At 36.9% G+C, this 57,671-nt stretch carries 54 protein-coding genes and 1 riboswitch; of the genes, 20 read left to right on the top strand and 34 right to left on the bottom strand.

Annotated elements, in window-relative coordinates; all coding sequences use genetic code 11:
* Positions 1-75: 75 nt before the first annotated feature.
* Positions 76-294, top strand: a riboswitch (cobalamin riboswitch).
* Between the two features lie 76 nt (positions 295-370).
* Positions 371-2,227, top strand: coding sequence for a TonB-dependent receptor plug domain-containing protein (locus tag G466_RS0112020; protein WP_026813893.1), 1,857 nt, complete (start codon positions 371-373; stop codon positions 2,225-2,227).
* Between the two features lie 127 nt (positions 2,228-2,354).
* On the opposite strand, the gene G466_RS0112015 is transcribed toward G466_RS0112020, so the two are convergent.
* Both G466_RS0112015 and G466_RS0112010 read right to left on the bottom strand, forming a co-directional pair.
* On the bottom strand, positions 2,355-3,818 hold the full coding sequence (locus tag G466_RS0112015; RefSeq protein WP_026813892.1) for a S41 family peptidase: 1,464 nt from the start codon (positions 3,816-3,818) through the stop codon (positions 2,355-2,357).
* 78 nt (positions 3,819-3,896) lie between these two features.
* Positions 3,897-5,393 (bottom strand): S41 family peptidase, encoded by a 1,497-nt coding sequence (locus tag G466_RS0112010; RefSeq protein ID WP_026813891.1) that lies wholly within the window; start codon positions 5,391-5,393, stop codon positions 3,897-3,899.
* Positions 5,394-5,625: 232 nt separating this feature from the next.
* On the opposite strand from G466_RS0112010, the gene G466_RS0112005 reads away from it, so the two are divergent.
* The 4 genes from G466_RS0112005 to G466_RS0111990 all read left to right on the top strand — a co-directional run bounded on the left by G466_RS0112005 (position 5,626) and on the right by G466_RS0111990 (position 7,748).
* A complete protein-coding gene (locus G466_RS0112005) occupies positions 5,626-6,135 on the top strand; it encodes an RNA polymerase sigma factor (protein ID WP_026813890.1) in 510 nt (169 codons plus the stop codon).
* Positions 6,122-6,556, top strand: coding sequence for a hypothetical protein (locus G466_RS0112000; RefSeq protein ID WP_026813889.1), 435 nt, complete (start codon positions 6,122-6,124; stop codon positions 6,554-6,556). The genes G466_RS0112005 and G466_RS0112000 overlap by 14 nt, the downstream gene beginning before the upstream one ends.
* Positions 6,557-6,567: 11 nt before the next feature.
* A complete protein-coding gene (locus tag G466_RS0111995; RefSeq protein WP_026813888.1) occupies positions 6,568-7,116 on the top strand; it encodes a DUF4252 domain-containing protein in 549 nt (182 codons plus the stop codon).
* Between the two features lie 86 nt (positions 7,117-7,202).
* Positions 7,203-7,748, top strand: coding sequence for a DUF4252 domain-containing protein (locus G466_RS0111990; protein ID WP_026813887.1), 546 nt, complete (start codon positions 7,203-7,205; stop codon positions 7,746-7,748).
* Between the two features lie 153 nt (positions 7,749-7,901).
* On the opposite strand, the gene purB is transcribed toward G466_RS0111990, so the two are convergent.
* The 3 genes from purB to G466_RS0111975 all read right to left on the bottom strand — a co-directional run bounded on the left by purB (position 7,902) and on the right by G466_RS0111975 (position 10,754).
* Complete coding sequence (gene purB / locus G466_RS0111985; protein ID WP_026813886.1) at positions 7,902-9,245, bottom strand: adenylosuccinate lyase; 1,344 nt, start codon at positions 9,243-9,245, stop codon at positions 7,902-7,904.
* A gap of 141 nt (positions 9,246-9,386) precedes the next feature.
* Positions 9,387-9,956 carry a hypothetical protein gene (locus G466_RS21925; protein ID WP_051315637.1) on the bottom strand — a complete coding sequence of 190 codons (570 nt, stop codon included), beginning with the start codon at positions 9,954-9,956 and terminating at the stop codon, positions 9,387-9,389.
* A 105-nt stretch (positions 9,957-10,061) separates the two neighbouring features.
* Positions 10,062-10,754, bottom strand: coding sequence for an SIR2 family NAD-dependent protein deacylase (locus G466_RS0111975; RefSeq protein ID WP_026813885.1), 693 nt, complete (start codon positions 10,752-10,754; stop codon positions 10,062-10,064).
* A gap of 58 nt (positions 10,755-10,812) precedes the next feature.
* Here G466_RS0111975 and G466_RS0111970 point away from each other — a divergent pair, with 58 nt between their 5' ends.
* Together G466_RS0111970 and G466_RS0111965 are read left to right on the top strand one after the other, a co-directional pair.
* On the top strand, positions 10,813-11,469 hold the full coding sequence (locus G466_RS0111970; protein WP_026813884.1) for a TrmH family RNA methyltransferase: 657 nt from the start codon (positions 10,813-10,815) through the stop codon (positions 11,467-11,469).
* 182 nt (positions 11,470-11,651) lie between these two features.
* A complete protein-coding gene (locus tag G466_RS0111965) occupies positions 11,652-12,038 on the top strand; it encodes an SRPBCC family protein (protein ID WP_308427540.1) in 387 nt (128 codons plus the stop codon).
* Positions 12,039-12,174: 136 nt separating this feature from the next.
* Here the strand turns inward: G466_RS0111965 and G466_RS0111960 are convergent, their stop codons facing one another.
* The 4 genes from G466_RS0111960 to G466_RS0111945 all read right to left on the bottom strand — a co-directional run bounded on the left by G466_RS0111960 (position 12,175) and on the right by G466_RS0111945 (position 16,240).
* Positions 12,175-12,954 carry a carboxypeptidase-like regulatory domain-containing protein gene (locus tag G466_RS0111960; RefSeq protein ID WP_026813882.1) on the bottom strand — a complete coding sequence of 260 codons (780 nt, stop codon included), beginning with the start codon at positions 12,952-12,954 and terminating at the stop codon, positions 12,175-12,177.
* 76 nt (positions 12,955-13,030) lie between these two features.
* Complete coding sequence (locus G466_RS0111955; RefSeq protein ID WP_026813881.1) at positions 13,031-14,851, bottom strand: DEAD/DEAH box helicase; 1,821 nt, start codon at positions 14,849-14,851, stop codon at positions 13,031-13,033.
* 169 nt (positions 14,852-15,020) lie between these two features.
* Positions 15,021-15,635: a DUF4337 family protein gene (locus G466_RS0111950; protein WP_026813880.1), complete on the bottom strand. Its 615-nt coding sequence runs from the start codon at positions 15,633-15,635 to the stop codon at positions 15,021-15,023.
* 23 nt (positions 15,636-15,658) lie between these two features.
* Positions 15,659-16,240 (bottom strand): non-canonical purine NTP diphosphatase, encoded by a 582-nt coding sequence (locus G466_RS0111945; protein ID WP_026813879.1) that lies wholly within the window; start codon positions 16,238-16,240, stop codon positions 15,659-15,661.
* Between the two features lie 93 nt (positions 16,241-16,333).
* On the opposite strand from G466_RS0111945, the gene G466_RS0111940 reads away from it, so the two are divergent.
* The 4 genes from G466_RS0111940 to serA all read left to right on the top strand — a co-directional run bounded on the left by G466_RS0111940 (position 16,334) and on the right by serA (position 20,473).
* Positions 16,334-16,786 (top strand): methyltransferase family protein, encoded by a 453-nt coding sequence (locus tag G466_RS0111940; RefSeq protein WP_026813878.1) that lies wholly within the window; start codon positions 16,334-16,336, stop codon positions 16,784-16,786.
* Positions 16,787-16,954: 168 nt separating this feature from the next.
* Entirely contained in the window at positions 16,955-17,566 is a 612-nt protein-coding gene (locus tag G466_RS0111935) for a SatD family protein (protein ID WP_026813877.1), read from the top strand.
* Entirely contained in the window at positions 17,563-18,264 is a 702-nt protein-coding gene (locus G466_RS0111930) for a DUF3307 domain-containing protein (RefSeq protein ID WP_026813876.1), read from the top strand. Before G466_RS0111935 ends, G466_RS0111930 begins: the two co-directional genes overlap by 4 nt.
* Positions 18,265-18,580: 316 nt before the next feature.
* Positions 18,581-20,473, top strand: a complete 1,893-nt coding sequence (gene serA, locus G466_RS0111925; RefSeq protein WP_026813875.1) for a phosphoglycerate dehydrogenase — start codon at positions 18,581-18,583, stop codon at positions 20,471-20,473.
* A 160-nt stretch (positions 20,474-20,633) separates the two neighbouring features.
* Here serA and rlmH read toward each other — a convergent pair whose 3' ends face one another.
* A complete protein-coding gene (gene rlmH, locus G466_RS0111920) occupies positions 20,634-21,107 on the bottom strand; it encodes a 23S rRNA (pseudouridine(1915)-N(3))-methyltransferase RlmH (protein WP_026813874.1) in 474 nt (157 codons plus the stop codon).
* 212 nt (positions 21,108-21,319) lie between these two features.
* Here rlmH and nadC point away from each other — a divergent pair, with 212 nt between their 5' ends.
* Genes nadC through priA form a run of 4 tightly spaced genes read left to right on the top strand, consistent with a single transcriptional unit; the run spans position 21,320 to position 26,057 of the window.
* A complete protein-coding gene (gene nadC, locus G466_RS0111915) occupies positions 21,320-22,177 on the top strand; it encodes a carboxylating nicotinate-nucleotide diphosphorylase (RefSeq protein WP_026813873.1) in 858 nt (285 codons plus the stop codon).
* A complete protein-coding gene (locus tag G466_RS0111910; protein WP_026813872.1) occupies positions 22,178-23,164 on the top strand; it encodes a YihY/virulence factor BrkB family protein in 987 nt (328 codons plus the stop codon).
* Entirely contained in the window at positions 23,148-23,588 is a 441-nt protein-coding gene (locus G466_RS0111905) for a DUF2147 domain-containing protein (RefSeq protein WP_026813871.1), read from the top strand. The genes G466_RS0111910 and G466_RS0111905 overlap by 17 nt, the downstream gene beginning before the upstream one ends.
* Positions 23,589-23,600: 12 nt before the next feature.
* Positions 23,601-26,057: a replication restart helicase PriA gene (gene priA / locus G466_RS0111900; RefSeq protein WP_026813870.1), complete on the top strand. Its 2,457-nt coding sequence runs from the start codon at positions 23,601-23,603 to the stop codon at positions 26,055-26,057.
* A 109-nt stretch (positions 26,058-26,166) separates the two neighbouring features.
* Here priA and G466_RS0111895 read toward each other — a convergent pair whose 3' ends face one another.
* The gene (locus tag G466_RS0111895; protein ID WP_026813869.1) at positions 26,167-26,859 is read right to left on the bottom strand and encodes a LytR/AlgR family response regulator transcription factor; all 693 of its coding nucleotides are present in this window, start codon (positions 26,857-26,859) and stop codon (positions 26,167-26,169) included.
* Between the two features lie 246 nt (positions 26,860-27,105).
* On the opposite strand from G466_RS0111895, the gene rpsF reads away from it, so the two are divergent.
* The 3 genes from rpsF to rplI are packed head-to-tail and all read left to right on the top strand — an operon-like array spanning position 27,106 to position 28,215.
* Positions 27,106-27,444 carry a 30S ribosomal protein S6 gene (gene rpsF, locus G466_RS0111890; RefSeq protein ID WP_026813868.1) on the top strand — a complete coding sequence of 113 codons (339 nt, stop codon included), beginning with the start codon at positions 27,106-27,108 and terminating at the stop codon, positions 27,442-27,444.
* Between the two features lie 2 nt (positions 27,445-27,446).
* The gene (rpsR, locus tag G466_RS0111885; RefSeq protein WP_189356696.1) at positions 27,447-27,746 is read left to right on the top strand and encodes a 30S ribosomal protein S18; all 300 of its coding nucleotides are present in this window, start codon (positions 27,447-27,449) and stop codon (positions 27,744-27,746) included.
* 13 nt (positions 27,747-27,759) lie between these two features.
* Positions 27,760-28,215: a 50S ribosomal protein L9 gene (rplI, locus tag G466_RS0111880; protein ID WP_026813866.1), complete on the top strand. Its 456-nt coding sequence runs from the start codon at positions 27,760-27,762 to the stop codon at positions 28,213-28,215.
* A gap of 318 nt (positions 28,216-28,533) precedes the next feature.
* Here rplI and G466_RS0111875 read toward each other — a convergent pair whose 3' ends face one another.
* The 5 genes from G466_RS0111875 to G466_RS0111855 all read right to left on the bottom strand — a co-directional run bounded on the left by G466_RS0111875 (position 28,534) and on the right by G466_RS0111855 (position 36,710).
* Complete coding sequence (locus tag G466_RS0111875) at positions 28,534-29,229, bottom strand: LrgB family protein (protein WP_026813865.1); 696 nt, start codon at positions 29,227-29,229, stop codon at positions 28,534-28,536.
* Positions 29,222-29,560 carry a CidA/LrgA family protein gene (locus G466_RS0111870; RefSeq protein WP_026813864.1) on the bottom strand — a complete coding sequence of 113 codons (339 nt, stop codon included), beginning with the start codon at positions 29,558-29,560 and terminating at the stop codon, positions 29,222-29,224. Before G466_RS0111870 ends, G466_RS0111875 begins: the two co-directional genes overlap by 8 nt.
* A gap of 252 nt (positions 29,561-29,812) precedes the next feature.
* Complete coding sequence (locus G466_RS0111865) at positions 29,813-31,135, bottom strand: DUF3748 domain-containing protein (RefSeq protein WP_051315636.1); 1,323 nt, start codon at positions 31,133-31,135, stop codon at positions 29,813-29,815.
* A 652-nt stretch (positions 31,136-31,787) separates the two neighbouring features.
* Positions 31,788-34,028 carry a ligand-binding sensor domain-containing protein gene (locus tag G466_RS0111860; RefSeq protein WP_026813862.1) on the bottom strand — a complete coding sequence of 747 codons (2,241 nt, stop codon included), beginning with the start codon at positions 34,026-34,028 and terminating at the stop codon, positions 31,788-31,790.
* Between the two features lie 1,257 nt (positions 34,029-35,285).
* Positions 35,286-36,710, bottom strand: coding sequence for an L-serine ammonia-lyase (locus G466_RS0111855; RefSeq protein ID WP_026813861.1), 1,425 nt, complete (start codon positions 36,708-36,710; stop codon positions 35,286-35,288).
* 466 nt (positions 36,711-37,176) lie between these two features.
* Between G466_RS0111855 and dnaK the strand changes: the two genes are divergently transcribed.
* Complete coding sequence (gene dnaK / locus G466_RS0111850) at positions 37,177-39,090, top strand: molecular chaperone DnaK (protein WP_026813860.1); 1,914 nt, start codon at positions 37,177-37,179, stop codon at positions 39,088-39,090.
* A 322-nt stretch (positions 39,091-39,412) separates the two neighbouring features.
* Here the strand turns inward: dnaK and G466_RS0111845 are convergent, their stop codons facing one another.
* From G466_RS0111845 to G466_RS0111760, 18 genes are all read right to left on the bottom strand, one after another.
* The gene (locus G466_RS0111845; protein WP_026813859.1) at positions 39,413-39,673 is read right to left on the bottom strand and encodes a hypothetical protein; all 261 of its coding nucleotides are present in this window, start codon (positions 39,671-39,673) and stop codon (positions 39,413-39,415) included.
* 57 nt (positions 39,674-39,730) lie between these two features.
* On the bottom strand, positions 39,731-40,561 hold the full coding sequence (locus tag G466_RS0111840; RefSeq protein WP_026813858.1) for a hypothetical protein: 831 nt from the start codon (positions 40,559-40,561) through the stop codon (positions 39,731-39,733).
* 20 nt (positions 40,562-40,581) lie between these two features.
* Entirely contained in the window at positions 40,582-41,598 is a 1,017-nt protein-coding gene (locus G466_RS0111835) for a GNAT family N-acetyltransferase (RefSeq protein ID WP_034235468.1), read from the bottom strand.
* Positions 41,599-41,611: 13 nt separating this feature from the next.
* Positions 41,612-42,736, bottom strand: coding sequence for a glycosyltransferase family 4 protein (locus G466_RS0111830; protein WP_026813856.1), 1,125 nt, complete (start codon positions 42,734-42,736; stop codon positions 41,612-41,614).
* On the bottom strand, positions 42,733-43,362 hold the full coding sequence (locus G466_RS0111825) for a formyltransferase family protein (protein ID WP_026813855.1): 630 nt from the start codon (positions 43,360-43,362) through the stop codon (positions 42,733-42,735). The genes G466_RS0111830 and G466_RS0111825 overlap by 4 nt, the downstream gene beginning before the upstream one ends.
* Positions 43,340-43,951 carry a sugar transferase gene (locus G466_RS0111820; RefSeq protein WP_026813854.1) on the bottom strand — a complete coding sequence of 204 codons (612 nt, stop codon included), beginning with the start codon at positions 43,949-43,951 and terminating at the stop codon, positions 43,340-43,342. The genes G466_RS0111825 and G466_RS0111820 overlap by 23 nt, the downstream gene beginning before the upstream one ends.
* Before the next feature lie 126 nt (positions 43,952-44,077).
* A complete protein-coding gene (locus G466_RS0111815) occupies positions 44,078-45,277 on the bottom strand; it encodes a glycosyltransferase family 4 protein (protein ID WP_026813853.1) in 1,200 nt (399 codons plus the stop codon).
* 4 nt (positions 45,278-45,281) lie between these two features.
* Complete coding sequence (gene wecB / locus G466_RS0111810; RefSeq protein WP_026813852.1) at positions 45,282-46,418, bottom strand: non-hydrolyzing UDP-N-acetylglucosamine 2-epimerase; 1,137 nt, start codon at positions 46,416-46,418, stop codon at positions 45,282-45,284.
* Between the two features lie 20 nt (positions 46,419-46,438).
* A complete protein-coding gene (locus G466_RS0111805; RefSeq protein ID WP_026813851.1) occupies positions 46,439-47,572 on the bottom strand; it encodes a polysaccharide biosynthesis C-terminal domain-containing protein in 1,134 nt (377 codons plus the stop codon).
* A 132-nt stretch (positions 47,573-47,704) separates the two neighbouring features.
* Positions 47,705-48,127: a dTDP-4-dehydrorhamnose 3,5-epimerase family protein gene (locus tag G466_RS0111800; protein ID WP_026813850.1), complete on the bottom strand. Its 423-nt coding sequence runs from the start codon at positions 48,125-48,127 to the stop codon at positions 47,705-47,707.
* Positions 48,128-49,132, bottom strand: a complete 1,005-nt coding sequence (locus G466_RS0111795) for a polysaccharide biosynthesis protein (protein ID WP_026813849.1) — start codon at positions 49,130-49,132, stop codon at positions 48,128-48,130.
* A gap of 6 nt (positions 49,133-49,138) precedes the next feature.
* Positions 49,139-50,215, bottom strand: a complete 1,077-nt coding sequence (locus G466_RS0111790; RefSeq protein ID WP_026813848.1) for a glycosyltransferase family protein — start codon at positions 50,213-50,215, stop codon at positions 49,139-49,141.
* A gap of 413 nt (positions 50,216-50,628) precedes the next feature.
* Positions 50,629-51,318, bottom strand: coding sequence for an acyltransferase (locus G466_RS21920; protein WP_051315635.1), 690 nt, complete (start codon positions 51,316-51,318; stop codon positions 50,629-50,631).
* A 4-nt stretch (positions 51,319-51,322) separates the two neighbouring features.
* Positions 51,323-52,537: a glycosyltransferase gene (locus G466_RS0111780; protein ID WP_026813847.1), complete on the bottom strand. Its 1,215-nt coding sequence runs from the start codon at positions 52,535-52,537 to the stop codon at positions 51,323-51,325.
* Positions 52,531-53,634 carry an O-antigen ligase family protein gene (locus G466_RS0111775; RefSeq protein ID WP_157373863.1) on the bottom strand — a complete coding sequence of 368 codons (1,104 nt, stop codon included), beginning with the start codon at positions 53,632-53,634 and terminating at the stop codon, positions 52,531-52,533. Before G466_RS0111775 ends, G466_RS0111780 begins: the two co-directional genes overlap by 7 nt.
* 154 nt (positions 53,635-53,788) lie before the next feature.
* On the bottom strand, positions 53,789-54,949 hold the full coding sequence (locus tag G466_RS21915) for a glycosyltransferase (RefSeq protein ID WP_034235457.1): 1,161 nt from the start codon (positions 54,947-54,949) through the stop codon (positions 53,789-53,791).
* A complete protein-coding gene (locus G466_RS0111765) occupies positions 54,942-55,577 on the bottom strand; it encodes a CatB-related O-acetyltransferase (protein WP_229797209.1) in 636 nt (211 codons plus the stop codon). Before G466_RS0111765 ends, G466_RS21915 begins: the two co-directional genes overlap by 8 nt.
* Positions 55,578-55,689: 112 nt before the next feature.
* A complete protein-coding gene (locus G466_RS0111760; RefSeq protein ID WP_026813844.1) occupies positions 55,690-57,123 on the bottom strand; it encodes a lipopolysaccharide biosynthesis protein in 1,434 nt (477 codons plus the stop codon).
* 296 nt (positions 57,124-57,419) lie between these two features.
* Here G466_RS0111760 and G466_RS0111755 point away from each other — a divergent pair.
* A partial coding sequence (locus G466_RS0111755; protein WP_026813843.1) for a transposase occupies positions 57,420-57,671 on the top strand: 252 nt, incomplete at its 3' end.

The following is a 57,671-nucleotide window of genomic DNA, read 5'->3' as shown; positions in this document are numbered from 1 at the left end:
TCCTTCTGGGCTAAAGGAACCTCCGCTAAAATATAAAACTCAATAATTACCCTGCCCAATTTTAAAAAATGAGTTAGCTTCGCAGCGAAATTTGGTTCCAATCCCTCTTGCAATAGGAGGGTAAGATTAAATGGGAATTCAGTGAAAATCTGAAACTGTTCCCGCAACTGTAAGCATTGTCCGAATTACTGTGGATGGCTGTCATTTCTTCTAAAACCACTGCCCAAACATCACGGGTGGGAAGGTATATGATAGTACGCAAGTCAGGAGACCTGCCAAATTCGAAAAATTATAATGTTAAACTTTCGGGACAAAGGTTTGCGTATGGGTACAGACATGCAACTCTCCCGTTTTTTGAATTGAACGAATAATGAATAAAAATTTTATTGGTTTGTGTGCAGCTATATTAGCTTATACTGGAGCAGTAGCTCAAGAGGAGGTAAATATCCAGCATTTGGACGAAGTTGTGGTGAGTGATTCCCGATTTGAACTTAGTAGGGAGAATTCCGGAAAAACGGTGATTAAGATTTCTTCAGAAGAGATAAAAAGAAGTCAGGGAAAAACCATCGCTGAAATCATCAATTCTAAAAGCGGATTTTCCCTTGCCGGGAGTAATGGGAAGGAAGGTACTGTTTTAGGTGTTTATGCCCGTGGAGGTAGAGGCAGACAGGTTTTGGTTTTGGTTGATGGGGTTCGTATTTCTGACCCGTCATCTGTAAATCAGGAATATGATTTAAGATTACTTTCCACTTCAAATATAGAATCCATAGAAATTATTAAGGGTGCGGCAAGTACCTTGTATGGTACCAACGCAGCCACTGCGGTTATCAATATTACGACAAAAAAAGTCTCGGAAAATAAAATTTCCGGAAATTTTCAATCGAGTATGGGTACCAATCATACATCCGAAGATCAAAACTACGATATAGCAGATTTTTCCAATAATGTTTCCATTAATGGTACTTTGAACAAGTTTAGCTATAATGTTGGATTCTCTAATCGATATTCGGAAGGGATGTCGGCATTGGTTACACCCAACAATGAAGAGGATGATTTTTCCAATTTTGCTGCGGATTTAAAATTGGGATATGCCTTTTCCGATGAATTTAAAATTAGAGTCTATGCGAATCAGACCAAGACCAGGGCAGAGTTTGATGAAGCCTATGGAATGATCGATGCTCCTTATGTGTTTCTTAGTGAGCAAAATAGAGCCGGATTATCCGCGGAATATAAGTACAATAAAGGCGCTTTGGTACTTAATACAGCCTTTAGCGAGTATGAATCCGATATTGAAGATGGTTTTCCTACTATTTATAAAGGTAAAAACAGGGTTTTAGATTTTTATAATAAGTATAGTTTTAATAATAATCTACATACCATATTAGGCCTAAATTATATCCATGATGAGACGGAGTATTCTGAGGTTCAGGATTTTAACATTGTAGATCCTTATGTGAACATGGTATATGTGTCCGACTTTGGTTTTAATTTAAATACAGGCATGCGCGCTAATAATCACTCTGAGTATGGATCCCATTTTGTTTATAATGTAAACCCGTCATTTACTATTAAAAATTCCAACGGTTATGTTAAGGTGATGGGGTCTTATGCTACCTCATATATTACGCCTAGTTTAAATCAGCTGTTCGGTAATTTTGGGGCCAATGCAGATTTGAAGCCCGAGGAGAATCGTACTGTGGAAGGTGGATTGGAATACGCTTTAAATACTGATTTTAGAATAAGCGCACTTTATTTTAATAGAAAAGAAAAGAACTTTGTGTATTATGGTAATGCAGGTTATGAAAATGCAGATACTACAATTGATGCTAGTGGGGTAGAGGTAGAGCTGAATTGGACCCCGATAACCAATTTTAATCTTGGTGCTAACTATACGTTTACGGAGAGAGAGGGAGATAATGCTATTCGTTTACCAAAACACAAATTAAATGCTTTTTTAGGCTATGACTTTTCCAAACGTACCAATGCAAACCTAAACTTTTCCATGACCGGAAAACGTACGGATACCGATTTCGGAACTTTCCCATCTGTGAATGTTGACCTGGCATCGTATTCTCTTTTAGATTTTTATATAGCACACGAAGTGATAGCGAATAAATTGTCCTTTTTCTTGAATGCAAGTAACCTTCTAAACGAAGCGTATACAGAAATTCTAGGTTATACTACTAAAGGAAGAAACATCAGGTTGGGGTTAAATCTTAATTTATAATGCGTTTTGATTGATGGGGGTAGTTGATACTATCCCCATCAGGTTTTACTGGTGTAGGTTATATAAAAAAATGGGCCGGTTATATTGATAAATCGATAAAACGGGCCCGTCTTTGTTTTAAGTAAGTTTATTGGAGCGGTAAGCTTTCCATTTTATCTAAATACATATTGTCTTTCGTGGGAGTGAAGAGTTTAGAGTTGGAGATTTCTTCTACGGTCATTGGACTTGTGTAATCTCTTTTGGCAGTTGTTCCTGTAATTTCTTGGATTGCCCTTGAAAAAAGGGTCTCATTGGGATCCCCTAATACTCCTAAATTAGATAGGTCTTCACTAATTTCTATGTTTGGAGCAAGACCAGTTGTATAATCAGAGAATCCAACTGCGTTCTCATTACGTCCCATAAGTGGCTGCATTGCCCATTTATGGTTAGGGTTGATTTTGTTTTCCCGGGCAGGGCTATAGATATAATCGTTTGCTATATCATCCACCATGGTAACAGAAAACTCATTTTTACCTCTTGTTCGTTCTCCTATATGAATAACATCTACATAAGGTGCTAATCCGTTCATAACTAGTTCACTGGCGCTTGCAGAGCTTCTTGTGGCCAACACATATACTTGATTGAGATTTAGAGAATTTATTGCTGATCCCTTATCGGTTTTAGATGCAAAGTGGTCTTCGGAACTGTAGGTGGCTTGTTTTTTATCATTCCAACGTTGCCTAATAAAAATTTCATTGGTATTGGTGCCATAGACCATACTAGCTAAAAGCCTTGCGCTATTTACCGATCCCCCAGGGTTATACCTGAAATCCAAAACTAGTTCCGTTACACCTTCGGATTTAAACTGTGCGAATACCGTATTTAATTCCTCGTTAAACCCGGCGGTAAATCCGTTATACATGAGGTAGGCAATTTTAGTGCCCTTTACTTCTACTGTTTTTGCGACCAGGATAGGGTTTTCTACCAATCCTTCCCGTTTGGTTAGGGTTACTTTTCTGTTACTGTCGGTAATCACGTTGCCGTTAATATCGGCCATACCTAGCGTATAGGTGTCGTTATTACCAAAAAGTAAATTTACGTAGTTAGAATCTGTTAGTTTAGTGCCGTTTACCCGATTAAAAATCTCTCCCCTAGATATATCTTTGGAAGCTGCATCAGAGTTAGGGATAATATACCGTACATAGCCAAAAATATCGGGACTTCCTTTAAAACGTGCTAAGCCAAATTCCATTCCGTTGCTTTTAGAGATGCCGTTTAAAGAGTTTACCAGCACTCTGTAATCTTCTTCTAAAAAGCTAAAACGATCTATAGCATTAGCCTCTCCTACAATTTTTATATGACGGTAGCAGGTTTGGAAAAAAAACTCTTCTGGGTCAGTATATTGCTCCAAGTAATCTACATACTCTTCATTAGTCGCAAATCTACTATCTCCTAGGTTAGGGGCATCTGCCTGCCAAAAGTACCATTGGTTTAATCCCTGCCACATAAAATTTTGGACCTCTGAATCTTTTGGGTAAATAAAAGCGTCATCATCTTTGTCCGTACAGGATAGAACTGTAGTAACGAGTAGTAGTGCAAAAAAATTTCTCATAAAAATTTGGCGATGGCCCTATAACATTATAAAAGTTGGGTAATGTTAACCAATTTACCCTTCATCAATACACCTTTATTATTGTTTTTTTATAGGTAATGGCGTTATAAAGTCCATATACATATTGTCCCTCGTTTTGGTGAACATCTTAGAACTGGTAACCAATTTTACAGGATGATGGACGGTGAAATCCATTTTGGCGGATATACCTGTGATTTCTGATATGGCTTTTTTTAATAGGGGCTCATTCTTGTCTCCTAAAATCCCTAGGTTAGACAAATCTTCTGCTAATGCGATATCCGGTTGTAGTCCATCGGTATAATCAGAAAATCCTACTGAATTCTCATTCCTACCAATTAGGGGCTGTATGGCCCAATGATTGTCGGGATTTATTTCGTTTTCTCTTTCAGGATCATACACATTTCCATTATCAAAATCATCCACAAAGGTGACGGAGAATTCGTTTTTTCCAGTTGTTTTAGTGCCAATATGTACTACATTTATATAAGGATCCAAGCCGTTAATTACCAGTTCACTCGCAGAAGCGCTGCTTCCGGTGGCAAGGACGTATACTTTATTAAGTCCCAACGAATTTACTGGACTACTTTTATCGGTTTTGTCCGAGAAATAAGTGTTAAGATCTACATTACTATTTTCATAACCTTCTTGTAATCTTTCGTTATATCTCGCCTTTAAGAAAACTTTATCGGAATACGGTCCATAAACCATACTGGATAACAACACTGCAGAATTCACGGATCCTCCAGGATTATACCTTAAGTCCAACACTAAGTCTGTTACTCCTGCAGATTTAAAGGTGCCAAAAGCATCGTTAAGATCCTCATCAAATTCGTTTGTGAAGCTATTATACATAAGATAGCCAATTTTTCTGCCGTTTACCTCCAAAATTTTGGCAATGTAAACTGGATTCTCCGTTAAATCTGCTTCTTTGGTCAGGGTAACCTCACGATTTGTATTATTTATGACGTTATCAGAAATGGTGGCCATATTTAGGGTGTACGTGTCATTTTCCCCAAACAGGAGTTCTTCATAATTATCCAAGTTTAAGGTTATACCATTTACACCTGTGAAAAAGTCTCCTCTTTCAATCTCTTTGCTAGCCGCGTTAGAATTAGGTACTACATATCTTACATAGCCAAATACGTCATCGCTATCCGCGAAAAGGCTAAGTCCAAATTCCAAGCCGTTGCTTTTGGAAACTCCAGAAAAGGCTTTAGTGAGCTCTTTATAATCTTCAGAATAGAAACTGAATCGATCCTCAGAAAAAAGAAGTTTTTCAGTATAGAATTTTCCAGGATCTTGTTCAGATTCCAAAAACTCCCTGTATTCTGATTTTGTGGTAAACCTGTCATCTGCTAGGTCCTTTACATCGCTCTGCCAAAAATAATAAAGGTTCATGGTTTGCCACATAAAGTTCTGTACCGTTACATCTATCGCTTCTACTTCAGGTTCTGTTCCCGGCGCCACTGGTTCAGGAAGTACTTCATCATTTTTGGTACATTGGATAAAGAGTAAGCTCATTCCCAGTACTGCTAAACTTAGATATTTTTTCATTGTAAAGATTAAGATTCTACTATATTAGGGTAAACAAAAATCATTCCAACGTAAAAAATATATTGAAGTCGGGGGAATAATTTCTATATATACGGAATAAATACATATTTGGTTTCTTTGAGCGTAAATTACGAACATTGAAAAGAAATAAAAATAAAACGTAACAAAAGCCGATTTATTTCGTCTTCCTATTGTAATCCTATTTTTGGGGATTGCAAAACAACCGGACCAAATGCAACAGACAGAGTTTTTAGATGTGGTACTTCCTTTTAAGGATAAAATGTTTAGGCTTGCTAAACGATTGTTAGTCTCTAGGGAAGAGGCGGAGGACGCCACGCAGGAAATTTTAATGAAGCTATGGTCCAAGAATAAGATAATGGCCAACTATAATAATGTAGAGGCCTATGCGATGACCATGACAAAGAATTTTTGTTTAGACAGATTGAAGTCGAAACAAGCGGGCAATTTAAAATTGGTGCACAGCAATTACCAAGACGAAAATGTTTCTTTACAATCAGAAATAGAGGTTAGCGACAGTCTTAGCTGGGTAGAGAAAATAATGGAGGAATTGCCCGAACAGCAAAAAATGGTGCTTCAATTAAGAGATGTAGAACAATATGAATTTGATGAGATTGCAAAATTATTAGACATGAAGCCTACTGCAATAAGGGTAGCACTCTCCAGAGCGAGAAAAACGGTGAGAGAAAAATTAGTGCAAAAACATAATTATGGAATTGGATAGAATAGAAAAATTGTTGGAGAAATATTTAGAGGCTACTACGACAGTTGCCGAAGAAGAAATAGTACGGGATTATTTCGCAAATGAGGATATTCCGGGGCATTTAAAATCTTACGCACCAATGTTTCACTATTTTTCCGCTGCCAAGGAAGAGCGGTTTACCAAGCAGATGCTGCCAAAGCCTAAACGGCAGAGAGGTTATTTGGCATGGGCCTCAATTGCTGCAGCAGCAGTTTTAGTGTTTGGCATTTATTTTGGTACTGTTTACTATAATCAGCAAGAGCAGAAAAAAGCGGAATTTGCTTATCAGGAAACTAAAAAAGCGCTTAGCCTGTTGGCGGCCAATTTTGAAAGGGGTACGGAAAAAGTAGCCTATTTAAAAGAATTTGAAGCAACAAAAGAAAAAATATACAATAAAAATTAAATTATAAAGAGATGAGAAAAATTATCATAATTGCAATATTGGCCGTACTTCCATTTTCTGGGTTCTCGCAATCCGTGTTCGATAAATTTGAAGATTTGGATAAAGTAAGTGCCGTGGTGGTAAACGAAAGTATGTTTAGGCTTCTAAGTAAAATAGATGTTGAAGTAAATGACCAAGAGGCACAAGATTTTATGGACATAGCCCAGAACTTAAAGAATTTAAAGGTGTTTATTACGGAAGATAAAACGGTTGCTGCCGATATGGAGTCTACTATGGCAAAGTACCTTAAATCTGCCTCTCTACAAGAATTGATGCGGGTAAAAGATAAGGAGGCCAATGTGAAATTTTATATCAAAAGTGGGAAGGACGAAGACCATGTGAGTGAACTGCTCATGTTTGTTACGGGTATAAAGAATGCTGGTGCCGAAATTAATGATAGAAAAATTGAAACTGTATTGTTGTCGCTTACTGGAGACATAGATTTAAACAAGATAGGGTCGCTAACCAAGAAGATGAACCTGCCAAGTGAATTAAATAAGGCTGGAAAGAACAAGAAGTAGGGTAATTATACAGGGTAGTCCAGAAAAGGAAAGCACTTGTTTTTAACCACAGGGATTATAAAATAAATTTAATAAAAATTGAAAAAATGAAAGTGTTACTAACCCGGGGAAGTGCTGTACTGTTATTGGTTATGTTTCTTAGTTGCTCCTCTAACCAAAGCTTGCAAGAGTATTATGTGGATAATGCCGAGAACCCTAATTTTATATCCGTAGACCTCCCTGTAAGTCTTTTAAATTTAGAAAAGGCCAATTTAACGATGGAACAGAAAGAGGCGATGGAGTCATTGAGAAAACTGAACATCCTCGCCTATAAGAAGACAGGTGAAAATGAGGCCGATTTCCAGAAAGAGCGGTTAAATATAAGAGCTATTTTAAAAAATGAGAAGTTTACAGAGCTAATGAAAATGAATACTTCTTATGGAAAAGCTACAGTCAACTATTTGGGTGATGAAAATGCTATTGATGAGGTGATTATATATGGGGATAGCGATGATAAGGGGTTTATGGTAGTAAGGGTACTGGGCAAGGATATGAATCCTGTTAAATTGGTTCAATTTATCCAAGCTTTAGAAAAATCTGATTACAAGGGAGAAGGCTTACAGCAAATGGGAGCGTTTTTTAAAGGCGATTAAGACCTGCGCCTCAATTAATAAAAAAAACCTGCTTTGGAATTTTTCAAAGCAGGTTTTTTAGTTAAGATCACTTCCCTTTTTAATTGTTAAAGTCGAGAATTGTAAAGAGTGCAAATAACTGACATTAAAGAAGGAGATGGTTTATTCCCGCTCTTATATCCCCGTATAGTTCCGGGGAGTAATTTGCTTTAATTCCTTCTTTATCTCCTCGCTAACTTCTAAAGTATCTATAAAATGGGCAATGGAATCTTGAGTGATTTTTTCGTTGGTCCTTGTTAATCCTTTTAAAGTTTCGTAAGGATCTGGATATGCTTCCCTTCTTAGGATGGTTTGAATAGCTTCTGCCACAACCGGCCAATTGTTCTCAAGGTCTTGATCAAATTTATCTTCGTTCAGGAGTAATTTGTTCAATCCTTTTAAGGTAGATTGAAATGCAATTAGGGTATGCCCAAATGGTACACCTACATTTCTTAGTACAGTACTATCAGTAAGGTCCCTTTGTAATCGGGATACTGGTAACTTTGCCGATAAATGTTCAAAAATGGCGTTAGCAATCCCTAAATTTCCCTCGGAGTTCTCAAAGTCAATCGGATTTACCTTATGAGGCATAGCAGATGATCCTACTTCACCAGCTTTTATTTTTTGTTTAAAATAATCCATGGATACATAGGTCCAAAAATCCCTATCTAAATCCAAGATAATGGTATTTATACGTTTTAGGCAATCGAACAACCCTGCCAAATGATCGTAATGTTCAATTTGCGTGGTAGGGAAAGAGTGATATAATCCTAACTTTTCCTGTACAAATTTCTGTCCGAAGGCTTTCCAATCGATGTTTGGATAAGCAACTTTGTGTGCGTTAAAATTTCCTGTGGCTCCCCCAAACTTGGCTGCATTAGGTATTTCCTCCAGCATACGGAACTGCTCTTTTAATCGCACTGCAAAAACATCTACTTCCTTCCCCAATCGGGTGGGGGATGCAGGTTGTCCGTGAGTTCTGGCTAACATAGGGACAGCTTCCCATTCTTTTGCCAGTTCTTCTATTTTATTTAATACCTCTAAGTAATTAGGAACATAAACTTCATCCATAGCTTCCTTTATAGAAAGAGGGATGGCTGTGTTATTAATATCCTGGGAAGTAAGTCCAAAATGTATAAACTCCTTAAAAGCCTGTAGGCCTAGGGTATCAAATTTCTTTTTAATAAAGTACTCAACTGCCTTAACATCGTGGTTGGTAACCTTTTCAATTTCTTTAATTGCAGTAGCGTCTTCAGTAGTGAAGTTACTGTAGATTTCCCGTAATGCCGGAAACTTGGCCGTCTCAAAGTCCGACAATTGCGGTAAAGGAATTTCGCAAAGCGCAATAAAATATTCAATTTCCACTAAAACCCTATACTTAATAAGTGCTTCTTCTGAAAAATAAGGTGCCAAAGAAGCAGTCTTACTGCGATACCTGCCGTCTATAGGCGAAATGGCGTTTAATTTGTTTAATGACATTTTATAAGAAATTGGATGTTTTTAGAAAAGCGCAAAGATAGCTATAAGTTAAAGAGTATAAAAGCGATCCTAAAATAATGTTTAGGGATGGGAATGAAGGTCTTTACTCACTATGTGAAATTAAAATATCCTAACTATGGTTCAACAGTTATCGGTATTTATAATCCCATATATCCTTGGCTTACAATAGCGCATTGACTCTTGTGGCAACCATCCCAATTTTGCAAGTATCATCCTCGCCCTTGCCTGGTAAGCCCGACTTCCCTTTTGGTAATTTTGGTGCAATACCTGTCTCAATTCTGGCCAAATCCAATCAAATTTTCTGCCCAACAATAATAGACAGGTCATTGAATAGGCCTTTGCGGCCACCTTTTGTTCGTCTATCAGCCAATCAAAACATACTGTGGCCATTTGCGTGAAATGTTCGTTTTGGAATGCGTTGCATGTGCTGGGATCTTTATCTATGAAATAGGATTGGCATAAGTACTCGTAGATTTTTGCAATAGGTCTTACCGCAGCGTCGTGATGTGTTTTTGTACTATTCTCAAGTATGGCAGCTGTATGCGGGAGTAAAAAGATTAAGCGTTGCTTTGCAATAAATTCCATAACAGACCATGCCTTACAAGAAATAGGGTCGCTTACATTTAAAGCAATCTCCAGGAGGTTGCCTATATTTTCGGGATGGTTTATAACAAAGGCAGGCATTTTCATTCTCTTCTTCCTAGTAGCATCAATATGCTTTAGTGTTTTATGCTATTCTAAGCTGCTCACAAGACGTTATGTTATTTCAGTTTAAATCTAAAGCAGGTATAGATGTTACAATTTATCTTCAAGCAATTGTTGGGCCAGTATTTCCATTCCCTTTGTGGCGCTGTCTTTAATTATAGTAAGGTTGTTAAAGCTGTTTTCCCTAATATTGGGTTTAGGGTCTATAAAATAAATAGGGATGTTATTGGGTGCGTAGTGTACCAGATTTGCGGCTGGGTAAACTTGCATAGAAGTGCCTATAATTATTAAAATATCTGCATTGGCTGTTATGTCGGCAGCCTGATCAAGCAGAGGTACATCCTCGCCAAACCAAACAATATGGGGCCGTAGTTGAGTGCCCGCTGCACATAGATCGCCTAACTTTATATCTTGTTTGCATTCTACAATGCTATTAGGGTCATTGCTTCCTCTTGCTTTTAGTAATTCCCCATGTAAATGGAGTACGTTAGAACTCCCTGCTCTTTCATGTAGGTCATCTACATTTTGGGTAATGATATGTACCTTGTAATGGTCTTCTAATTTTGATAGGGAATGATGTGCCTGATTAGGGCTTACTTCTAGCAATTGTCTTCTTCTCTTGTTATAGAAATCAAGGACCAATCCAGGGTTTTTTGCATAGCCCTGGGGGGTAGCAACCTCCATTACATCGTGTCCTTCCCATAATCCATCGGCATCCCTAAAGGTTTTAATACCGCTTTCTGCACTGATGCCTGCCCCGGTTAAAACAACTATTTTTTTCATTTAAAAGAATATATATTTGTAAATCTAAGATTTTTTCTGAACATCAATAAGTATGGATATGATTGACCATGATCTGCTAGCGTATTTAGAAGGGTTTATTACCCCAAAAAGGAAGCAACGTTTTTTGGATATATTGGAAGATCGCACCAAGTTTATTACTGTTGCTGTTGAGGATGTGTATCAGATGCACAATATGAGTGCCGTAATCAGGAGTTGTGATATTTTTGGAATCCAAGAAGCACATTTAATCGAAAACAGATACGGCAAACGATTGGATAAAAGTATCTCTATGGGGGCACAGCAATGGGTAGATACTAAAAGATATAATACTACTACATCTTGTATTGAGGCTCTAAAAAAGGAGGGGTATCGTATTGTGGCCACAACCCCTCATGAAAATGGGGTGCTATTGCCCGATTTTGAGCTTAATGAAAAAACGGCCCTTTTTTTTGGCACCGAACGGGATGGATTAAGTCAGGAAGTAATGGATAAGGCAGATTCATACCTTACCATACCCATGGTTGGATTCACAGAAAGCCTTAATATTTCCGTTTCAGCAGCAATAATCCTACATAGGCTTACCAGCCTTATGAAAAAATCGGATTTAAATTGGCAGCTGACAGAGAAAGAAAAACTGGAAAGAAGGTTAGACTGGACCAAAAAATCGGTTCGTAGTGTAGCGGATGTTTTGGCTCGATTTTACGGAAGAAAATAATAGTATACCTATCTTTAAGTGAAACAATCCATTTAGGGGTCATGTTAACTTTACTGTACATATTACTGGGTATTATCATGGTAATTGTTCTCTTGGCTATTATTGCTCCAAAAACATATGATGTTTCAAGGTCTATTCTAATTAATAGTTCCAAGAAAAAGGTTTTTGATAATATTAAATTTTTGAAAAAACAACAGGAATGGTCGCCTTGGGCAAATAAAGATCCCAATATGATCAATACATTTACGGGAACAGATGGAGAGGTCGGTTTTGTAAGTTATTGGAAGGGGAATAAGGAAGTAGGGGAAGGTGAGCAGGAAATTGCCAAAATAGTGGAAGGGGAAAGTGTAGAAGGACAGCTCCACTTCTTAAAACCCTTTAAGTCCACTTCTAATAGTTATCTTATTCTTACTGAAAAAGCGATTGACGAAACAGAAGTAGTTTGGGGATTTAAAGGAAAGAATAGATTTCCCATGTCCGTGATGATGCTTTTTATGAATATGGATACAATGGTAGGAAAAGATTTTGAAGCGGGATTAAGGAATTTAAAAGTAATAATGGAAGAATAGATTTATTTTTTCCTAGATTGTTGTATGCCCTTCAAATAAACCAATATTTAATTATTATCTAGGTTATCTATATCTAGATTTGGATTATGGCATTCCTTGGATAGAATTTATAAATCAAGATGCTTCCTGAAACAAACTATCTTTTGCGGTTAAGCACCTTAAATTCTTCGTAACAACTACTAATCGCGTCTAAGATTTGAAGATCATTGGCAGTGGCAATAAAGGATTTGGAATAGTTGCAGTTACTTAATATGTCCTCAATATCTACCTTTTCTATCTGTAGTAGTTCTGTAAGGGTTTCTCTATCAAATTTGGAAGCTAGTAAGTCTCTAATTCTATCATCTTCCTTCATCTGGCGGAGCTTCTTCATTTGGTTAGGTTTCTTTCCAAAAAGATTCCTCAAGAGATCTGCTGGATTGAGGATGGCACCCAGAACCTTGGTGACCGCACTTGGATTTTTGCTCCCTGCCTCGTAACCCACAGATAGCCCAGAGATGCTATACTGAAACGCAGTATTTAGCGGTAAATTTTTTACATCTATTTCTAAGTAGCCGGTAAGGGAATAGGGTCTTACAATAACTTCTTCTAAAGCGTAGGCCAACTCGGTAAGCGATATTTTAGTGTTCTTAAACTTGAACATATCGTTGGTTACCCTCACTTTTTGTGATTTAAATCCTAAAAAGGTAAAGTATAAAGTGTCGTTAACCTGAGCGGTTATAGAGAATTCTCCCTCTTTATTGGTAATAGTACCAATTACCTGGTTGAGGTTTACCACGTGGACACTTTCCATAGGTTGGTCCGTTTGGGCATTTATTACAACAGCTTTAAGTTTTTTTATTTCGTCTTCCCTTTCAGTCTCTTGCGAGTAGCCAAAAGTAACAAAGACGATCAAGAAGGTCAATAAAAAGGTTTTCATGAAATAGAGCCAAGATTATAATTGGTAAACTAACTAAAAAAATACGCCGAAGCGTATTTTTTTAGTATACAATTAACTAATAGGAGTCACTTTTTCTTTGAGTCCTTCTTTTACCAGAACTACTGGAAGAGTTTCCTTTAGCAGGACCTCGGTCACTTCTTTTACTTCTGCTTCTATCGTTGTTTCGAAAATCTTTTCCGCCACCGCTTCTTCCTCCGAATCCACTTTTTCTGCTGTCGCGTCTTCCGCCGCCACCGCGTCTTCCTCCACCTTCACCACCTGGGTTCTTGGAAACTTCAACATTAACAAATCTTCCGTCTACCTTAAATTCAGTAAAGGTTTTTAAGATTTCTTCTGTGGCTGCAGCATCGGTATTAAAGAAAGAAAAACTTTCCTTAACATCTACTTTAAAGATATCATCTTGTCCTAGATTAACGGTATCCCTGATAAAATCTTTAAGGGACATCCAGTCATAGCCGTCTTTTTCCCCAACATTAATAAAGTATCTTACGTTACCATTGTTAAGTGTTCCGTTGCTTGTGTCCGACCCTCTATCGTCTCTCTCTCTTGAAGAGGCAACGTTTAGGTCTTTGGTTTTGTTATAATAATTGAAGAAACGAGTGAACTCTACGGAAACAATTTTTTTGATCAGTTCTTCACGATCAATTCCTTCAAGTACTTCATTAATAGCAGGTAAATAGTGGTCTACTTCCTTATTAATTTTGGTTTCTTTTATTTTATTCGCCAAATGGTAAAGCTGAATCTCACAGATCTCCATTCCCGTAGGAATGGTTTTTGCGATAAATGATTGCTTTATCTTACTTTCAATGGCTTTAATCTTTCGTAACTCACTTTTGGTAATAATTACCATGGAGATTCCGGTTTTACCTGCTCTTCCTGTACGACCACTTCTGTGGGTATAGGTTTCAATTTCATCAGGTAATTGGTAGTTGATAACGTGTGTAATATCATCAACGTCTATTCCTCTAGCTGCAACATCTGTTGCTACCAACATTTGTATCTGTCTCTTACGGAAAGAGTTCATAACCAAATCCCTTTGGTTCTGACTTAAATCTCCATGTAATGCACCTGCATTGTATCCGTCTTCGATTAGTTTTTCCGCTACTTTTTGGGTATCCCTTTTAGTTCTACAGAAAATAACCGAGAAGATGTCGGGATTGGTATCTGCCAACCTTTTTAAAGCAGGATATCTATCTCTACCACCTACTACATAATATTCATGCTGTACGGTATTGGTACCAGAATTTTTTGTACCCACAGTAATTTCCTGTGGATTGTTCATAAATTTCTTGGCAATAATTGATACCTCTTTAGGCATGGTGGCCGAAAATAACCAAGTAGATTTCTCTTTTGGGGTGTTGGAAAGAATATCTTTGATATCCTCAAAAAAGCCCATGTTCAACATCTCATCTGCCTCATCTAGGATACAGTAATCGATTTTGGAAATATCTACCAAACCTCGATTTATCATATCTTTCATTCTTCCAGGAGTAGCGACTATTATTTGCGCCCCTCTTTTTATCTGTCTGGCCTGATCTGTTATGCTTGCACCTCCATAAATGGCTACTACATTTAATCCCTTTTCGTATTTGGAATAATGTACCATTTCATTGGTGATCTGCAAACAAAGTTCACGGGTAGGAGAAAGTATTAATCCTTGGGTAGTTCTGCTCTCGCGGTCTATCTTTTGAATTAATGGAAATCCGAATGCGGCGGTCTTTCCTGTCCCAGTTTGGGCTAGGGCAACCAAATCCGTATCGCTTTCTAATAAAATTGGGATTGCTTTTTCTTGTACTTCAGATGGATTTTCAAATCCAAGATCTGAAATAGCATTTAATAGGGACTGATCTAGCCCTAATGCTTCAAATTTTGTCATAATATGTTATTAAATAATCGCAAATATGTATGTTGATCGGAGCGATTATTTTTATAACCTATTAAGACTCACTACAACACATGCTATACCAGCGGCGTTAATTAAAGCGGCAAAGGTAGTGTTTATTTTTAAATTACAATAATTTATTTTAAGTTCATTTCTAACCTTCTTAAAAGGCTAAAACACATCCATATATAGCTGATGTTATGCCCAGTGCGCCAAAAAATAATGATAAATAGATAAAATTGGATTGTAATTTTTTATTATCCCTTATTACAATACATACAGCACATAGTACTATGCAGATTTGAAAGAGTAATTTGGCGAAATTCATTTTTTGGGAGGCCTCCTCATACTTTTGTGTCATGGAGATCCATTCCTTTACGCCTATTATCTTTCCCATTTCTCCGTCCAAATCTTGAGCCCAATATTGGCGTGGAATATTGGAAGATCCTACAAGTAGTTCGGTTTTTTCCGCCTCATATTTAATGACCATAGATTTGGTATGGGCCATTATATTTTTAAAATTCTGATGTTTCTCTGGAGGTACTATCCCAATTTCCATAAAAGCTTTTAGAAAGTCCAATTCACTTTCCTTTAGGTTTTGCTTGATGCTTTTGGCTTGGTACCAGTTGGAGTAACTTACCTGTTGGTTTTGGGAAATAATGGTTTGTTCCTCTAGGTTGCTGTTGATTAATTCTGTAATGGCTAATAAGGCGGCAAAAGCAGCGATTAATATGCCCCCTATAGTTTCCTTGCTCTTAAAAAATATGTTTTTTTTCATCTTTGGAGTGGGGGGATATGTATTTAGGGGTGGTTTGTTTTAAAGAAAGCCAACAATTGTTGAGTTGCCTTGGCTCTGTGACTTATTTGATTTTTAATGTCTAATGACAATTCCGCAAAAGTTTTATCATAGCCATCTGGAATAAAGATAGGGTCGTAGCCAAATCCTTTTGCTCCTTTTCTCTCTGTCGCGAGATAGCCTGTTACGATACCTTGAAAAAGAAATTGTTCGTTATTGTAATTTAAGGCGATGACGGTTTTAAAATGTGCAGACCGGTTGGATTCTCCCTCTAGGTTAGTCAATAACTTATTTATATTGTCCTCTGTATTTTTTTGATCTCCTGCATATCTTGCGGAATGTACCCCCGGTGCACCGTCTAGGGCATCTACTAGTAGCCCTGTGTCATCCGCGAAACAGGAATACCCGTAGTTTTTGGTGATGAAATTGGCCTTTAGAATAGCGTTTCCTTCCAAGGTGGATTCGGTTTCCTCTATTTCTTCGTGGCAACCAATATCCTCCAAGGACAGTAGTGTTATTTCTGGTGGGAATAACTTTTGAACCTCTTGTAGCTTGTTGCGATTATTTGTAGCGAATACCAATTGCATTCCAATTATTTTTTATTGTTGTAGGGTAAGCTTATATAAATTATTTTGGTAGATTCAAAAGTAGTAATTTTATTTATGTTTTATTTTTAATGTATGAAATTAAAAATTCCACCATTGGTCGTTGTTATTTTGTTTGCTGGATTAATGTTTATTCTCGCAGAATATTTACCAGTCGGATATTTCGACTTTTTTGGAAGAAGCTATTTAATGCTCTTTTTTTTCGCTATGGCTGGAGTTATAGGTGTTATTTCTTTGGCTCAATTTTTCAGGGCAAGCACCACAATAAACCCCTCCACGCCTTCAAATGTATCCACACTAGTAACGCGAGGTTTGTATAAATATTCTAGGAACCCTATGTACTTGGCATTGTTACTTCTTTTGTTAGGATGGGGATTGTATCTGGGAAATGCATTTAATACTTTGCTTGCGGCCGGTTTTGTGTACTATATGAATGCTTTTCAAATTATTCCGGAAGAAGAAGTGCTGTTTGAAAAATTTCCTAAAGAATTCCAAAAATACTGTGTAGGGGTAAGGCGTTGGTTTTAGTCGAACTAACTTTCTGCTGGCTTTGCTATCGTGATATTCGGTTGCATGATGATTTTGTTTCTGAGGGTCATTTATATGAACATGGTGAGTATTAGGTATTTCACTTATATTTTGGTATATTAGCACTTTAGCTTATATTATTGTATATTAGCTTTATAGCTTATTAATATGGTAGCAATTATTACAGGTGATATAATTAACTCTCAAATAGATCAATCATCCGATTGGATGAGGGCTTTAAAAGCATACTTGGTAAATACAGGTGAGACTCCTGGGGACTGGGAAATCTATAGAGGAGATGAATTTCAGATAAAAACTACGCCAGAAAATGCATTGCGCATGGCTATACAGATTAAGGCCATTATTAAGCAGATAAAGCCTTTGGATGTTAGGATGGGCATAGGGTTGGGGAAGGTGACTTTTTTAGCAAGTAGCGTAAGTCAGTCTAATGGTGAGGCACACCAACGTTCGGGAAGAATTTTTGAAACATTAAGGGAGAAAAAGCTAAACCTTGCGGTAGTAACTGGGACCGAAAAAGAGGACAGGACCCTAAATCTCATTTTAAGCCTTGCGTTGGACTTTATGGATAGTTGGTCTGTAGTTTCTGCGGAAATAGTGCAGTTAACCTTAGGGAATCCAACCGAATCGCAACAACAAATTGCCGATCGTTTGGGTATAAATCAATCTGCAGTGAGTCAGCGCCTAAACCGAGCAAGAATGGATTTGGTGGAGGATCTGTTGCAGTATTATGAATCAGTAATCAAGGAAATAAAGGTATGATATTATTTACTACACTTTTATTGGCCCATCTAATTGGGGATTTTATGCTGCAACCTAACCGATGGGTGGTTCATAAGGAGGTCAATAAAATCACATCTAGTTACTTATACCTTCATACGTTGATTCATTTTGGACTGGTAATGCTACTGTTATGGGATTTAAATCTCTGGAGATGGGCGGTACTGATTGCTGTATCACATTATCTTATAGACCTTGGTAAACTGTACGCTAACCCTTATTTTAAGAACAAGGCCATTCCCTTCTTTATAGATCAACTATTTCATATTGCAGTACTTTATAGTTGTGCTTATTATTCAAATTTTATGGAGCATACCTTAAGTTTGATAAAAGAAATTGATTGGGCATTGGTAACGGCGGTGGTATTTGTAGGGTTCCCATCATCCATAGTAATGGCAAAGCTTTTAGGTGGGATGTCGGATAAGATAGAGTTAGATCATAAATCCCTTCCAAATGCCGGAAAGTATATTGGCATTATAGAGCGCTTGTTTGTGCTTACCTTTATCATTTTAGGGCGTTGGGAGGCAATAGGATTGTTAATAACCGCTAAGTCTGTATTTAGATTTAACGATCTTAAGGAAAGTAATTCCCGTAAGCTTACAGAATATATTTTGATTGGTACCTTATTGAGTTTTGGGTTGGCTATCATTACTGGTTTGCTTTATATGTGGACAAGATAAAGCGTTGTTTCTAATCTTAAATACCTATGAGTTCGGGTAGCAGGTCTTTTTTTATTATGGCTTTGGAATGGGCTATTGATTGGCGAAAATTACATGATTTATTTTGAGTAATGGTGATGCGGAATTGATGGTAATCTGCAGAGTAAAACCTTTTTTGGCAAGGTGCTTTTTAGGATTTGTTAAAATTATTGTTCCAAAACAATCATTTTCTTACTTCTTGGTTAAAAAATCAACTGTTCACTTAGTTTTTTATTGAGTTTAAGGCGTCTAACGATAATTATTCATACTTTTACTGCTTAATTTTTTTCACGCTAATATGGTTGTAGAAAGCAGAAAATATGTGTTTGATTTTGACAGTACTCTTACTAGGGTAGAAGCCCTGGATGTTTTGGCCGAAATCACACTAAAAGATAGAAGTGATAAGGATGAAATAATCGAGGAGATTCAAAAAATCACCAATTTAGGAATAGATGGTGATATCTCGTTTACGGAATCCTTGGAAAAGCGCATTAAGCTATTGAATGCCCATAAAGATGATTTGGTGGAATTGGTAGAATTACTGCGCCACAAAATTTCCAAATCAATAGAATCCAATAAAGAGTTTTTTGAGACCTATTCGGATGATATTTATGTGATTTCTGCTGGATTTAAAGAGTTTATAGATCCTATAGTGGAGGCGTACAATATTCCTGCAGATAGGGTGTATGCAAACACTTTTAAATTTGATCAAGATGGAAATATAATCGGTTTTGATGAAGATAATGTATTGTCCTCACATAACGGGAAAATAGAGTGCCTAAAAAACCTGGGACTTCAAGGAGAAGTTCAGGTCATTGGTGATGGTTATAGCGATTATGTAATGCGTGAGGCTGGTATTGCCGATAAGTTTTTCGCTTATACCGAGAATGTGCACAGAGAGAAGGCTGCAAAGAATGCAGATTATATTACGCCTAATTTAGATGAATTTTTATTTGTAAATAAATTGCCTAGAAAAATATCCTACCCCAAAAACAGAATCAAGATTTTATTATTGGAAAACATCCATTCAGATGCCTTTGACGCCCTTTCAGCAGAAGGTTTTTCTGTAGAGCTCCTTACTCATAGTTTAACAGAGGAAGAACTTATTGAAAAAGTAAAGGATGTCCATGTACTGGGAATACGTTCTAAGACCCAGGTTACCGAGAAGGTTTTGGAAGCTGCAGAAAAATTAATGGTAGTGGGCGCTTTTTGTATTGGGACCACCCAAATAGATTTAGAAGCATGTAAAAAAAGAGGGGTGGCTGTATTTAACGCACCCTATAGTAATACCAGATCCGTGGTAGAGCTTGCCATTGGAGAGATTATTATGCTGATGAGGAGTATTTTCCCTCGAAGTACGGAAATTCATGCGGGGGAGTGGAATAAAACTGCTGCAAACTCTAAAGAAGTTAGAGGTAAGAACTTAGGGATTGTAGGATATGGTAATATTGGTAAACAACTATCCGTGTTGGCGGAAGCCCTTGGTATGCGAGTCTATTACTACGATGTTGGTGATCAGCTTGCTTTGGGGAATGCTACAAGGTGCAATTCCTTGGAAGAACTTTTGAATATCTCAGACGTGGTTACCTTGCATATAGATGATAATAAGGCCAATTATAATTTTATAGGAGAGCGAGAAATCAATCAAATGAGAGATGGAGCGCTCTTTGTAAACTTATCTAGAGGTTTTGTTGTGGATATTGCCGCTTTGGCAGCTGCATTAAAAAGCGGTAAGATCGCTGGTGCTGCTATAGATGTATTCCCTGAAGAACCTAGAGGCAATGGTGAATTTTATACTGAACTAAAAGGTTTGCAGAATGTAATACTAACTCCGCATATTGGAGGAAGTACCGAAGAGGCACAACGAGATATTGCAGAATTTGTTCCCAATAAAATAAAGGATTATATAAATTCTGGGAATACTGTAGATGCCGTTAATTTTCCGAATATTAGATTGCCAAAACAAAATAATGCACATCGCTTTTTGCACATCCATAAAAATGTGCCTGGAGTAATGGCTAAAATCAACGAAGTTTTGGCGCGTTTTAACATGAATATTTCAGGACAGTATTTGTCTACAGATAGTGAGTTGGGCTATGTTATAACGGATCTGGACAAGAAGTACAATAAAGATGTTATTAAAGCCTTAAAAAAGATAGACAATACTATTAAATTCAGGGTGTTGTACTAATTGAAGTAGTACATTATATTAGAAAGACTCCCTGGGAACTATATTTGCCTTGATTTAATCCTTTTGGTAGGTAAAGTTCTCGGGGTTTTTAATTTTGAAATGTGATAGTTGTCTTTCTAATACTGGCATTTATCCTCTCCTTTGCGCTAATTAAAAATGCTTATTGATGATGGTAGGGTTCGTTTTTTAGGATGGTAAAAGCTCTATACAGCTGCTCTACCACAAATAAACGCACCATCTGATGAGAAAAGGTCATTTTGGATAAACTAAGCGACCCTTGGGACTTTTGGTAAACGGCATCACTAAATCCATAAGGCCCACCAACAACTAAAACCAACTGCTTTATTCCTGAGTTCATTTTCTTTTGTACATATTGGGAGAATTCTAAAGAGGTTTTCTGCTTCCCTTTCTCGTCTAATAAAATGAGGATATCTGTAGGGTTTAATCTATTTAATATGGCTTCCCCTTCCTTATCTTTTTGCTGTTTCTCAGAAAGATTTTTGGTGTTTTTTATATCGGGAACAATATCTAATTCAAATCGCACATAGTGCTTTAATCGATTTTGATATTCTCCAATTAATTGGATCAAGGGAGCGCTGTCCGTTTTTCCCAGAACAAGTAGCTTTATGGTCATGGGGCAAAAATAAGCTGCTAATTTTATTTACCATAAGAAAAATTAAAAATATAGATCTATCCTTATTTAGTTATCAACTAATGACAATCAGGCGATATATGTGGTTAACTAATACAGATCGCCAAAAGCGAGGGAAATCGGTACGTCTTTGGGTGTAATAAACTCTTTACAACCCAAACATTTTATTAAATTAGCATGAAAATAGTTGCGATATGATTTCAGAAGAACAATTTAGAACCGAGTTAGATCTAATTATTAAAAATGCTGTACGGGAAGATGTTGGTGATGGCGATCATAGTTCTTTGGCATGTATACCCCCCTCCGCACAAGGAAAAGCAAAATTATTGGTAAAGGATAAGGGGATTATTGCTGGGGTAGAATTTGCCCAACTAGTATTTCAATATATAGATAAAACCTTGGAAATTGAGGTTTTTGTTAAGGATGGTGAGTCAGTAAAGTTCGGAGATGTTGTGTTTCATGTTTCGGGTAATTCCCAAAGCATTCTTAAGGCAGAGCGCCTTGTGCTAAATGCAATGCAGCGAATGAGTGCTATTGCCACGAAAACCAATTATTTTGCAAATTTACTTAAAGGAACCGAAACCAAAATATTGGATACTAGAAAAACTACGCCCGGTATAAGGGCTTTAGAGAAATGGGCAGTAAAAATAGGAGGAGGGGAGAATCACAGATTTGCCCTTTACGATATGATTATGTTAAAGGATAATCACATAGATTTTGCGGGAGGTATTACCAAAGCAATTGAAAAGACCCATACATATTTAGCTGATAACCAAAAAGACCTGAAAATTATAGTAGAGGCTAGAAACCTAACCGAGGTTAAGGAAATATTGGCTTCTAAAGGGGTTTACCGGATACTGCTAGATAATTTCAGTTTAGAAGATACCAAAAGAGCTGTAGAAATAATTGGAGACGCCTGTTTAACGGAGTCCTCTGGAGGGATTAATGAGCATACCATTGCCAAATATGCGGCATGTGGCGTGAATTATATATCTTCCGGGGCATTGACCCACTCGGTTTACAATATGGATTTAAGCCTTAAAGCCATATAGATGTCAAAAGAGATTGAGGAAAAGCTAGAGAGGATACCGGTTCTTAATTTGGTAATAAGATTGCTGAAGAATATTAAATTACCGGGGTTTGAAGGCTTGTCATCCTACGATCTTATTGAAATGTATGTCTTTGGAATTATAAAGGGAGCGGTGTCTACAAGGGCCAGTGCTATTGCATTTAGCTTATTCCTAGCGCTATTTCCGTTATTGATATTTCTATTGACATTAGTTCCTTTTATCATTCCCTATGTCGCATTGGAAAACTCTAATTTTGATGCGGAATTTTTAGAGTTTTTAGAGGCTTTTCTTCCTACTGCTACGGGAGAATACTTTAGTGAAATCTATTTGCAGATAAAAGCACAGGAAAGAGGAGATCTCCTTTCTTCGGCGCTTGCCTTTTTCACCTCTATTTTTTTAATGGCCAATGGGGTTAATGCTATATTTGGCGGCTTCGAAACCTCGTATCACGTTAGTCCTAATAGAAGTATTGTAAGACAGTATTTAACGGCCTTAGCCGTTGGGTTGTTCTTGTCGGTTCTCCTTTTGGTAGGTGCCGTGGTATACGTTTATTTTGAGGCCTATATCTTAGGGGGGCTTTATGAAATAATACATGGTAAAAATGCCTTGAACGTAGATGAAAACGATTTTGCATTGGTGCAGTGGGGCAAGTTTGTATTTTTGGGACTTCTTTTTTATTTTATAACGGCAGTTTTGTATTATTTTGGGACCAAAGAGGGCAAGCAAGCTAAATTTTTCTCTGCAGGAGCTTCAATGACCACGCTGCTCTTTATTGTAACCTCTTATTTTTTTGGGGTGTATGTGGAAAAGTTTGCCCGGTATAACGAATTATATGGGGCTTTAAGTGGCTTGCTGATATTATTGGTTTTTATTTGGCTAAATTCAATCATATTACTACTTGGGTTCGAATTGAATGCCTCGTTAAATTCATTGAGAAAAAAATATAAAGTACATGGTAAAAAGAAATAAGTGGATAGTTGGGCTAATTTGTATGTTGTTATATATTCCTTCGGAAGCGCAGAGTGTTTTTGGGAAATGGAAGACGATAGATGATAGAACTGGGAATCCTAAAGCGATAATAGATATATATGAAGAGGACGGAATGATGCACGGTGAGGTTGTGGAAATTTTAGAACCGGGAAAGGAAGAGGCGGTTTGTGATAAATGTGAAGGGGAGAAAAAGAATCAGCCAATATTGGGGATGAAGATAATTGAAGATTTGAAACATGGTGGTGGTGGCGTATGGAAAGGGAAAACCTTATTTGATCCGGAGCAGGCAATGACTTTTAGATGTAAAATATGGCTTAATCCCGAAAATCCTGATGAATTGAAGGTAAGGGGTTATTTAGCATTTATTTTTCGTACACAAACTTGGATACGCGCAGAGGGATAGAAACGTATGGGAATGCCTTATTTTATCAATGTTATCTTACCTATTCCGCTGGAGAAGGAATTTACCTATAGTATCTCTCCTACAGAAGCGGAACTATTAAAACCGGGGATGAGAGTTGCAGTTCCCTTTGGTAAATCCAAAATATATACTGCTATTGTAGTTAAGGTGCATCAAACGGCGCCTACGGTCTATGAGGCAAAGGAAATTGATCAGATTTTGGATCAAGATCCATTGGTGACGCCTACGCAATTACGCTTTTGGGAATGGCTGGCGCAATACTACATGTGTACAGTGGGTGAGGTTTTTAGGGCTGCTGTCCCGAGTGCCCTTTTGCTAGAAAGTGAAACCCTGATCCTTAGAAACGAGAAAGCAATAATAGATGAAACTGACCTAAAGGATGATGAGTTTTTAGTTTTTGAAGCCTTGCAACATCAGTCGATTCTTAGGGTTCGAGAGATTAGTGATATCCTAGAGAAAAAGAATGTAATACCCATTTTAAATAGCCTGCTTGAGAAAAATATTATTTTCATAAAAGAAGAGGTCTACGAACAATATAAGCCTAAACTGGTACGGTATGTACAATTAGGAAAAGATTATAGTACCGAGGAAAGTTTGGAAGCATTGCTTCTTTCCTTATCTAGGGCTCCTAAGCAGCGAGACGTGGTGCTTTCTTTGTTTCAATTACAAGCGGTAACTAAAAAGCCTGTTAAGATTAGCGACTTAGCGACCTCTGCCAATAGTTCCAATTCCATTATTAAAACACTCATCGATAAAGGAATCCTTGAAGAACAGTTTATCCGGACAGACCGGGTCGTTTTCGAAGGTGGTCATGATCATGAGGCGCTAAAATCCCTGAATGAATACCAACAAAGTGCATTTGATGCTATAAGTAAGTCCTTTGCATTAGGAAAAGTAACTCTTTTACACGGCGTAACTTCTTCTGGTAAAACAGAGGTGTACGTTAAGTTAATCCAAGAGGTTATTAAAAATGGAAAGCAAGCCCTTTATTTACTCCCAGAAATTGCACTTACCACACAATTGATTTCCAGACTGCAAGCTTATTTCGGAGAAAAGGTGGCTGTTTATCATTCCAAGTACAATGTGCAAGAACGGGTGGAGGTGTGGAATAATGTGCTTAAAAAGGAAACAACGGCTCAAATTGTAATAGGGGCACGGTCTGCCATATTTCTTCCCTTTCAGGACCTAGGGCTTATTATTGTAGATGAGGAACACGAGAGTTCCTTTAAGCAATATGATCCGGCGCCTAGGTACCATGCAAGGGATGCTGCAGTTGTTTTAGGTAATTTTCATGGAAGTAATGTGCTTTTAGGGTCGGCTACACCAAGTGTAGAGACTTTTTACAATGTAAAGATTTCCAAATACGGTTATGCGCGGATTCAACGGCGCTATGGCGATGTGTTAATGCCAGAAATGGAGTTGGTGAATATCCGTGAGCAAACCCGTAAAAAAAGAATGAAAGGACATTTTTCGGAGCGGTTACTGGAAGAAATTACCGAAACTTTGGAAAATGGGGAGCAGGTAATCCTTTTTCAAAATAGAAGGGGGTATGCCCCAATATTAGAATGTACTACTTGTGGACATACTCCCCAGTGTCCAAATTGCGATGTAAGCCTAACGTACCACCAATTGCGTAAGCAACTGCGTTGCCATTATTGCAGTTATCACATTGCATTACAAACAAGCTGTCAGGCCTGTGGAAGTACCACTTTGGATACCAAAGGTTTTGGTACGGAACAGGTAGAGCAAGAGTTACAAGCCCTTTTTCCCACGGCGAAAGTTGGCCGTATGGACTTAGATACCACAAGAGGGAAGTATGGTTATGAAAAAATAATTTCGGCCTTCGAGCAACAAGAAATAGATATTCTCGTGGGAACGCAGATGCTAACTAAGGGACTCGATTTTAGAAATGTGAATTTGGTAGGGATTATGAATGCCGATACGCTATTGAACTTCCCCGATTATAGGGCGCATGAGAGAAGTTTTCAGTTGCTGACCCAAGTAGCAGGTAGGGCAGGGCGTACCCAGAAAAGAGGAAAGGTAATTATTCAAAGTTATGATCCAGATCATAGAATATTACAGCAAGTTACTACTCATGATTATGTAGAAATGTTTAACGAGCAACTCTATGAACGGGAACAGTTTAAATACCCTCCGGGCAATAGGATTATTAGAATTACTTTTAAGCATAAGGACTATAACAAATTGAATGAGGCGGCAGAGTGGTTTGCAAAATCTTTGCGGATTGGTTTTGGGAAAATGGTACTGGGACCAGAATATCCTCCTGTGGCTAGAATAAGGAACCAATATCTTAAAAATGTGCTATTGAAAATTGGGAATGATCATTCCTTGGTACACACAAAAAATAGCATTAAGCGGATTGAAAAATCCTTTAATGCTATATCGTTTTATAGGGGAGTGCGCGTTATCTACAATGTAGATCACATATAATTGATGTTATATTCCCTAGCGCTAGCCTGCCCGCTTTGTTTAGGCGGGCATTAAATTGTTACAGGTAGTTTCCTTTCGATGGTTCAAGGTTCAACCAAAAGTAACTGAATTAAAAATTATTTAACGCTTCTGCCAATTCTGTTTTCTTATTTCTACTTAGAGGTATTTGTTTTCCGCCAACTTCTACGTTTTTGCTGTTAAACTTCTCTATTTTTTCCAAGTTGACGATGTAGGATTTGTGAATTCTTAAAAACTTGTCTTCCGGCAATTGCTTTTCAAAAGATTTCATGGTAGATAGAATAACGATATTGGCCTCATCTGTAACTAATTTAATATAGTCGCCCAACGCTTCTATCCACTTTATATCATTAAGGATGACTTTGCGTTTTTTAAGGTTGCTTTTCACAAAAATGTGCTCTTCGTCTTCTACAACCTTATTAATTTGCTCGTATTTTGTTAACGCTCTTTTAACCGCAGCATCAAAACGGGCTAGTGTAATTGGTTTGTGTAGGTAGTCTGTTACGTCGTATTCAAACGCTTTAAGTGCATAATCGGGCTTGCCGGTTATTAGAATTACCTGAGGACTATTGTCCAAGGATTCCAATAAATCAAATCCCGTGATAATCGGCATCTCCACATCAAGGAAAATTAAATCGATATCGTTGTTCTTAATGCCGTTCTTTGCCTCTATGGCATTACTGTATTCCGCTACCAAAGCTAAATTGGGATGACTGTTAACTAACTTAGCAACTGCCATTCGTTGCATAGACGAATCGTCTACAATTATACTTCTTAATTTCATAGTTGGTTGATTTGTGGGGTTAAATCATCGACAAAGTACATAAAAATATAGCTGAACTGCAACAAAATTATTTAAATTGCTATAATTATTGTGTAAAATGACGGGGTTATTGGTTTTATTTGGTTTTGTTCAGGTTTAAATTCGGGTCGAATCCGTAAGTTGTTTAGCTATAACGAAGATTTATAGATTTTCTTGTAATTAGAACAAAAAATTCTTATTTTTGCGCACTTAAAAAAATTTAATAATATGAACAATTACGAAACTGTTTTCATTTTAAATCCCGTTCTGTCTGATACACAGGTAGAGGAAACAGTTAAGAAATTTGAGGATTTCTTAATTAACAAAGGTGCCAAAATGGTAGCCAAAGAAAATTGGGGCCTAAAAAAATTGGCCTATCCAATCCAAAAGAAGAAGAGTGGTTTTTACCATTTGTTCGAATTTACCGCAGAGGGCGATGTATTGTTGCCTTTTGAGCTAGAATTTAGAAGAGATGAGCGTGTTATGCGTTTCTTGACTGTAAAACTAGACAAACATGCTGTTTCATGGGCAGAGAGAAGAAGAACAAAGTTAAAAGCTAAAGCGTAAGGATTATGGCATCAATAGAACAACAAGCAAAAGGTAAAAAAGATGGGGAAATTAGATATCTAACCCCACTTAATATAGAGACCAGTACTCAAAAGAAATATTGTCGATTCAAAAAATCGGGAATAAAGTATGTGGATTATAAAGATCCAGACTTCTTAATCAAGTTGGTAAACGAACAAGGTAAATTACTTCCAAGAAGACTTACCGGTACTTCCTTGAAATATCAGCGTAAAGTGGCTGTAGCGGTTAAAAGAGCTCGTCATTTAGCTTTAATGCCCTATGTTGGCGATTTACTAAAATAAAAAAAATAGGACGATGGAACTTATATTAAAGGAAGATATACAGAACTTAGGTTTTAAAGATGACGTGGTAACGGTTAAGAACGGATTTGGTAGAAACTACCTTATCCCTCGTGGAATGGCTACCATGGCTACTCCTTCTGCTAAAAAAGTATTGGCAGAAAATTTAAAACAAAGAGCTCATAAGGAAAAGAAAGTGGTTGATGAGGCCAATAAAGTTGCAGAGAGCTTAAAACAGTTAGATATTAAGATAACTGCAAAATCTGGAGCAGGAGATAAATTATTTGGATCTATTTCCAATATAGACCTTGCAGCAGCTTTGGAGAAAGAAGGACATGCTATTGATAAGAAATTTATATCAATTGCAGGTGGTGTTATTAAAAGAACAGGACCTTATAATGCCCAAATTAGATTGCATAGAGATGTAATCGTAGATTTCCCATTTGATGTTGTAGCTGAGGCTAAAGGATAATAAATCCTTAATAACGAGATTAAAAGCCGCATTTTTGCGGCTTTTTTTATATTAAAGGGGTAAATACCCCGTGAGGGCTTGCCCCGGATAAATTTACATCTACATCGTCTGGATGTCCTCAATATATTTCAAATTTTGGTTGTGATTCCAGGTTCCCCGTACAGCTTTTAATTATTACCAACCTTTGATCCTTTTTAAGAGCCCTCTTAGAGAACTAACCTGAAGGAAGCAAATGCCACAGTTTCTATCTTTTAATAGGTCGTAAATAGATAAGGTAGCGGTCTGGATTAAAATTATTTCAGAACCTAACTAGTTTTCCTAAGATAGGAATAGGTTAACAAGGTATGGCGTGATGATAGCGGTTAATAACCCATTTATGCACATTGCTAATCCACCATAGGCCCCTGGTAGCTTTCCTTCATCTAATGCCCTTGCAGTGCCTATGCCATGGGCGGCAGTCCCTAGTGCTGCGCCTATCGCATTTTTGCTCTTTATTCCCAAAACACGTAAAATGGCAGGACCAAAAGCATTTCCAAAGATGCCCACAGCTATGACTATTCCAGCTGCTATATAGGGTACACCTCCAATTGTGTTGGCGATTTCTAATGCTATAGGGGTGGTGACAGATTTAGGCGCTATGGATCTTACAATTGGTTCAGAAGCTCCTAGAATTATAGCAAGGCTACAAACAGAAATTATACTCATGGTTCCACCAATAATTACAGCAGATACAAAAGGAATTATATTTTCTTTTATTTGCTCATACTTCTCATAAAAGAGAACTCCTAGGGCTACAACAGTGGGTCCTAATAAAAATCCTAAATATTGCCCGCCAACGTTATACGCTTCAAATTCAATCTCGAAAACGACTAAAAAGCAAATTATGGAAATAACAGAGAGTAAAACTGGATTAAAAAGAACAAATTTCCATTTACTTCCTATTTTTTTGGAAAAATGAAATGCCAATAGTGTAATCAAAATTCCGAAAAGAGGTAGCTGATAAATCTCACTCATTCTTTCCGAATTTTTGCAGGATTATCCCTGTTACATATAATGTTAGAATAGTACTAATGACCGTGCTGACAACAATTGCTATCCAATGCAGCTTTAGTATATCATAAAAGGTCATTAGGCCTACACCATAGGGAATGAAAAATAATACCATATACTTTATAAATTGATCTGATGCGGCTTTAACCTCCTGCAACTTTATAACCTTCAATTTTAGTGCAATAAAAATGGCTACCATACCAATTATGTTTCCAGCTATCGAAAGGTTGAATAGATAGACTATAACTTCCCCGAGGATTAAGAACAGAAATATATATAAAACTCCCTTAAACATTTTCTAATTGGTTAGATCAATTTATAAGTGGAATAAGGCACCTAGTAAATGCCTGCGTATAAACAATGAATCAGATAGTATGTATCAAAATGTAATTTTACGTTAAGTATATGGAAAAACAAAAAAACCTGAGAATGGTTTTACTAAAATTTAAATTAACTGTAATAGATTAAGCTGCTTCAACCTGGGTTTAAGGGATATAATTATAATATACGCTTTCATACTATAGCTATGGTCAATAAGTATATGCCCTTAAAAGTGAATTAGGAATATTTGTTTTGTTGTAATTCCTTCTTGTTGGGGGAGGTTGCGATTATACGCCAAAATTTTTCCATTATGAGACCATACCGGATTTGTAATTGTAAGCGGTGAGGGTTTAGTAAGGACTTGACCTTCTTTTTCTCCTATTTTTAAATGGATCAATGTGTTGTCCCAAATATAAATTAAGCTTTGGTTAGTTGGGTGCCAGCGTATACCACCAGTAACATCGGAAGGGTGAAAGGTTTGCTGTGCCGCTGATCCTCCAGTAGGAGGAATGGTGAAAACCTGTTTAATATTTTGATTGTCCCTAGCAATAAAAGCCAATAAACTACCATCAAATGAAGATCGGACAATCCCTTCACATCCAGGATAGTCACTTTCGGAGGTAAAGGTAAGTCTACGTTGTACGGTGCCTCTAGGTGGTGCAGGCATAGTGGTAGTTGTACCTTCTAAGGGGGCATCGCCAGGGATGCTGATGTTTTCTGGAATATCTACTACGAACACTTCATCTATGTCTTTTCCTTTTTCGTTTTTTACAGTACCAATAAAGGCTCTCGCCCGCTGTAGGCTACCATTGGTTTTTTGATACCCAGAATACCCTATCCAACTGTCGCCCGCGGCCCTACTGATCTGGTCGCTTCCAGGAACAGGATTAGGGACTACTGTTACCACTACTACGCTAAACCATTCCCCCGAGAAATCTTCTTCCCAATTGGGTTGGGGAACCAATACAGGAGTGTCCTTTTTGGAAACGCCAATGGTTCTTAAGTTATGGAGTAGACCTGAATCATCCTCCATTTTTTTCATAATGGCATCGTTATAGGTAAACCCCACCCATTGGCCGTCTCCACTAAATTCGTGTCGGTGTGTACCTCCACGCAATGCTCCTGGCGTAAAGGGTACAGCGGTATCCCTTGCATCCATATAAATGGGATGGTTTGGTTTATTGTCCTTTACAATTACCCCACTTCTGCGCCATTGTTCATAGGGATAATCTGGACTAGCATTTTTAAGGCCGTGGATAAATATAACTTCATTTTCCGTAGGATTGTAGCTTACTGCGCCTACGCCAGGACCGTAGGGGGTATTTTGTTTTAAATGGTATAAGACTTTCTTTTCCCCGGTTTCTATATGCACCTTTTCAATTTTTCCATTGGCTCCAATTCCCCCTTCTTCTGTTCTAGTATCGTATACCAACCATTTGTCGTCTGGAGAGAAATTATCATTATTATCCAAATCATGGTTTTGGGAAAGATCATTCGTGAGTTGATGTTCTTCTTTTTGATGCTTTTGGTCGCAGCTGGTTAATATCATAATAATCGTTATTATAAGTAATAGAGGCATTACAGGCAATAGTCTATATAGTTTAAAAGATTTTGATAAATCTATCATTTTCTAGGACGATATTACTTCGGGACTTAATTGATGTTTTTTGTTTTGGAGATTAATATAGTGCTGTTATCCTATCTATACGTTAAGTTTTATCTATATAAATGTAAGCAAGAAAAACCGATGCTTTAATAGTATCAATTAAGTTCACCGATTTATATAGGTACCCTTGATTTATATTGTATAAAGTTAGCCTCCTTGCGCCTCCCTAGAGGAATAATTTTCATCTATATAATTATTCAAGACGCTGATTATCAGGTAATAAACTTGACCAAAAATAAACGCCTACTTTAATTATCAAAAAAAATTATTGAAAATTTGAGCTGAATTTTCGTTAACCCCTCCTGAAAGGTCGAAACCAAAGGGAGCGAAAATTCATCATTATATAAACAAGTCCAGAAGAAGTCCGACCATTACAGCATGGTGTAATGACTTTTCCGGTATAAAGTGGAGGTCTTTTAAATATACACTTCTACCTAAATGATCTAAATACACCTTATAAACCCACCAAACTTATGTTGACTAAAGCTCGTACGCTCGTGCCCGCCCGAGGGAGGAACTCAAATCTTTATTCTAGTTACTCCACCATTGGTTCACTTATAATACCTAAATATCGTCCCATCCAATAGGGCAGGAGCCAAATATCCCCTGCAGAATACTCTTCTCCGCCATCATTCCCTACCTTATCTAGACGAAACATATTGCCATTATGACGTTGAACTCGCCTTTCATCTGGAGGTAATACTTCGGTGAGGGTCTGTTCTCTAAAATTGGGTTCTATAAAGGTGATGTCTTTTCTATGACTATTCATAATATCCCAAGTAACCAAGTCCATTGGGTGCTCTCTAAGGTACCACGCCGCTTCTTCCAGATCAAATTCTTGTGTGCCCGTTAATGCAGTCATAATATTCCAGGCCCCTTCTTTTTCGGGTCTTTCAATTTCCCAATGATCAATTATAGATTCTTTGAATTTTGTTTTAAGGGTATCGTTAAAAGCATACCTATACAATCCCCAATACCCTAGAAAGTACATTTCATCATCGGAATGGTTCCAGGATTCGGACAGCATTTTGCTCCAATCGTCAGCATCATCAGGAGCCATAGCCACATCTTTCATGGGCCACATTAAGTTGTCCAGATAACCGTGATTTTCCATAAGATCGAAGGCTTTTTCCTTATATTTTTCCTTACCAGTAAAATGATAGGCTGTTTGCAACATAGCTACAATATTGGAAGCATTAATCTTTCGATCCCCCACCATTTTGGGCCTTTCGTTTACATATTCTGGGTTCCAACGTCCCCAGGTGGTAGGTTTGCCATCAAAATCAACGAGGTACAAATCGTTCTTTACTATATGACTCATTAGGGTGTCTATCAGAACAATGGCACGGTCTTTCAGCTCATTATCCATAAGTTCGGCCATTACTCCATAGGCGAAAATATGTCCTATTGCTTCATCACTACTAGTAGTAGATTTCCAATCCCATTCAGGATCATCTGTATGCTGCCATCTTTCAGGGTCTCCCAAACGCTCTATATATCCACTTCGCTCATAGGAGCGGGAAGGAAATCCTGGCACTGGATTAATATCGAAAAGTCGCTCCATAGCATCCATAGCTTCCATACAGTTTTGCAATGCTTCTTCTGATTTGGTTACTGAATAACGGAATGCTTGTCCGGCTAAATACATGGTGGTCCATAGTCCATCATTATCGGAATCTGAGAGTCGTCCAGAATCAATATTTCCATTATCTAGATCTACCAAGGTGGAATTAAACCCTAAGCGAATGTGTCTATGTCGTACTTGTTTTTCAAAATATTGCGCTTTATCAAAGAGGGTCATTTCCTCAAAAACGATTTGACCCAGGCCGTCATCGGTTAGAATTAGGATAGAACCATCGTTCGCTTTTGAAATATGACGTACCATATTTCCTGGCAACCATCTTTTTCCGTAATAGTAATTATATTTGCCGTCCTCTTTTAGCATAAAGGCGCCCTTTGTGGATCCAAACCAAAGATTCCCATCAATGTTTTCTATACAGGTTATTTCGGTCCACGGTAAATCTTTATGCGTTTCACTAATTTTTTTTCCCGTAGCAGAAGCCACTTCTAGATATCCATCTAAAGTACCTATGATTAAATTGGCATTCATTATTGCCAAGGAGGTGAAATTCTCCCCTTCGACAATTTTTGTTTGGCTTTGTTTATTGGGGTCGAATGCGGTTACCGATTTTTTTCCAAGGATATAGTAGATACTTTTTTTATTATCGAATTCAATACTAATGACTAAATCATTGGCGACTTCCCCTTTCCATCCTTTATTATTCTTGCTCACATATTGTAGAGCGCTACCGTCGCTAATTAAAAAGCTAAAATCCCTACCTGCGGAAAATAGGGAGGCTTTGGGTAAATCGTGCTTCAGGTATAGTGTACCTGCCCAAGCATTGCTAAGGACCGCTTTATCATCTAAATATATAAACTGATCCTCATACAAGGTCATTGCTGTAATATTTTTATCGGTAAGAGGTCTATAGGTTTTGTCTTGCATAAGTATTCCTGGGTACAGAAACTGACCATCGTGCGTGCGCAGTACTCCTTTAGAGGAAGCAATCTGGATTAATTTGTTCCTATCCATATAGGCAGAATATAATTCAAGATCTTCATTATTAGACATATATTTTATACTGTAATCCTGAAAATAGGGTACATCCTTATAAACTGGCAAAGTTGCAGTGGAGCGTGTTTCGTTGGGAGCTTCTTTACAGGCAAGGGATAGTAATAGCAGTAGCCATACCGCATTTAGTAGATAGGTTCTCATATAGACATCATTTTAGTTGGTTAAAAGCGTCCATGGTTAAAGTGCGACTTAAAGGCGCGGACTAGTGGTGGAGCCTCGTATACAAATAAACCTGTTTTTAGGATGAGATACCTCGTATATGTTACGTGTTTTACATTAAATATTGACCTGATAAGTGGTAGGTGGGATTTTTTGAGAGTATCTGTGTTAGGATAGTTGCGAATTTAAAATATATTAAAGTAGGATTGGATCAATTTGGAAATGAGGCGATTTGTTAATTTGGTCATGTACTCGTGTATCAATGTAACAGTTGACCAATGTAGAAAAGTGCCAATAAGGGTGGTTTGGAAATGAATCAATGTATTGATATAGCAATTGACCACTGTGGAATTGTAGCAATAGGAAATTTGACGATGAGTTCCTTTGAAGATTTGGAGAGGTGTTAATGTAGCAATGTAATAATTGGTAATTTAAAAATGTGCTGATTTGCAGATTTGTAAATTGGTTAATTCGATGAATGCGTTATGGACCGTTGTATGAATTTCCCTGTTTACTGGTCACTGGCCACTGATTTCACTGCTAATTGTTCATTATTTTTGCTTACCGAATAAGGTTGCTAAAGCCGGCCATGCCTATCTACCAGCGGGATCAGCTACCGGATTATTGGAGATTGCGCTTGCCTGCCTTTAAGTAGGCGTGGTCAAAATCAGTTGTAATTGAGGGCAATTCATTTTGCTATAATCCTCAATTTTTCTCGATTGAGAAATCTCATCCTCTGGAGGAATTAATGTACCAATGGTGTTGGGCTACACGTGAAGCTTTCCAATTTTGGCAAAAGCCGTTATTCTAAATTGGCTAATAATCCCCGTGAAAACTTACGGGACCATTCATTACCATTTTTTAGATCTTATAAAAGTTGACCGTTTCTGGGAAGTAAGATTCATTGCTGGTATGAGTTCGCTAGTCAGGTCAATGTTATGGATAAGTGGTTTAGACAGGAAACCTAAGCCCTAGTTATGCACACAGATTCATTAATCAGAGAACAGCGATATTTTAGTAATCTTACAGTCTCATTACTACCTTCTATGCACTTTGTACAAACGTAAGCTCTGTTGTAGTTTTCTATCCCTCCGGCTTGCACTTTTGGGCAAACCACCTTCCTGCCAAATAAAGGAAGGTGCGTATATTTTTTTCTTTAGTAGTGGTCAATCTGTATTAGGGACATTCAACGTTCAAAAATCTCAATAGGCACTACTTTATACCCACGCCTATCCCAAATCAACAATCACTTAGGAATACCCCTACTGCGAGTCCGCCTTCCGAGGTCTCCTTGTATTTGGTGCTCATATCCTTGGCTGTTTCCCACATGGTGTTCACTACTTTATCTAGTGGAACCTTAGCATTGGCAGGATCTGCATCTAATGCCAATTCTGCGGCATTTATGGCTTTTATAGCACCCATACAGTTCCGTTCTATGCATGGTATCTGTACCAAGCCTGCTATAGGATCACAGGTGAGGCCTAGGTGATGTTCCATAGCAATTTCCGCTGCCATGAGGACTTGCTCTGGAGTACCGCCCATAAGTTCGGTTAAGGCTGCCGCTGCCATAGATGAGGAAACGCCAATTTCTGCCTGACAGCCACCCATGGCGGCTGAGATAGTGGCACCTTTTTTAAAGATACTGCCTATTTCTCCTGCAACGAGTAAGAATTGCTTTATATGTTCAAAATCAGCTTCATGGTTTTCAATGACCATATAGTACATCAGTACTGCTGGAATTACTCCGGCGCTCCCATTCGTTGGTGCAGTTACCACTCTTCCTAAAGAGGCATTTACCTCATTTACGCTGAGTGCAAAACAGCTGACCCATTTAAGGATTGATCGAAATTTCACCTCTGTTTTCCGAATGGTCTGCAACCATTCTTCTGGCGTAGAGTAGGGTAGGTTGCCTTTTAATTTTTCATGGGAATCGTATGCACGTCGCCTAACATTGAGGCCCCCTGGTAAATGTCCTTCGGTATGGCAGCCGGTGTACATAGAAGAAAGCATCGTATCCCAAATGTGATGTAAACCTTGGTCTATTTCTGCATCGGTGCGTAAGGAGCGCTCATTTTCCAAGACTATTTCTGAGATAGATTTATTTTCCGTTTTGCAAGTTGCCAACAGCTGTACACCATTTTGTATGGGGAAGGGAAACGTTTTAAAAACTTCTTTTTTCTTTTTGGAATTGGCCATTTCTTCCTTTACTACAAATCCGCCTCCAATAGAGTAATAAGTTTCCGCTATTTTTTTGCCATTCGCGAGAGTGGCAATAAAGGTCATTCCATTCGCATGGAAAGGAAGGAATTCCCTAACAAATACAATATCCGTTTTTGGGTCGAAGGAAATTTCTAGGGTTGTATCTAAATGAAGTGTTTTGCGATCTTTAATTTCTTGGATAATCCCTTCTATACTTTCTATAGGAACGGTTACTGGATCGGCACCTGTTAATCCCATCATAATAGCGATGTCCGTAGCGTGACCTTTTCCGGTTAGGGCCAAGGAGCCATAGGCCTCTACCCTGAGACTTCTTATGGAGTTGAAGACTTTCTTTTTCTTTAGTTCCCCAATAAATCGCTCACCAGCACGCCAGGGGCCTAAGGTGTGGGAACTGGAAGGTCCAACCCCAATTTTCAGCATATCGAAAACACTAATACATTCCATCTATATTACTATTATTTTGGCAGTAAAGATAGGATTATAGTACCTATGAATCAATTTAGCCATGAATCAATTTTTCAATTTGATAATTTGAAGCGTTATAGATGAACCGAAGTAGAAACGCACCAATTGTATATTGTGCCAATAAGTTTTATTTTACATACTGTCCATCTTTCTACTCACATCTCACATCTGAATATTGTTTTTTCGCATTAGTGATTGCAATGTATAGCTCCCATTTGCCGGCCTACTAGGGGCGGTTAATGGGACTAGCAATGAAAAGCACGACCCTTTGGCTTATTTATGCCAAAGGGGAATGCCCAAATAGGTATGAAAAATCACTGAAATAAGAGATAAATTAGGGTGAACTGCCACCTTGTCATATTTATTTGTGATGGCACAATCCTTGTCTTATTAGTGACGAGAACAATTAAAAGAATTTATAACATAACATAGTAAATACATAAACATGAGTAAAATTATTGGAATAGATTTAGGAACAACAAACTCTTGTGTTTCCGTAATGGAGGGTAATGAGCCTGTTGTGATCCCAAATGCAGAAGGTAAGAGAACTACTCCATCTGTCATTGCTTTTGTAGAGGGTGGTGAGATTAAGGTTGGCGATCCTGCAAAAAGACAAGCAGTTACCAATCCAACGAAAACCATTTACTCCATTAAACGTTTTATGGGGAATAAATATTCGGAATCTAATAAAGAGGCCGATAGAGTACCTTATAAAGTGGTAAAAGGAGATAATGATACCTCTAGAGTAGATATTGACGGTCGTTTATATTCACCACAGGAATTATCGGCCATGATTCTTCAGAAAATGAAGAAAACGGCTGAAGATTATTTAGGTCAGACCGTTTCTAGGGCTGTTATTACGGTTCCTGCTTACTTTAACGACGCACAAAGACAAGCTACTAAGGAAGCTGGTGAAATTGCCGGACTTACGGTAGAGCGTATCATTAACGAACCTACCGCAGCTTCTTTGGCTTATGGTATGGATAAGAAGGATACCGACCAAAAAATAGTAGTTTTTGATTTTGGTGGAGGTACACATGATGTTTCCATTCTTGAATTGGGTGATGGTGTTTTTGAAGTATTGTCTACCGAAGGAGACACCCACTTGGGAGGTGATGATGTAGACCAGAAGGTAATAGATTGGTTGGCGGACGAATTTAATAGTGAAGAAGGTATAGACTTGCGTAAAGATGCCATGGCATTGCAACGTTTAAGGGAAGCTGCAGAGAAGGCAAAAATTGAGTTGTCGTCTTCTTCTCAGACCGAAATTAACTTACCATATGTTACGGCTACCGCTTCGGGACCTAAGCATTTGGTACGTACTTTGACCAGATCAAAATTCGAACAATTGATAGATGATTTGGTAAAAAGAACGATTGCTCCTTGTGAGTCGGCCCTAAAAGCAGCAGGCTTAACAAAAAGTGATATAGACGAGGTAATTTTGGTAGGGGGATCTACCAGGATCCCAGCTGTACAGGAAGCGGTAGAGAAGTTCTTTGGCAAGAAGCCATCTAAAGGAGTTAACCCAGATGAAGTAGTTGCAGTTGGTGCTGCTATTCAAGGTGGGGTTCTTACAGGAGATGTAAAAGACGTATTGTTATTAGATGTTACACCTTTATCCTTAGGTATTGAAACTATGGGTGGCGTAATGACTAAATTAATTGACGCTAACACGACTATCCCTACTAAGAAATCACAAGTTTTCTCTACTGCAGCAGATAATCAGCCTTCGGTTGAAATTCACGTACTGCAAGGAGAGCGTCCTATGGCGACCGACAATAAAACTATTGGACGTTTCCATTTAGACGGTATTCCACCAGCACAAAGAGGAATTCCACAAATTGAGGTAACTTTTGATATTGATGCTAACGGGATTATAAAAGTATCTGCTACAGATAAGGCTACTAATAAGAGTCAGGATATTAGGATTGAAGCTTCTTCCGGGTTGACTGAAGAGGAAATCAAGAAGATGAAAGCTGAGGCCGAAGCTAATGCAGAAGCTGATAAAAAAGCGAAGGAAACTGTAGATAAGCTGAATGAGGCGGATGGTATGATCTTCCAGACAGAGAAGCAATTGAAAGAGTTTGGCGATAAATTGTCTGCTGACAAAAAGAAGCCAATCGAGGAAGCTTTGGAAGAACTTAAGAAAGCGTATGAATCTAAGGATCTAGCTGTAATTACACCTGCTTTGGATAAGATTAATGAAGCATGGAAGGTAGCTTCTGAAGAAATGTACAAAGCGCAAGCAGAGGCACAACAAGGTGCACCTGCAGGGGCCGGAGCGGATTCTGCTTCATCTAATGGAGAGTCCAAAGAAGCCGATAACGTTGAGGACGTAGATTTTGAAGAAGTGAAGTAATATCACATCGCGATAATAACAAACCCCCATCATGTAATTGATGGGGGTTTTGTTTTTTACGGCCTATACCTTTCCTCTAGAGATAACCCTACTGGCTATTTATACCCATATCCTGTCTATCGTAAAACTATTTTATCTGTAAGCAAATCCAAAAATTAGTCACGTTATAAAATAGCTGGAAACTAGAAATCAGCTAATAATCTTTATGAGACATATTATTCTTTTGTAGTCGTTTTCCCTTGGGTATAAGCGCGATTTTAAGAGGAATATAGTTTTTGCGACATTACCACATGGCAAAGTTATTTTTCTCAGAAATACTGTGTTATGCTAATCCATTCAGGATAACCCAAAGGCCGGCATATCCATATATAGAGGTGCAATCCTTGTAATTGGAATAGGGAATACGTCTAAGTAATAAGGGGATAGCTATTGGTCTATTGTTTTCGGAAAAACATATCATAACGGGCGCTTCCTCACTGCTTTTCGTTATTTGATGATATTCGTACGTGTGATACAGATTATAGGTGTCCACTTCTTTTAATATCGCATTCCATTGGTCCTTATTATCAATTACAGTGAACATTCACCTATGGTTTTTGAAAAATCAGTAAACCGAATTTCATATAGTTTAATATTGAAATTACTTGGTAAAAACTGAGCTGAAATCCAGTTTGGTCAATCCAAATTCTTTTCTAAAACCGTCGGTAACAAGCTTAACTCTGTATTTCATTAACTTTCTAATAATATTTTCATAGAAATCCTTAGTTAGAAAGTTATAGGAATTCATTTTCTTTACTGCCTCCGGGGTGCTACAATAATTTTCGGTATTTCCAATGCTATAAATAGCTCCAGGAAAGGGTAGAGGCTGCAACTTTTCACCAGTACCCAAGGTAGTGAAGTCATGATTGTAAAGTGGGTATGGTTTTTCCTGTAACAATTGATTTATATATTCCGATCTTACAACGATACAGGTCCCACATAAAACATTAAAAGTATTCTTATTAAGAAAGATCAAATTGCTACCCTCATTGTAGATGTAACCTTGTTTAATGAACCAACCAGGAACATTGTTGGTATCTTCTTCTGCCAACTTTGCAATATGCTTACTAATGCAATCATCGGCATCTACAACCATGTAATGGGAGGCGTTATATTTTTTAGAGTAAGCTACGCCCTGCATTATCTTTTTAGCTTTATCAGCTTCTTTGGCGGCATTCCTATAGTTTAATGGATCATCTGATTGCAATTTTTCAATATTTTTTGCAGTAGGAGGGTCAAAATCTACCTGTATAAATTCTAAAGCCGGATGTTGAAAATTAAGTTTCGGTATTTCGTGGCAAACCGCTACCACCTTAAAATTACTACTTGTCTGCTGGCAAATAGATCTCATGGTCCTTTCTACCAAAATTGAAAACACTTCCCAATTGGAGGATATTTGGGCACTTTTTATGGGTACAATAAAAATAATCATTTGGGTATTTTTATAAATTATTAAATAATGGCCCGGTACGCCGGGAAAAAATCGGTTTCCGTTATAGCGGCATCTTGTTTTAGTTCGTTATAGACGTTTTCATCTACTATAAATTTCCACACGTTAAATAATCGTATGTCTTTGGAAAAGGATGATTTAAAATTAAATAAGGCATCTTCCTTACTTTGATAACCACCACCAAGATTAAAGTAGGTGAATTTCTCTTGAGTACCACTTATGCGCATTTCATCTAGCAGCAATCGAGAGGGCGTAATATTCATATAATCTGGATTGGTTCCTGAAAGGTGATATTGAATTATGTTATTTGTTTTTACAAACATGGAACCGGCAACCACTTCTTTACTTTCATTATGGATTGCCAAAAGTATCTCCGTTTCAAAATCCTTACATTTTAAAAAATTAAAGAAGTAATCCTCATCAAAGAAATAAGATGAATCTGCCTCTAATTTTTTCATAGTTTCTATATAAATATCAATAAAGCTTCTAATGTCCTCCGCATTTTCAGCTTTTCTAACAGAACATAATCTTCTTGCCTTATTAATTCTACTTCTGGTATCCCTACGATATGCAGAACGTTGATCATCTAAAGTTTGGGTTAGGTCTATATTAACCACCTTGCCACTAGGATTTACATTGCCCATACCTGATAAGATGTTATTCTGATTGGAAATATATGGATTAAGACGTGAAAAGACAGAAATGATATTTCTCTTCTTAAAATACGCCATAAGGCAATTTTGAAACTCCTTAAAATCGTTATATTCCGAGGTGTTATTGCATAATGGTCCTGCATAGCCATAGACCGATGTGGCATCTAAATAGGGGGTGTTAAGAATAGGGCGGACCAATAGTGGGAGCGCTACTGTTAAATGATTATTGGTGTATAATAATAGTACAGGATCCTCTGTATCATTTTTAGATAGGTGATGATAATCATACGTATGATAGAAATCATAGTCCCCTAACTGCCCCAGAGCATTCTCCCAATCTTTCTTCTCTGTTATTATATCTAACATGGCGCTAAAGATGTTAAGTGAGTTTATTATAAATAGCCAATGTCTTTTTGGACATGGCCTCTATAGTGAAATTTTTCAATGCTTTTATTTTTCCATTTTCTGCAATGGAATCCCTAAGTTCCTTGTTTTCAATTAATGGCTGCAGAATAGCTGCCAATGCTTTGGCATTACCGTTTTGGAATATATAACCCTCTTTATCATGATCAATTTGGTCTAAAGCTCCATTAGTGTCAGTCCTAACGGTGCAGCACTTACTCATCATTGCTTCTATGGATACAAGGCCAAAAGCCTCATATTTGGAAGGAAGTACAAAAATATCGAACACTTCATAGAACGGTTTTGGATCCTGAAAAGGTACAATACTTATTTGGTTCTTTAGTGCGGATTTTTCAACTATATTTTGTAGCCAAATTTCATCGGGTTCTAACCAATAATCACCTAGAAAAACGATATGTATGTTGTCTGTAGTGGTTGTTGGAAGATGTTTCTCCAAGGCAGTAATGAGGACATCCAATCCTTTGTCCTCAGTAATTCTACCTACATAGCCAATAATTACTTTTTCTTTTGGCAGATTATACTTTTGTTTTAACAGTGTTAGCTCTTTTTCAGGAGATGTTTCGGCATATCTTTTGGAAATACCATGGCATATTACTGAAACACTGTCTGGCTTTGCCCCTAATTTTTCTATGCCATATTCTTTGGACTCTCTACTTATAGCGATTAATTGAGTGGGATTTTTATATTTAAAACTTTTCTCCAATTGCACATTCACATTATGGATCGTAGATACAAATGGCTTGCCTAATATCCATGGTAAAAAAGACATATTAGGGGATTGTGAATGGATTACATCTGGTTTAAGCTCTTTTATCCACTTAAGGATTTGGTAAATAGCAGCAGTTGAAATACCTATTTTATTAAGGATATTTCCCGATGGCGTTTTAAATGTTCTAACTTCCGTGCCTAGGTTCTTAAAATCATTTTCAATTTTAACTAAGTACTCATTGTTTCTGTCCGTTATGCCACCAGTAATAAGAACAAGCTCGTGCCCTAGATCAACAAGCCCCTGGGCAAGGTCTAAGGTATGAAGTGTTACGCCACTTTTTTCAATTCTGCTTAATAAGAATAGGACTTTCAATATTGTAATATTTGATTTTTGGACTTTTTGTTCTTAAAGTGTTTTTTTTCTATCAATGAGATTGTCTTTAGGACAATCTTTTTTCCTTTTTTTCCAAATTTTGGATATACCGTTTCAAACGTTTCGTTTTTTTTAAACTTAATTACCTCTTGGCATAAAATTGTTCCCTTATCTATTTCCTCATCAATAATATGGGTTGTAAGTCCAGAAACCTTTACTCCATACTCCAAAGCTTCCTGGATTGCCGTATGTGTTCTTAAAAAACTTGGAAAGAGGGAAGGATGAATATTAATTATTCTGTTGGTAAAAGCCTTCAATAAATCTTGTTTAATAATATGCTTGAAACTCAGTAATAATACATAGTTAATTTCCCTTTGCTTTAAAATTTTTAAAATTTCTTTCTGATAGGTCTCTTGGCTTTCAAAATGGTTTCTTTGTAATCGTAGGGTTTCTATACCTGCTTTTCTTGCAACTTTTGCAGCACCACAAGGTTCTACTTCGTATATAAGTAGACTAATTCTGGAACGATCCAATTCTCCCTGTGTATATGCGGTAATAACATCTTTTGCGTTACGGCCCCATCTAGAAACCAAGATAGCCCAATTAAGCTTCTCTTCTGTGATCATTTAAATTTGGCATTATAGTAGCATCTACTGCAATATCTTTGGATATAAGTACGTTTTTTATAGTTTTTAAAAATATCTTGGCATCAAGTAAAAAAGAAATATTTTCTACATATTCCACATCCATGCTCAGCCGTTCGTCCCAACCTAGATTATTTCTACCAGACACTTGCGAAAGGCCTGTAATTCCTGGTAAGACGGAATGTCTAAGTTTTTCTTTTTCCGTATAAACTGATAAATATTGGGTTAATAAGGGGCGGGGACCAATAAGACTCATATCTCCTTTAAGAATATTGATCAACTGGGGTATCTCGTCCATGGAAGTCTTTCTCACTATTTTACCCACCGTGGTTAATCTATCTGCATCGGGTAGAAGATTTCCTTGTGCATCCTTTTCATCGGTCATGGTCTTAAACTTAATTATACTGAAGATACGTTCATTTTTTCCGGGCCGTTTTTGGAAAAAGAAAACTTCGCCCTGATTAAAAATATATAACAGGATAATTAGTAAGATAAAAATTGGACTTAATAGTAATAGCATAACTAAAGCTATCACTAGGTCGAGTACTCGTTTAAAAAAATGTTGGTACATATTAGCGGTCTATATGATAACCAAAGTAAGTATTTAATTTTGGCAATATTTAATATCAAGGATGAACCTATCAAATTTATTGATTAACGGTAGTTTATCGATATTTAACAATTAACTACACTTCAACTACTTCACATTTACTTGGGACATTATATTCTTATAGGCCATAGAAACCAAGAGGGAGCTTTTAAAGTGGTTATACCCATTTTCCCCCATTTCTCTTCTTTTTTCGGGGTTATGGTACAACTGCATTAATTTTTCTTTCAACACTTCTGTTTTACCTGCTTCTGCCCAAAGGCCAGCCCCTATCTCTTCTATATGTGGACCAAAATCGGTATTAACGTCTATGGAGGCCAAAATAGGCACTTTAGCATTAAAATAGACCAGAGATTTAGAAGGTATATTAGGTATGGTAAAATCTTCGCTCAACGATATTAGACCGACATCTGCAATTTGTAAAACTTTAAAATATTCCTCCCTGGTCAGGTAATCTTTTACCTCAACATTGTCTAGTTTTTCTTCAAGGATCAGTTGTTGTAAGTGTTGCTTTTCATTCCCTCCCCCAATAATGAAAAAGAAGATATCCTTAATTGCAGCACAAGATTTAGCAAGTGCCACTATATTTTCCATTTTTTGGGGTTTGCCAATATTCCCTCCGAACATAACGATAAACTTATCAGAGAGACCATATTGCTCCTTAATATTATTAATCTCGGTCTGTTCTAAATTTGGATGTAACGGACTCCAGTTAGGCAATAGGTGTAATTTACTAGCGTCCTGTTCGGGGTTATGGGTTTTTACATACGCTATATTTCCAGGAGACATGCACCCTATGTAATCTGAAGTTTGGTACATCTCTTTTTCTTTCTTCCTAAAATAGGAATAGACCGGGCTTTTAGCGCTCATCATTTGAAGGTCTACTGCATTTTGGGGGAAAATATCACGAAGTACCAAATACATTTTTGCCCCATATTTCCGCTTTATCCAACTGGCTACAGTAACCAGTGTAATTGGAGGAGTGGGCATCATTACCAAATCGAAATTCAAGTCAATTTTGGCTTTTTTAAGTGCTCGTTTATATTGGTAGGGGAGTAGTAGGGTTGCCAATCCTTTCTGTATTTTTCCAACCCTGAACATCTTCATGGTAGGCACCCTTAAAACAGGAACTCCATCCTCTATTTGTAAGCCCTCTATATTGGGGGCATAGGATGGTGCTACCACCATGATATCATGCCCATTATCCCGAAATTCTGCTACCAGTTCGGTAAACATATTGTGATAATGGTCCATATTTGGAACAGCTAATCCTAAATAAATTATTCTCATAAACTTATGATTTAGACCAAACTACCCTGTTAATGTAATCTACATAGGAAATTATAATTCGCACTACTTTTTCACTAACGTTGGGCATGGAATAGTCTGCTACTTCTCTAAAATTGCGTTCTGGGTTCCTATCCTGGACTTCTAGGGCAGCTAGGGCCTGTAAGATGCGTTCTGGGTTAAGTCCTACCATCATTACCGAAGCTTCTTCCATAGCCTCTGGTCGTTCATGAGCTTCTCTAATATTAAGGGCCCTAAAATTTAATATGGACGATTCTTCCGAGATGGTACCACTGTCAGACAATACGGCAAAGGAATGGTATTGCAAGGCATTGTAATCCGAAAACCCTAAGGGTTTTAGAAACTGGATATTCTTATGGGTATCCATTTTCTTTTCATCCAACATATTCCTGGTCCGGGGATGGGTGGATACTATAATAGGATAATCGTATTTTTCGGCGATTAGATTTAAGGAAGTTATCAGTCCTTCAAAATTTTTGGGATTGCTTATGTTTTCTTCACGGTGTGCAGAAACTACGAAGAACTTTTGCTTTTCCAGCTTCAGTTTATCCAATACATTAGAAGCTTCTATTTTTGCTTTAAAATTCCCCAACACCTCGTACATGGGGCTCCCTGTCTTTATGACTCTATCTGGGGATAATCCTTCACGTAAGAGATATTCTCTTGCAATATCACTATAGGTCATGTTGATATCCGCAATATGATCCACTATTTTGCGATTGGTTTCTTCGGGTACACGTTGATCAAAACAACGGTTACCGGCCTCCATATGAAAAACAGGGATTTTTCGTTTTTTTGCTGGTATAGCGCAGAGGCAGGAATTGGTGTCTCCAAGTACTAAAAATGCATCTGGATCTATCTCCTCTAAAAGGGGGTCTATTTTTATAATAATATTCCCTACGGTCTCCGAGGCATTTTTGCCTGCCGCATTCAGAAAATGATCTGGTTTCCTGATTCCTAGATCATCAAAGAATATTTCATTCAATTCATAATCGTAATTCTGTCCCGTATGCACTAAGGTGTGATCTATGGCCTCATTAGCATCAAGGGCGTTTAGCACACAAGCTAATCTTATAATTTCTGGTCGCGTTCCCACGACGGTCAGTACTTTTAATTTTTTCAAGGTTGAATATTTTTTGTTGATTACACATTTACAAAGTAGGTGTCCGCATCTTGCGGGTCGTAAGGCTCATTGATCCAAAATAAAGTGATCAACTCTGTGTCGCCAATATTTTTTATGTTATGGGTATACCAAATAGGCATGTCTACATACGCGGGTTCATTGCCGTCTAGATAATAATCGATGATCTCGTCTGTACCTATCTTTCGCAATTGTATCAATGCTTTGCCGCTGATCACCGCAAAACGTTCCGCTTTTCGCGTATGGAAATGGTTCCCCCTAGTAATCCCTGGGACAGTGGTAGAAAATGAAAACTGGCCGCTAGTTTGGGTACGTGCTATTTCTACAAAGCTACCTCTATTATCCGTGTTTTTAATGTATTTAACGGGGTAATGACTGGTGGGAACATAGCATCTAAAAGTATTGAAAAGCGATTTTTCAAATTCGACTTCCAGACTGGGAAAAACCCCATTTTCCATATAATCCTTTTTATACCGTTGTAATAGGGCAAGTATTTCGGATACTTTAATGTTTTTGGTAGGCGCTATCTTTATTTCCGTGGAGTTTTTATTGATTGATACTCCTTCTTCCACATTATTCATTGCGTTAATAAAGATCTGCACCAGTTCATTAATGTAAATGAGACCTACCTCGCCATCGTTAATTATGGTTGGTGTTTCATTGTGTGCAACCTTATGGCAAAAGGTGGCTACTACGGAATTGTAATTAGGTTTTCCAAAGGGACCAAAAACATTGGGAATAGTGAGAGAGGTGAATTTACCGCCTTCATTTTCTGCCCATTCCATAAAAATTTGCTTGCCCTCTTTTTTGGACTGTCCATATAGATTGTCTTTTTCTTCTTGAGAGGAGGAAGAAAATAATATATGTGGAGTGGCTTTTTTGGATGTACATGCGCTTACCAATTGTTGCACCAAGTCTATATTGGTATTGTAGATTACATTAGGGTCTTCATGTCGATTCATGGCGGCCAAGTGGACTATTGTATCGCACTGTGCTACAAATTCTTCCAGCATAGCCTTATTCCCGAAATAAGATCTTTCAAACGGCACTAAGGTTACCGTGTCGTCTAAATTTAAAGTGTTGTAAAGATGGTTTCCTACAAAACCGGCCTGTCCGGTTATTCCAATTTTTTTCATTGATGCTGATTTTGCCTTAAACGAATATAATTAGTGTTGGAGTGTAACTATTATATATATGTTTTCTCTTATGCTAATTGTGCAATCTAAGGTTTTCTTAACGTATTTATGTATTTAATCAAATATTACCCCTTACCATTTGGCGTTCCAGGTTTCTAATGGGAATCGGATATCATCCTTGGCCGATTCTTCCAAAGTGAAATCTGAAAAAACCATGAGCTTAGAATGGGGAAGAATGGCTTTAAATCCGGTGGCATTTCCTTCAGGTACTTCTAACACTAACGGAGTATCTGCGCTTAGTTCATATCTTTCCGGACTAAAATCGGTAGCGCTATGGTCTGCAATGCTTACAATATTAATTACAAAGCTGCCGCTATGGCAATAGAACCATTTCTTTTCTAGATTATGGCCTTGCCAGGCTCTAATAATATCGATGGAAGAAGGTGCTATCTCGTAAAAACGGACAATGGGGGACATGTCAAAAGCATTGAAAAATTTCATTTTCCCCCTGTTGTCATTAAAAGTGTCTCCTTGGATAGGAACGGCTTGCTGCATTTATAAATTCTCTTTTATATAATTTAAGTTCAATAAGGTTTCCTTTAGGGCAGAGTTGGTGAGTTGCTCGGTATTATGAGAGTGGTAATCCTCAATAACACTAGTATCCGTCTCTCCTTCAGAGAAATATCGGCTGTAATTAAGATCCCTGTTATCCGCTGGTATACGATAGAACTCGCCCATATCCTCAGCTTTTTGCATTTCTTCCCTAGTACAAAGGGTTTCGTACAACTTTTCCCCATGTCGGGTACCAATTACCTTAATCTCGTTATTAGCTTTGTAAATATCCTTAAGGGCCTGTGCAAGGTCGCCTATAGTGCTAGCGGGTGCTTTGTTAACAAAGAGATCCCCTTGGTTTCCATTTAAAAATGCGAAGATGACCAAATCTACGGCATCTTCTAATGACATTAGGAACCGGGTCATATTGGGATCGGTAACTGTTAGAGGAGCATTTTCCTTAATTTGTTTTACGAACAAAGGGATTACAGAACCTCTAGAGGCCATTACGTTGCCATATCTGGTTAGGCAGACGATGGTGTTGTCATTAGGAATATTCCGGGATGCAGCAACGGCAACCTTTTCCATAAGGGCCTTACTGATTCCCATGGCGTTTATAGGGTAGGCGGCTTTATCCGTGCTAAGGCAAATAATGCGTTTTACATTATTGGCCACTGCGGCATCTATGGTGTTCTGGGTTCCAAACACGTTGGTCTTTGTTGCTTCTAAGGGGAAAAATTCACAAGATGGGACTTGTTTTAGTGCTGCAGCGTGAAATACGTAATCTACCCCCTGCATGGCTTTGGCAATACTGTTATAATCCCTTACGTCCCCAATATAGAATTTTACCTTTTCGTTTTTTAATTGGTTCCGCATATCGTCCTGCTTCTTCTCATCCCTGCTAAAGATGCGGATCTCTTTAATATTCGTTTCCAAAAAGCGGTTTAGCACGGCGTTTCCAAAGGAGCCTGTACCTCCTGTAATGAGTAGTGTTTTATCTTTAAACATGTTTTTTTACTTAGCTATTAAAAAATTAGTAACGTTTTTTTCGAAAAAGGAGTAATCTTTTTTTACATCATTTAAAAAAGCACGACACCCATTTTTAAAACTATGATGACAAAAATTATCTCGGTATGTAATTAATTTCTGGGGTAATTCCTCATATCTATCCACAACAATTCCCAAATTATATTTTTTAATTATTTTACTTTGCTCAGTATCCCCATTTACAATACATGGAATGTTATAAAGGGCAGATAAATATAATCTATTACTTAACAATGTACTTCCCTTGTTACTATCAAAGCGGCTAATTAAAATATTAATTAAATCTGTATTCTTTAAGAGATGGGGCTCTTCCTTTTTTTCATAAGGACCATGGAATTTTATGTTTTCAACCTGCTCAGAATTTATTTTTTCCTTTAAATTGGGTAATGCATGTCCAAAACCAATAAATTCCATCTCAAATCTCTTGTCATTTTTTAATTGATCAATAAACTTGGCATCGGAGTTAAAGTCTTTTATTTGACCAATAGTATCTACTTTTAATGTCTTTTTCTCAAATGTTTTCTCTCGGTTAGGAAAGTTATTTAAAGACTCCTCTACAAGATGTATGTCTATATTATGACCTAAAACATAATTTCCCTTGGGAGGTAACCATTGTTTAAAACCGTTGGAGGATATGCATACAAAAAAGGATTGCTCAACAAGCTTTGCAAACCTATTTTTGAAATAGTTCATGACTGGTGAAAAATCCCTGATGTCTAAGATGTATTTTTTTGGATAGTATTTAAAAAGATAATCTCCCATTAAAATTCCAAGTTGACCTGAAAAAACAATAACTTTATCATAGTTGTTCTTTTTAAGGTGCCCAGTTAAAAACGCTCTAAATTTTATGAAATCTAACGTTCTCAATAAGGGTAAGGATACGTTAACCTTATTTTTAAATGGAATACACCCTTCTTCGTCAACTCCATTTCTATCCCATGTATATAAGTCGTATTCGATATTTTCTTTTTCTAAAATGTTTTTATAATATTTGAGATAGGGAGATGTAAAAACATTATTGGGGAACAGTAAGGCGATTTTCATGGGGGATACATTTAAATAGCATTAAGTAATAAAATATAAATATATTTATAATTAAAAAAACTGGAATAAAAACCCTACCAATGGTGTGGAATTGGGGATGAGTTGCCGAATTTAATTATATGATTTCATTTTAGGTGACACCTTTTTTTTACTTGCACATGTTTAATTATTATATTAACGATGGGCAATTGCTTAAAGTATCTACCTATTGATAGAATATTTAATTTTCTTAATCTGATATAGGTTTAGTTCTTTTGTTTCTACTTTCTTTATACTTTATAAAAGTTAATTACTCCATTCTTATAGTTAAACATTCCATATATACGGGTAAATTATTATCCAGCAAAAGTACTACTAAATTGTCGATTATTTTTCTGCTCAAGTAACTCAGTTGCAGGGTGAGTTTAATTAGGCTATTTCACGTTTTCATATAACCGTTCTCGAACCCAGTCGATATTGTTTTTCACAACTTTCGCGGGCACACCTGCACCAATAGAATTGTCAGGAATGTTGTTAGTGACTAACGAACTTGTGCCTATAATACAGTTATTTCCAATTGTAACTCCCTTTAAAATTATTGAATGAGCACCAATCCAGACATGATTGCCAATTTGAATATTTTCTGCGTAATTAATACGTTGTCTGGTCGTATTGTCTAATATGCTATGGGAATCTCCTGTTCTAAATTCAATATGGCTGGAGAACATACAATCTTCTCCAATTATAATTTTTTTATTCGGTTCAGTAACTGCAATGTGAGCAGATTCTATGGTGCTGTTATTCCCTATTTCCAGGGTACAGTGGTGGTCTTCGAACCATACTGAGCCGCCATTAAATTGACAGTTTTTGCCAATGCTTAAAGTGTGATTATCTCCTCTCATGTATATGGTAATGCCCGATAATATAGCACCATGTTCTATATTTATACAGTTATGGTTCCCAATAATATCAAACTTCACATTTAAAAGGATCCCATTGTTTTTTATTTTATTTCCTTTTCCTGAGACTGCTTTTTTATATCTATTCCTAAACCTTTGAAATCTTAGTGCAATATTTAATAAAAACATATTGTCTTTAACTAAATATTTAATTCTATTTCTCATAAGTTTATTCGGTTTTGTTGGCGATTAGAAAATCTAAAATTCTATTAGCTTGGATATAATTGTTTTTTTTGGAAAGAACAAAACTTTTTGCCTCTTGTCCAAAGTGGTGTAATTCCTCATCAGACTTATTAAGAACATCTTTTAAAGTACTCATCATTCCAACTACACTTTCCGTTTCAAATAAATAAACGAATGGATAGTATTCCTTTGGCATTCCCGGGAGTTTTGTTGTTATCATGGGCGTTCCAGAAACCATATATTCCATGTTTTTGGACGGAAAAGAAAATTTGGTGAATTCTTCATTTGTTGGACGAGGATTTATTAATAAGGTAGCAGAAAGTTGCTCTTGAACTACTAATTTATTAGGAACCATTCCCTTAAATATAATCCTGCTATCCTTATTGGTATAGGAGGGCATTTCTGAAGTCATTTCCCCAGCACCGTATAAATGTAGTGCTACATCTTGGTTGTCTAATAACATAAATGCTTCTATTAAGTCTTTTACTCCATATTTGGCATACAATCCACCTGCATAGATTAAAGTTCTTAACCTATTTTTTAGGGCCAGATTATTCTCCATTTTGTTCATCTTTATGTTTACTAGGCCTTCCATTATGATATAGGGTCTATTATTGGGATTGACTACTAAGTTCATCTGTTCCGTCAATAATACGTACCTATCAAAACCCTGTATCATCCTGGTAATGGTAGTAAAGTATAGGGATTGCTTATTTTCCTCATTTTTATTTTCTGTAACCATTAGACCAGGAATGTCAGTTACAATCGCAACCGTGGTTGCTCCTGTTAACTTTGAAGCCAATAATGAAGATAATGAGACTGTAAAGTTTAAAACATCACAAAGGACTATTTTATTTCCTTTATTTAAGAAAGATGTTAAAAACAATACGCTGAAAAAGGTGTAAATAAAAATACCGATGTTTTTAATAATAGGAAGATTTATAAACGGAACGTAGCGGTATTTTAGATTATCAACTTTTTCGGGAGCCAATCTCCAAAGCTTTCTATTGTGGTTGCTGGGAACTACTGGAGGCGTACTTAAGGTTGTTACACTACATAATTTTTCGTGCATTGCCAGTCCTTGGGCCAATAACCTATGAAACTTTTGCGCAGCCTGTTCGGGCTTATTAATGGACGTATCATAAATATATTGTAAAGTTTTCTCCGAGCAAAGTGAGCTTATATACAGTATTTTTAGCATTGACTAATATGACTATAGTATTTATTAATTATCCCTTTATAAATACAAAAAACAATAAAAAATGAAAAAAGACCTTCAAATATGGGTTCCATCATAAAAAGCAAGAACATGGCTATTGCATAGATCAATATTTGCGTGTTTAAATAGATACTTTCTTTATTTATCAGAATTGTTCTTTTGATTTGAATGTAAGATCTTATGGAGTATATTATTAAAATTACGAAAGGTATAATTCCTGCCACACGCAAAACATCAAGCCATAAATTATGGGAGTAGCCAAATTCTTTAATGTCCCATCCCAGGGGATGGGATAGCATGTACTCTAATGACTTAATCCACCTTTCTGTTCTTCCGCCCCCACTAGCTAGTTCACCAGTTCCACCACTCATTCTACCTGCAAAGGTTGTTAGCCAATCTGCATTTAAATCAAAGGAGACATTCCGTATTAAATAGAGAATAACCGCAGCCATGAGTCCAAACAACCATACATTTTTTTTAATGGATTGTCTAGGTAGCATATATAGTATAGCAAAGACAGTTGTTATTAAAAAGATACCCAATTGCGTTCTGCTCCCTAGTCTTAGAGCGCATATTAATGATAAAATAAATAAGCATAATGCCCCTATGTTGAAAGCTACACCTTTTTTTCCTTGTGTAGTAATTAATACTGCAGGAATACACATGTTAAAGGTTAAGAATCCGCCCATGATTGTGGCTGAAATTGGACTGCCGTCCCAAAACATAGGAATAGATCTATCTAATTGTGCAAATCCGCCCTCTTGGAAGTTTAAAAAAACGGATATTACCGCGGAAATAGAGAAAATGGCACCAATAAAGAACAAAATATAAAAAACGGTATTAGATGTTGGTTTTAATCGGACTAAAAATTTTCCAACTAAATAAAATGTTGGTGGAGATAATGAGTAGATTAAAATAAACTGTTTCCCGTCTGCTGCATCCGCACTAAATGAATAAAATAAGGCATAGAAAATTGAAAAAAGAATAAGCAATACAAAATCAAGATCTAAATTTTCTCTAATAAAACTACTTTTTAGAAATACTACAGGCGTTAAAAGATAACCAAATAAATATCCCATACTAAAGGGGTTTAAAAGGTATAAGCCCAATAGGATAATTATTAAAACTCCTGTATCTACTATGTATTTAGGAATTGAATTCATTCTTTCTTCTAATCTTATTTTGATTCTAATTATATTAAAAAACTACAGTACAATAGATATTATAACTCTATTATTTCAATTTATTGATAACGCTACTAATTTTCATTTTTGTCATGCTAACAAATAGATATAAAGCATCCCTGTAAGAGATGTATTTTATATTATAGAGTATATTTTGTAATTTATCTATTGTGATTATATTTGTTACCGTTTTACTTGAATCATAAAGGAAAATTTCATTGCCAGGAATATTAGCTATAATATTGGCGTCAATAGGTTTTAAAGCCTTGCCATAGGATTTTACAATTTCAAAATTCAGTATTTGGGTGGTAAGGATGTAACGTTTATTATATACTTTCCTATACCCATTTAAATCTACGCACAGCTCATGTTTATTAAGTTCTAGAAGTTTATGTAGTTTCAAATTCTCGAAAAAGGCATCATAAGTACTATTTGATTCTTCTAATTTGCTAAAATTAAAGTTTTTAGCTGCGTAATGTAAGAGGGATACTTGGTAGGTACTACTATCTTTAACTGCATGAGTACCTTGGTCGCTGAAGTTGGTTGTTAAGGAAACCTTGGGGTAGAGAAAAAACTTGTTCTTTTCAATCAGGTAAACGATGTAATACTTTAACCAAGATTTTTCTGACCAAGCAGTAACATTATCGGGTGTTTCTGGGTTGGGAGGTAGGACACCTTGATTTTTATACCAGGTATAAAATTCCTCCCAATGCGTCTTGGACCATGCTTGTCCCCAAGAAGAGGCAAATTGAAAATACCAATTATCAAAACCGTCGTCAATAGCAGTAAAGTTGACTACTTTATGCACGTTAAATTGATGGTTATATAAAGATACTCCTCCTATGTACTCTTTCCCTTTCGTAAACTCCAATGCTTTTAAAGTATACTCGTAGAAACAGGGGGATACATAAAGGTCATCTTCAAGTAAAATTACATTTCCATATTCAGTGGCGTAATTTCCGCATTTCAATACATGCTTTCTTAAACCAAGATTGACATCAGAATATACCACTGTTTTTATTCCAAATAGCCACTCAAAGTCTGTTGCTATTTGCAGTACCTCTTTGTTGGTGTCGGAATGATCGATGCTTATAATTAAGGGTACGTTACGATCTGGATAAGTAGCTTTTGAAAGAGAGTCTAATAGGCGCCGTAGCGATCTAGGCCTGTTATAAGCTATAACAACTATGGGCAATGACTGACTATTCATTTTTGTTTTTTTTATAAAATTCTATAATATCCGTAAATTGGTGTGCATTCGCTTTAATCCAATTTATGTCTTTATCCCACCATTTAAAAGCCATTAAAAAGGTGATGTGATCATCAGAAAATCGTTTTTTTATCGGTTTTGCAGGTAATCCACCAACAATGGTGTATGGAGGTACATCTTTAACGACTAAAGCATTGGCAGCTACTATAGCTCCATCTCCAATGTGGACCCCATCCATGATAGAAACACCTTCCCCAATCCATACGTCATTGCCTATAGCTATAGAATACTTTTTATCTTCATCAAATGGTTTTTCAAATTCTTCAAATAATTGTTTGTCAACAAAAGTAAAGCCCGCCTGTTTTCCGGTTGAAAAGAAGGCCGGATGCGTACTTACAAAAGTGTTGGAGGGATGTTTCCCGAAAATACAGGTGACTTTTGGTCCAATTGACGTAAACCTACCAATTTTAGTCTTATAAATATTGCAATTTGGACCTATATAAGAACCATATCCAATCATGGAACTTGCGAGAGTACAGTTATCATTTAGCCTATTATGGCCCTCATATTTATTAGATAGGGTAATGAATACATTCCTGCCAAATGCAATGTCAATTTTTTGTTTCAATCTCATTTTAACGAAGAACATGACTATCGATGTTAAAAAGCTATTTGAAAAAATCAACCTTGAGATGTGCTTTTTCATAGGGTCTACTGCAATCTTTAAGGATTATTAATTCTTATCTTAATAAAGTTTTTATCCTAATCATCAATTGAAAATACTCTGGAATTTTAAACCACCTAATCAAACTAATATATAAGAATATCATTATTATTGGAATAATACAAAGTTGGAGTATTTCATTATCAATTACCTGCATTAAAACGAAAGAGATCAAAACTATTAAAATGCTTATAAAAATGATCTTGGATATATCTTTAATCTGATTTAGTGCTCCATAGTTCATAATCTTACCTGGATAATAAGAATTAATAAAAAAGTGAATGAAAGTGGATATAAGCTCCGCTAAGGCAATATAATAAATGCCATATTTTAAAGCGATTATAAACGCAACTACACGAATAACAATCTTAAAGTAATTTTGACGTAATGCCAAATCTGTACGGCCAATTACGTAAAGAAGGTTTATATTAATTCCAGAAATAACCGTTACAAGTCGTGCGACACAGAAAATTTGCATAATAGGAACGGCAGGAAGCCATTTCTCAGTTAATAGAACTTTTATTAAAGGTTCGGCAAGTATTGCTAAAAAAAGAAATATTGGAATTGTGAATAGGGCAGTGGACTTGATAATTGTACGCGTATATTTGATGAGAAGTTCTCTCTGGTCTTGAATTGTTGAAAGCCCTGGTAAAAGCACACTATCTAAGACCGCACTTAGAATACCGAAAACCATATCTGAAAATTGAGTGCCGCGAGTATAAAAACCTAAATCTTTGGTGCTAATTAATTTCGCAATAAAGAGTGCATAAAAGTTATTTACAGTCGTGTTTAATAAGGACGATGCCAAAAGTTTCGATCCATACGAAAACAGCTCCTTAATAGAAAGCTTGGAAAAAACAAATAGTGGTCTCCATTTAATTAAAAACCAAGTAAGAACGGCTGTAAAGGTAGAGCGTGCCATAATCTGTATTACCAATGCCCAGACTCCAAATCCGGTGTAAGCAAAATACACAGCTATTATTCCTGAAATTATCGTTGCTATTAGGTTAATTTTGGATATAGCCTTAAAATCTAAATCGATAGTAAGCAATGTAATTGGGATGGTAAATAAGGCGTTTATTATTAAAGAGAAAGATATCACCCTCAATAGCAGAGTTAGATCTGTTAAGTCATAAAATTCAGCAATAAATGGTGCCGAAATCCACAAAAGAAGATAGCAGATAATACTTATTAATATGTTGAACCAAAAAACAGTAGAAATGTCCGCTTCTGTTCTTTTTTGTTTCTGAATTAAAGCTTTTGTAAACCCACTATCGATAAATACATTTGAAATTACAATGAAAACCAACAGTATTCCAATAATACCGTATTCTTTTGGAGTAAGAATACGAGCAAGAATAATCCCTATTACAAACTGGACTGCTTGTACGGAAAGACGTTCTATGGCACTCCAAGCCATTCCCTTAAACATTTGGGAACCTAGACTCATAAAATATCTAGTTTATTTTTGGAATTTATAATGCGCATAGTATTTAGTACTCTTTAATTAAGGTCAAATATCCATAATAGAGTATAAATTAGCTAATCCACACTTTGAATGGCAATTAAAATCGTTAAGCACTACCTTTTTAATATTCGAATAAATTTATATTAGTTTTTTAGTAGTTATTATAAAGGGTCAAACATTAGAATCTTTTTCTAAAAAAAAATGAGGCTGTCTAAAAAGGCAGCCTCTTTTTTGTGCTTTATATTTTAAGAAAAGTCCTGTTTTTCGTATCTTAAGGTATGAAAAGAAAAGTTGTATGGAAGACCAACAGTCAGGCACAATTGAGTCTTCTTCCACCCAGTTATGATGATCTTGTTCCAGAGCACCATCCTGTACGTATCGTCAACAACATTTTGGACCAGATAGATATTACCTCCATAGAAAGAACCTATAAAGGCGGTGGCACCTCAAGCTATCATCCTCGGGATTTGCTCAAAATCTTAGTCTACGCCTACCTTCGCAACTTGTATTCATCCCGTAAGATCGAACAG

The sequence above is a fragment of the Arenibacter certesii DSM 19833 genome (assembly GCF_000429545.1).
Classification (GTDB): Bacteria; Bacteroidota; Bacteroidia; order Flavobacteriales; family Flavobacteriaceae; genus Arenibacter; species Arenibacter certesii.
Note: the sequence above shows the minus strand (reverse complement) of the source record. Positions and strands in the feature narration are given on the sequence as shown.

Excerpts from the sequence above, each read along its gene's own strand:
- G466_RS0112020 (WP_026813893.1), top strand. The coding sequence starts at position 371 with ATGAATAAAAATTTTATTGGTTTGTGTGCAGCTATATTAGCTTATACT.
- G466_RS0112015 (WP_026813892.1), bottom strand. The coding sequence starts at position 3,818 with ATGAGAAATTTTTTTGCACTACTACTCGTTACTACAGTTCTATCCTGT.
- G466_RS0112010 (WP_026813891.1), bottom strand. The coding sequence starts at position 5,393 with ATGAAAAAATATCTAAGTTTAGCAGTACTGGGAATGAGCTTACTCTTT.
- G466_RS0112005 (WP_026813890.1), top strand. The coding sequence starts at position 5,626 with ATGCAACAGACAGAGTTTTTAGATGTGGTACTTCCTTTTAAGGATAAA.
- G466_RS0112000 (WP_026813889.1), top strand. The coding sequence starts at position 6,122 with ATGGAATTGGATAGAATAGAAAAATTGTTGGAGAAATATTTAGAGGCT.
- G466_RS0111995 (WP_026813888.1), top strand. The coding sequence starts at position 6,568 with ATGAGAAAAATTATCATAATTGCAATATTGGCCGTACTTCCATTTTCT.
- G466_RS0111990 (WP_026813887.1), top strand. The coding sequence starts at position 7,203 with ATGAAAGTGTTACTAACCCGGGGAAGTGCTGTACTGTTATTGGTTATG.
- purB (WP_026813886.1), bottom strand. The coding sequence starts at position 9,245 with ATGTCATTAAACAAATTAAACGCCATTTCGCCTATAGACGGCAGGTAT.
- G466_RS21925 (WP_051315637.1), bottom strand. The coding sequence starts at position 9,956 with ATGAAAATGCCTGCCTTTGTTATAAACCATCCCGAAAATATAGGCAAC.
- G466_RS0111975 (WP_026813885.1), bottom strand. The coding sequence starts at position 10,754 with ATGAAAAAAATAGTTGTTTTAACCGGGGCAGGCATCAGTGCAGAAAGC.
- G466_RS0111970 (WP_026813884.1), top strand. The coding sequence starts at position 10,813 with ATGATTGACCATGATCTGCTAGCGTATTTAGAAGGGTTTATTACCCCA.
- G466_RS0111960 (WP_026813882.1), bottom strand. The coding sequence starts at position 12,954 with ATGAAAACCTTTTTATTGACCTTCTTGATCGTCTTTGTTACTTTTGGC.
- G466_RS0111955 (WP_026813881.1), bottom strand. The coding sequence starts at position 14,851 with ATGACAAAATTTGAAGCATTAGGGCTAGATCAGTCCCTATTAAATGCT.
- G466_RS0111950 (WP_026813880.1), bottom strand. The coding sequence starts at position 15,635 with ATGAAAAAAAACATATTTTTTAAGAGCAAGGAAACTATAGGGGGCATA.
- G466_RS0111945 (WP_026813879.1), bottom strand. The coding sequence starts at position 16,240 with ATGCAATTGGTATTCGCTACAAATAATCGCAACAAGCTACAAGAGGTT.
- G466_RS0111940 (WP_026813878.1), top strand. The coding sequence starts at position 16,334 with ATGAAATTAAAAATTCCACCATTGGTCGTTGTTATTTTGTTTGCTGGA.
- G466_RS0111935 (WP_026813877.1), top strand. The coding sequence starts at position 16,955 with ATGGTAGCAATTATTACAGGTGATATAATTAACTCTCAAATAGATCAA.
- G466_RS0111930 (WP_026813876.1), top strand. The coding sequence starts at position 17,563 with ATGATATTATTTACTACACTTTTATTGGCCCATCTAATTGGGGATTTT.
- serA (WP_026813875.1), top strand. The coding sequence starts at position 18,581 with ATGGTTGTAGAAAGCAGAAAATATGTGTTTGATTTTGACAGTACTCTT.
- rlmH (WP_026813874.1), bottom strand. The coding sequence starts at position 21,107 with ATGACCATAAAGCTACTTGTTCTGGGAAAAACGGACAGCGCTCCCTTG.
- nadC (WP_026813873.1), top strand. The coding sequence starts at position 21,320 with ATGATTTCAGAAGAACAATTTAGAACCGAGTTAGATCTAATTATTAAA.
- G466_RS0111910 (WP_026813872.1), top strand. The coding sequence starts at position 22,178 with ATGTCAAAAGAGATTGAGGAAAAGCTAGAGAGGATACCGGTTCTTAAT.
- G466_RS0111905 (WP_026813871.1), top strand. The coding sequence starts at position 23,148 with ATGGTAAAAAGAAATAAGTGGATAGTTGGGCTAATTTGTATGTTGTTA.
- priA (WP_026813870.1), top strand. The coding sequence starts at position 23,601 with ATGCCTTATTTTATCAATGTTATCTTACCTATTCCGCTGGAGAAGGAA.
- G466_RS0111895 (WP_026813869.1), bottom strand. The coding sequence starts at position 26,859 with ATGAAATTAAGAAGTATAATTGTAGACGATTCGTCTATGCAACGAATG.
- rpsF (WP_026813868.1), top strand. The coding sequence starts at position 27,106 with ATGAACAATTACGAAACTGTTTTCATTTTAAATCCCGTTCTGTCTGAT.
- rplI (WP_026813866.1), top strand. The coding sequence starts at position 27,760 with ATGGAACTTATATTAAAGGAAGATATACAGAACTTAGGTTTTAAAGAT.
- G466_RS0111875 (WP_026813865.1), bottom strand. The coding sequence starts at position 29,229 with ATGAGTGAGATTTATCAGCTACCTCTTTTCGGAATTTTGATTACACTA.
- G466_RS0111870 (WP_026813864.1), bottom strand. The coding sequence starts at position 29,560 with ATGTTTAAGGGAGTTTTATATATATTTCTGTTCTTAATCCTCGGGGAA.
- G466_RS0111865 (WP_051315636.1), bottom strand. The coding sequence starts at position 31,135 with ATGATATTAACCAGCTGCGACCAAAAGCATCAAAAAGAAGAACATCAA.
- G466_RS0111860 (WP_026813862.1), bottom strand. The coding sequence starts at position 34,028 with ATGAGAACCTATCTACTAAATGCGGTATGGCTACTGCTATTACTATCC.
- G466_RS0111855 (WP_026813861.1), bottom strand. The coding sequence starts at position 36,710 with ATGGAATGTATTAGTGTTTTCGATATGCTGAAAATTGGGGTTGGACCT.
- dnaK (WP_026813860.1), top strand. The coding sequence starts at position 37,177 with ATGAGTAAAATTATTGGAATAGATTTAGGAACAACAAACTCTTGTGTT.
- G466_RS0111845 (WP_026813859.1), bottom strand. The coding sequence starts at position 39,673 with ATGTTCACTGTAATTGATAATAAGGACCAATGGAATGCGATATTAAAA.
- G466_RS0111840 (WP_026813858.1), bottom strand. The coding sequence starts at position 40,561 with ATGATTATTTTTATTGTACCCATAAAAAGTGCCCAAATATCCTCCAAT.
- G466_RS0111835 (WP_034235468.1), bottom strand. The coding sequence starts at position 41,598 with ATGTTAGATATAATAACAGAGAAGAAAGATTGGGAGAATGCTCTGGGG.
- G466_RS0111825 (WP_026813855.1), bottom strand. The coding sequence starts at position 43,362 with ATGATCACAGAAGAGAAGCTTAATTGGGCTATCTTGGTTTCTAGATGG.
- G466_RS0111820 (WP_026813854.1), bottom strand. The coding sequence starts at position 43,951 with ATGTACCAACATTTTTTTAAACGAGTACTCGACCTAGTGATAGCTTTA.
- G466_RS0111815 (WP_026813853.1), bottom strand. The coding sequence starts at position 45,277 with ATGAGAATAATTTATTTAGGATTAGCTGTTCCAAATATGGACCATTAT.
- G466_RS0111805 (WP_026813851.1), bottom strand. The coding sequence starts at position 47,572 with ATGAAAAAAATTGGAATAACCGGACAGGCCGGTTTTGTAGGAAACCAT.
- G466_RS0111800 (WP_026813850.1), bottom strand. The coding sequence starts at position 48,127 with ATGCAGCAAGCCGTTCCTATCCAAGGAGACACTTTTAATGACAACAGG.
- G466_RS0111795 (WP_026813849.1), bottom strand. The coding sequence starts at position 49,132 with ATGTTTAAAGATAAAACACTACTCATTACAGGAGGTACAGGCTCCTTT.
- G466_RS0111790 (WP_026813848.1), bottom strand. The coding sequence starts at position 50,215 with ATGAAAATCGCCTTACTGTTCCCCAATAATGTTTTTACATCTCCCTAT.
- G466_RS21920 (WP_051315635.1), bottom strand. The coding sequence starts at position 51,318 with ATGAGAAATAGAATTAAATATTTAGTTAAAGACAATATGTTTTTATTA.
- G466_RS0111780 (WP_026813847.1), bottom strand. The coding sequence starts at position 52,537 with ATGCTAAAAATACTGTATATAAGCTCACTTTGCTCGGAGAAAACTTTA.
- G466_RS0111775 (WP_157373863.1), bottom strand. The coding sequence starts at position 53,634 with ATGGGATATTTATTTGGTTATCTTTTAACGCCTGTAGTATTTCTAAAA.
- G466_RS21915 (WP_034235457.1), bottom strand. The coding sequence starts at position 54,949 with ATGAATAGTCAGTCATTGCCCATAGTTGTTATAGCTTATAACAGGCCT.
- G466_RS0111760 (WP_026813844.1), bottom strand. The coding sequence starts at position 57,123 with ATGAGTCTAGGTTCCCAAATGTTTAAGGGAATGGCTTGGAGTGCCATA.